This is a genomic window from Streptomyces sp. NPDC048514 (assembly GCF_043199955.1).
Classification (GTDB): Bacteria; Actinomycetota; Actinomycetes; order Streptomycetales; family Streptomycetaceae; genus Streptomyces.
Genome location: NZ_JBICWT010000002.1, coordinates 566332 through 624002, shown reverse-complemented (window position 1 = coordinate 624002; position 57671 = coordinate 566332). Strand labels below are relative to the sequence as shown.

Annotated in this window: 45 protein-coding genes, 1 tRNA gene and 2 pseudogenes (1 of these 48 running past the window's edge); 24 read left to right on the top strand and 24 right to left on the bottom strand. The window is 72.3% G+C overall.

Annotated elements, in window-relative coordinates:
- A protein-coding gene (locus ACGFT2_RS05605) for a class I SAM-dependent methyltransferase (RefSeq protein WP_393273752.1) crosses the window boundary here: on the top strand, positions 1 to 667 show its 3' portion. The gene continues 296 nt to the left of window position 1, outside the view; the window shows 667 of its 963 coding nt (coding positions 297-963); its start codon lies beyond the left edge, outside the window; its stop codon occupies positions 665 to 667.
- A 137-nt stretch (positions 668 to 804) separates the two neighbouring features.
- Here the strand turns inward: ACGFT2_RS05605 and ACGFT2_RS05600 are convergent, their stop codons facing one another.
- Positions 805 to 1512, bottom strand: a complete 708-nt coding sequence (locus tag ACGFT2_RS05600) for a glycoside hydrolase family 75 protein (RefSeq protein WP_393273750.1) — start codon at positions 1510 to 1512, stop codon at positions 805 to 807.
- Positions 1513 to 1718: 206 nt separating this feature from the next.
- On the opposite strand from ACGFT2_RS05600, the gene ACGFT2_RS05595 reads away from it, so the two are divergent.
- A complete protein-coding gene (locus ACGFT2_RS05595; protein ID WP_393273748.1) occupies positions 1719 to 2330 on the top strand; it encodes a hypothetical protein in 612 nt (203 codons plus the stop codon).
- Between the two features lie 222 nt (positions 2331 to 2552).
- Here the strand turns inward: ACGFT2_RS05595 and ACGFT2_RS05590 are convergent, their stop codons facing one another.
- The 3 genes from ACGFT2_RS05590 to ACGFT2_RS05580 form a co-directional block, all read right to left on the bottom strand.
- Positions 2553 to 3389, bottom strand: coding sequence for an aldo/keto reductase (locus ACGFT2_RS05590; protein WP_393273747.1), 837 nt, complete (start codon positions 3387 to 3389; stop codon positions 2553 to 2555).
- A 235-nt stretch (positions 3390 to 3624) separates the two neighbouring features.
- Entirely contained in the window at positions 3625 to 5451 is a 1827-nt protein-coding gene (locus ACGFT2_RS05585; RefSeq protein ID WP_393273745.1) for an AMP-dependent synthetase/ligase, read from the bottom strand.
- A 270-nt stretch (positions 5452 to 5721) separates the two neighbouring features.
- Complete coding sequence (locus ACGFT2_RS05580) at positions 5722 to 6591, bottom strand: LysR substrate-binding domain-containing protein (RefSeq protein WP_393273743.1); 870 nt, start codon at positions 6589 to 6591, stop codon at positions 5722 to 5724.
- Positions 6592 to 6754: 163 nt separating this feature from the next.
- Between ACGFT2_RS05580 and ACGFT2_RS05575 the strand changes: the two genes are divergently transcribed.
- Entirely contained in the window at positions 6755 to 7798 is a 1044-nt protein-coding gene (locus tag ACGFT2_RS05575; protein WP_393273741.1) for a bile acid:sodium symporter family protein, read from the top strand.
- On the opposite strand, the gene ACGFT2_RS05570 is transcribed toward ACGFT2_RS05575, so the two are convergent.
- Entirely contained in the window at positions 7748 to 9625 is a 1878-nt protein-coding gene (locus ACGFT2_RS05570; protein ID WP_393273739.1) for an exo-alpha-sialidase, read from the bottom strand. The two genes, ACGFT2_RS05575 and ACGFT2_RS05570, sit on opposite strands and share 51 nt — an antisense overlap.
- A gap of 328 nt (positions 9626 to 9953) precedes the next feature.
- Positions 9954 to 10871 carry a zinc-binding alcohol dehydrogenase family protein gene (locus ACGFT2_RS05565; protein WP_393273737.1) on the bottom strand — a complete coding sequence of 306 codons (918 nt, stop codon included), beginning with the start codon at positions 10869 to 10871 and terminating at the stop codon, positions 9954 to 9956.
- A gap of 125 nt (positions 10872 to 10996) precedes the next feature.
- Here ACGFT2_RS05565 and ACGFT2_RS05560 point away from each other — a divergent pair, with 125 nt between their 5' ends.
- A complete protein-coding gene (locus ACGFT2_RS05560; RefSeq protein WP_393273736.1) occupies positions 10997 to 11434 on the top strand; it encodes a MarR family winged helix-turn-helix transcriptional regulator in 438 nt (145 codons plus the stop codon).
- Positions 11435 to 11601: 167 nt separating this feature from the next.
- On the opposite strand, the gene fdhD is transcribed toward ACGFT2_RS05560, so the two are convergent.
- Both fdhD and ACGFT2_RS05550 read right to left on the bottom strand, forming a co-directional pair.
- Positions 11602 to 12450, bottom strand: coding sequence for a formate dehydrogenase accessory sulfurtransferase FdhD (gene fdhD / locus ACGFT2_RS05555; RefSeq protein WP_393273734.1), 849 nt, complete (start codon positions 12448 to 12450; stop codon positions 11602 to 11604).
- 7 nt (positions 12451 to 12457) lie between these two features.
- A pseudogene (locus tag ACGFT2_RS05550) lies at positions 12458 to 12607 on the bottom strand (Fe-S-binding domain-containing protein); the annotation flags it as partial.
- 330 nt (positions 12608 to 12937) lie between these two features.
- Here ACGFT2_RS05550 and ACGFT2_RS05545 point away from each other — a divergent pair.
- Both ACGFT2_RS05545 and ACGFT2_RS05540 read left to right on the top strand, forming a co-directional pair.
- On the top strand, positions 12938 to 13885 hold the full coding sequence (locus ACGFT2_RS05545) for a beta-ketoacyl-ACP synthase III (protein WP_393273733.1): 948 nt from the start codon (positions 12938 to 12940) through the stop codon (positions 13883 to 13885).
- Between the two features lie 608 nt (positions 13886 to 14493).
- Positions 14494 to 14581: transfer RNA gene (locus tag ACGFT2_RS05540), tRNA-Leu, on the top strand.
- Between the two features lie 227 nt (positions 14582 to 14808).
- Here ACGFT2_RS05540 and ACGFT2_RS05535 read toward each other — a convergent pair.
- On the bottom strand, positions 14809 to 15714 hold the full coding sequence (locus ACGFT2_RS05535) for a restriction endonuclease (RefSeq protein ID WP_393273732.1): 906 nt from the start codon (positions 15712 to 15714) through the stop codon (positions 14809 to 14811).
- A 520-nt stretch (positions 15715 to 16234) separates the two neighbouring features.
- On the opposite strand from ACGFT2_RS05535, the gene fusA reads away from it, so the two are divergent.
- A complete protein-coding gene (gene fusA, locus ACGFT2_RS05530; protein WP_393273731.1) occupies positions 16235 to 18328 on the top strand; it encodes an elongation factor G in 2094 nt (697 codons plus the stop codon).
- A 367-nt stretch (positions 18329 to 18695) separates the two neighbouring features.
- On the opposite strand, the gene ACGFT2_RS05525 is transcribed toward fusA, so the two are convergent.
- Positions 18696 to 20222, bottom strand: a complete 1527-nt coding sequence (locus ACGFT2_RS05525) for an ROK family protein (protein WP_393273729.1) — start codon at positions 20220 to 20222, stop codon at positions 18696 to 18698.
- Positions 20223 to 20418: 196 nt separating this feature from the next.
- Between ACGFT2_RS05525 and ACGFT2_RS05520 the strand changes: the two genes are divergently transcribed.
- The 6 genes from ACGFT2_RS05520 to ACGFT2_RS05495 all read left to right on the top strand — a co-directional run bounded on the left by ACGFT2_RS05520 (position 20419) and on the right by ACGFT2_RS05495 (position 29420).
- On the top strand, positions 20419 to 21735 hold the full coding sequence (locus ACGFT2_RS05520) for an ABC transporter substrate-binding protein (protein WP_393273727.1): 1317 nt from the start codon (positions 20419 to 20421) through the stop codon (positions 21733 to 21735).
- 8 nt (positions 21736 to 21743) lie between these two features.
- Positions 21744 to 22730: a carbohydrate ABC transporter permease gene (locus ACGFT2_RS05515; protein ID WP_393273725.1), complete on the top strand. Its 987-nt coding sequence runs from the start codon at positions 21744 to 21746 to the stop codon at positions 22728 to 22730.
- Entirely contained in the window at positions 22723 to 23583 is an 861-nt protein-coding gene (locus ACGFT2_RS05510) for a carbohydrate ABC transporter permease (RefSeq protein WP_393273723.1), read from the top strand. The genes ACGFT2_RS05515 and ACGFT2_RS05510 overlap by 8 nt, the downstream gene beginning before the upstream one ends.
- Positions 23584 to 23612: 29 nt before the next feature.
- Positions 23613 to 24977 carry a GH1 family beta-glucosidase gene (locus ACGFT2_RS05505; protein WP_393273721.1) on the top strand — a complete coding sequence of 455 codons (1365 nt, stop codon included), beginning with the start codon at positions 23613 to 23615 and terminating at the stop codon, positions 24975 to 24977.
- Between the two features lie 403 nt (positions 24978 to 25380).
- Positions 25381 to 27255, top strand: coding sequence for a discoidin domain-containing protein (locus tag ACGFT2_RS05500; RefSeq protein WP_393273719.1), 1875 nt, complete (start codon positions 25381 to 25383; stop codon positions 27253 to 27255).
- 278 nt (positions 27256 to 27533) lie between these two features.
- A complete protein-coding gene (locus ACGFT2_RS05495; RefSeq protein WP_393273902.1) occupies positions 27534 to 29420 on the top strand; it encodes a DNA/RNA helicase domain-containing protein in 1887 nt (628 codons plus the stop codon).
- A 252-nt stretch (positions 29421 to 29672) separates the two neighbouring features.
- Here the strand turns inward: ACGFT2_RS05495 and ACGFT2_RS05490 are convergent, their stop codons facing one another.
- Positions 29673 to 30434 (bottom strand): CDP-alcohol phosphatidyltransferase family protein, encoded by a 762-nt coding sequence (locus ACGFT2_RS05490; protein WP_393273717.1) that lies wholly within the window; start codon positions 30432 to 30434, stop codon positions 29673 to 29675.
- Between the two features lie 107 nt (positions 30435 to 30541).
- Here ACGFT2_RS05490 and ACGFT2_RS05485 point away from each other — a divergent pair, with 107 nt between their 5' ends.
- The 5 genes from ACGFT2_RS05485 to ACGFT2_RS05465 all read left to right on the top strand — a co-directional run bounded on the left by ACGFT2_RS05485 (position 30542) and on the right by ACGFT2_RS05465 (position 36124).
- Positions 30542 to 31531 (top strand): zinc-binding alcohol dehydrogenase, encoded by a 990-nt coding sequence (locus ACGFT2_RS05485; RefSeq protein ID WP_393273715.1) that lies wholly within the window; start codon positions 30542 to 30544, stop codon positions 31529 to 31531.
- 111 nt (positions 31532 to 31642) lie between these two features.
- A complete protein-coding gene (locus ACGFT2_RS05480; RefSeq protein WP_393273713.1) occupies positions 31643 to 32041 on the top strand; it encodes a 6-pyruvoyl tetrahydropterin synthase family protein in 399 nt (132 codons plus the stop codon).
- 281 nt (positions 32042 to 32322) lie between these two features.
- Complete coding sequence (locus tag ACGFT2_RS05475) at positions 32323 to 33510, top strand: glycosyltransferase family 4 protein (RefSeq protein ID WP_393273711.1); 1188 nt, start codon at positions 32323 to 32325, stop codon at positions 33508 to 33510.
- Positions 33511 to 33707: 197 nt separating this feature from the next.
- The gene (locus tag ACGFT2_RS05470) at positions 33708 to 34655 is read left to right on the top strand and encodes a trans-aconitate methyltransferase (protein ID WP_393273900.1); all 948 of its coding nucleotides are present in this window, start codon (positions 33708 to 33710) and stop codon (positions 34653 to 34655) included.
- 182 nt (positions 34656 to 34837) lie between these two features.
- The gene (locus ACGFT2_RS05465) at positions 34838 to 36124 is read left to right on the top strand and encodes a YbhN family protein (protein WP_393273898.1); all 1287 of its coding nucleotides are present in this window, start codon (positions 34838 to 34840) and stop codon (positions 36122 to 36124) included.
- On the opposite strand, the pseudogene ACGFT2_RS05460 reads toward ACGFT2_RS05465, so the two are convergent.
- Positions 36010 to 36759: pseudogene (locus ACGFT2_RS05460) on the bottom strand (creatininase family protein); the annotation flags it as partial. The gene ACGFT2_RS05465 and the pseudogene ACGFT2_RS05460 overlap by 115 nt on opposite strands.
- 38 nt (positions 36760 to 36797) lie before the next feature.
- Between ACGFT2_RS05460 and ribA the strand changes: the two are divergent.
- Positions 36798 to 37457, top strand: a complete 660-nt coding sequence (ribA, locus tag ACGFT2_RS05455) for a GTP cyclohydrolase II (protein WP_393273709.1) — start codon at positions 36798 to 36800, stop codon at positions 37455 to 37457.
- 75 nt (positions 37458 to 37532) lie between these two features.
- Here the strand turns inward: ribA and ACGFT2_RS05450 are convergent, their stop codons facing one another.
- Positions 37533 to 38756, bottom strand: a complete 1224-nt coding sequence (locus ACGFT2_RS05450; RefSeq protein ID WP_393273707.1) for a serine hydrolase domain-containing protein — start codon at positions 38754 to 38756, stop codon at positions 37533 to 37535.
- A 300-nt stretch (positions 38757 to 39056) separates the two neighbouring features.
- Here ACGFT2_RS05450 and ACGFT2_RS05445 point away from each other — a divergent pair, with 300 nt between their 5' ends.
- Positions 39057 to 39494: a PPOX class F420-dependent oxidoreductase gene (locus tag ACGFT2_RS05445; RefSeq protein ID WP_393273706.1), complete on the top strand. Its 438-nt coding sequence runs from the start codon at positions 39057 to 39059 to the stop codon at positions 39492 to 39494.
- Positions 39495 to 39592: 98 nt separating this feature from the next.
- Here the strand turns inward: ACGFT2_RS05445 and ACGFT2_RS05440 are convergent, their stop codons facing one another.
- The gene (locus ACGFT2_RS05440; RefSeq protein ID WP_393273704.1) at positions 39593 to 40480 is read right to left on the bottom strand and encodes an NAD(P)-dependent oxidoreductase; all 888 of its coding nucleotides are present in this window, start codon (positions 40478 to 40480) and stop codon (positions 39593 to 39595) included.
- Positions 40481 to 40581: 101 nt separating this feature from the next.
- On the opposite strand from ACGFT2_RS05440, the gene ACGFT2_RS05435 reads away from it, so the two are divergent.
- Positions 40582 to 41178 (top strand): TetR/AcrR family transcriptional regulator, encoded by a 597-nt coding sequence (locus ACGFT2_RS05435; protein WP_393273702.1) that lies wholly within the window; start codon positions 40582 to 40584, stop codon positions 41176 to 41178.
- A 216-nt stretch (positions 41179 to 41394) separates the two neighbouring features.
- Here ACGFT2_RS05435 and ACGFT2_RS05430 read toward each other — a convergent pair whose 3' ends face one another.
- From ACGFT2_RS05430 to tkt, 8 genes are all read right to left on the bottom strand, one after another.
- Positions 41395 to 42060, bottom strand: coding sequence for a TetR/AcrR family transcriptional regulator (locus ACGFT2_RS05430; protein WP_393273700.1), 666 nt, complete (start codon positions 42058 to 42060; stop codon positions 41395 to 41397).
- A 250-nt stretch (positions 42061 to 42310) separates the two neighbouring features.
- On the bottom strand, positions 42311 to 42904 hold the full coding sequence (locus ACGFT2_RS05425; RefSeq protein WP_393273698.1) for a histidine phosphatase family protein: 594 nt from the start codon (positions 42902 to 42904) through the stop codon (positions 42311 to 42313).
- Positions 42905 to 42910: 6 nt separating this feature from the next.
- Positions 42911 to 43789 (bottom strand): phosphogluconate dehydrogenase (NAD(+)-dependent, decarboxylating), encoded by an 879-nt coding sequence (gnd, locus tag ACGFT2_RS05420; RefSeq protein WP_393273696.1) that lies wholly within the window; start codon positions 43787 to 43789, stop codon positions 42911 to 42913.
- Positions 43790 to 43803: 14 nt separating this feature from the next.
- On the bottom strand, positions 43804 to 45459 hold the full coding sequence (gene pgi, locus ACGFT2_RS05415) for a glucose-6-phosphate isomerase (RefSeq protein WP_393273695.1): 1656 nt from the start codon (positions 45457 to 45459) through the stop codon (positions 43804 to 43806).
- A 1-nt stretch (position 45460) separates the two neighbouring features.
- Positions 45461 to 46387 (bottom strand): glucose-6-phosphate dehydrogenase assembly protein OpcA, encoded by a 927-nt coding sequence (gene opcA / locus ACGFT2_RS05410; RefSeq protein WP_393273693.1) that lies wholly within the window; start codon positions 46385 to 46387, stop codon positions 45461 to 45463.
- A complete protein-coding gene (zwf, locus tag ACGFT2_RS05405) occupies positions 46384 to 47973 on the bottom strand; it encodes a glucose-6-phosphate dehydrogenase (RefSeq protein ID WP_393273691.1) in 1590 nt (529 codons plus the stop codon). Before zwf ends, opcA begins: the two co-directional genes overlap by 4 nt.
- The gene (tal, locus tag ACGFT2_RS05400; RefSeq protein WP_393273689.1) at positions 47973 to 49115 is read right to left on the bottom strand and encodes a transaldolase; all 1143 of its coding nucleotides are present in this window, start codon (positions 49113 to 49115) and stop codon (positions 47973 to 47975) included. Before tal ends, zwf begins: the two co-directional genes overlap by 1 nt.
- A gap of 19 nt (positions 49116 to 49134) precedes the next feature.
- Positions 49135 to 51210 carry a transketolase gene (gene tkt / locus ACGFT2_RS05395; RefSeq protein WP_393273688.1) on the bottom strand — a complete coding sequence of 692 codons (2076 nt, stop codon included), beginning with the start codon at positions 51208 to 51210 and terminating at the stop codon, positions 49135 to 49137.
- A 146-nt stretch (positions 51211 to 51356) separates the two neighbouring features.
- On the opposite strand from tkt, the gene ACGFT2_RS05390 reads away from it, so the two are divergent.
- Complete coding sequence (locus ACGFT2_RS05390) at positions 51357 to 52292, top strand: helix-turn-helix domain-containing protein (protein WP_393273686.1); 936 nt, start codon at positions 51357 to 51359, stop codon at positions 52290 to 52292.
- Positions 52293 to 52313: 21 nt separating this feature from the next.
- Here the strand turns inward: ACGFT2_RS05390 and ACGFT2_RS05385 are convergent, their stop codons facing one another.
- The gene (locus tag ACGFT2_RS05385) at positions 52314 to 53708 is read right to left on the bottom strand and encodes a glycoside hydrolase family 16 protein (RefSeq protein WP_393273684.1); all 1395 of its coding nucleotides are present in this window, start codon (positions 53706 to 53708) and stop codon (positions 52314 to 52316) included.
- Between the two features lie 302 nt (positions 53709 to 54010).
- Here ACGFT2_RS05385 and ACGFT2_RS05380 point away from each other — a divergent pair, with 302 nt between their 5' ends.
- Both ACGFT2_RS05380 and ACGFT2_RS05375 read left to right on the top strand, forming a co-directional pair.
- A complete protein-coding gene (locus tag ACGFT2_RS05380) occupies positions 54011 to 54349 on the top strand; it encodes a nuclear transport factor 2 family protein (protein WP_393273682.1) in 339 nt (112 codons plus the stop codon).
- A 336-nt stretch (positions 54350 to 54685) separates the two neighbouring features.
- Positions 54686 to 56023, top strand: coding sequence for a 6-phospho-beta-glucosidase (locus ACGFT2_RS05375; protein ID WP_393273681.1), 1338 nt, complete (start codon positions 54686 to 54688; stop codon positions 56021 to 56023).
- A 343-nt stretch (positions 56024 to 56366) separates the two neighbouring features.
- Here the strand turns inward: ACGFT2_RS05375 and ACGFT2_RS05370 are convergent, their stop codons facing one another.
- Positions 56367 to 57482 (bottom strand): ATP-grasp domain-containing protein, encoded by a 1116-nt coding sequence (locus ACGFT2_RS05370; protein WP_393273679.1) that lies wholly within the window; start codon positions 57480 to 57482, stop codon positions 56367 to 56369.
- Positions 57483 to 57671 lie beyond the last annotated feature (189 nt).

Below are 57671 nucleotides of genomic sequence, written 5' to 3'. Positions count from 1 at the left end.
GGGGGCCCGGGTGGTCGCCGTCGACAGCACCGAGCCGCTGCTCCGGCACGCCGGCGCCCGGGCCGCCCGTCTCGGGGTCGCCGACCGCTTCGACACCCTCGCCGGCGAACTTCCGGACGTGCTCGGCGAGCTGGAGTACCCGGCCGACCTGCTGTGGGCCAGCCGCAGCCTGCACCACCTGGGCGACCAGCGAGCCGCGCTCGCCGCGTTCGCCGGGCGGCTCGCCCCGGGCGGCACCCTGGCCCTCCTCGAAGGCGGACTGCCCTCCCGCTTCCTGCCCCGGGACATCGGCATCGGCCGCCCCGGACTGCAGGCGCGGCTCGACGCGCTGCAGGAGGAGTGGTTCGCCCGGATGCGGGCCGACCTGCCCGGCTCCGTCGCCGAGGTCGAGGACTGGGCCGCCCTGCTGACCTCCGCCGGCCTGCGGCACGCACGCTCGCGCAGCTTCCTGCTCGACCTGCCCGGCCCCGCGAGCGAGCGCGCCCGTTCCTACGTGGCCGACACCCTGTCCCGACTGCGCGACGGCTTCGGCGAGGCCCTCGACCCGGAGGACCGGGCCACCCTCGACCGCCTGCTCGACCCGTCCGACGCGGCGAGCGTGCACCGCCGGCCGGACGTGTTCATGCTGGGTGCCTACACCGTGCACACGGCGGTGCGTCCGGTCTGACCCGGTGCCCCGACGGGCACACGGCGCCCTCGGCCTCGGCCCGGCCGCGCATGCACGCTCACCCGCGCACCCCGCACCGCTCGCGTCCAGCACTCCCGGGACCAGGTCGGCCGGGCCGGTCTCACTGCGCGGGGTGATCAGTTGTTCGCGATGAACTGCCTGGCCAGCTGATCCCCGAGGGTGACGGCCGCGCCATGGTTCTCGATCGGGGAGACCTTGGAGTTCTTGAACAGGATGTACGTCACGCCCGAGTCGGTGCCGCCGGTCTCCGGGTCGGGGTCGATGCCGAGCGCCTTGGCGGTGGCGTACGACGCCTCGCCGATGATCTTCGTGGGCCCGGTGTCGCCGACGACGGCGTACTCCACCTTGTTGCCGTAGACGACGGCGACCACACCGCCGCCCTTGATGCCGGCACCGGAGTAGTTCCAGATGCTGCTGGAGCTGGGGACGACGACGTACGGCAGGGTCTCGGCCTTCAGCGGCTTGCCGTCGGACTGGTGGAAGGCCGTGTCGTCCTGGTACCAGGGGTCGCGGTCCTCGTTGCAGTTGGTGGTGCGCTGGCCGTCGCAGTCGATGTCCATGTCGGCCTTCCAGAACACCGCGCCGTTCTTGCCGCACACGGGGATCGTGGCCGAGGTCTCGTCGTCGGTCTTGTACTTGCCGCTGGAGATCTGCGAACAGGACTGCACCTTGGCGAGCAGGTCGGCCGCGCTGACCGAGCCCTCCTGCGGGGACTTGGGGGCCGCCGTCGCCGGCGAGGTCGCGGAGGCGTTCGCGGGAAGGACTCCCGCGGCGAGCAGGGCGGCCCCGGAGGCCGCGGCGAGGGTCAGTGTTCGAATACGCACTGTGAGGGGACCCTTCTGTTAGGAAAGTTTCCTTACCGGGTGCGTACACGGTGGCCCTGACGACATGTTCCCGTCAAGCCCTGCGTGGCCGTGGAGTGAAGCCGGTGCGCATTGCGGTGATCTGAGAGCCGGGCAAGACTGGATGCGGGGGTTGTTCCGGAAGTGTCCGGCCCCCTGCGTGGTCACCGACCGAGAGGCAAGGCCCCATGTTCGTTCGCACGGTGTATGCGACCGGCGATCCGGCCGAACTCGACACGGCGATCCGGGCCCTCAACTCCGAGGGGCGCGACCTGCTCGAGGAGCGGCCCGGCTACCGGGGCGCCGGCGTCTTCGTCGACCGGAACCTCGGCAAACTGCTCACGGTCAGCTGGTGGGAGTCCGAGGAGGCCCGGCACAACAGCGACGAGGTCATGAGCGAGCGGCGGACCTCACTGCTGGCACCCTTCGCGGGAACAGTCGCCGTGGAGAACTACGAGGTCGCGGTCTTCCATGTCCTCCCGCACCCCACCGGCCACGGGGGGCTGCACCTGATCCGGCTGGAATTCGACCCGGCGGACGCGGACCTGCTCGCCGACGCGTTCCACACGAGCGTGGTGCCCCGGCTCGAAGCGCTGCCCGGCCTGGCCAGGGCGGCCCTGTTCCTGGACCGGGAGCGCGGCCACGGTCTGGCCGGCACCCTCTTCACCGACCACCACTCCCTCGCGGCCTCCCGCGCGGGCCAGGCGGCGGCCCGGCAGGCGGGCGCGGCGAAGGTCCAGGTGTCGGTGGTCGGCCTGGAGGAGTTCGAGGTCGTGCACGCGGACGCACACGCCGGCTGACCGGCGTGTGCGTCCGTGCGCCCCGCCCGGCCGGCGGGGCGCACGGTGCAGCCGGAGGGGCGCCGTCCCACGCCGGGCCGATGCCGTGGACGGGCGTGATCCCGCGCCGGGGCGATGCCGGTCGGCGGGCGTGATCCCGCCACCGTCCGATGCCTGCGGGGCGGGCGGGGCGGGTGACGGCGGATGCCGTGTGACGGGCCTCGGTCCCGGTCGGGGGCGCCGTCAGGCCATGTCGAACGTGGCCGGGTCGGGGCCCAGGCGCCGGTCCTCGTTGAGCGCGCTGATCGCCGCGAGGTCCTCGTCGTCCAGGCTGAAGTCGACGACCGCGATGTTCTCCTTGATCCGCGACGGCGTCACGGACTTCGGGATCACGATGTTGCCGAGCTGCACGTGCCAGCGCAGTACGACCTGGGCCGGGGTGCGGTCGTGCTTCTGCGCGATCGCCACGATCGCCGGCACCTCCAGCAGGCCCTTGCCCTGACCGAGCGGCGACCAGGCCTCCGTGGCGATGCCCTGCTTCGCGTGGAACTCGCGGGCGGCGTGCTGCTGCAGATGCGGGTGCAGCTCGATCTGGTTGACCGCCGGGACGACGGAGGTCTCGGAGATCAGCCGCTCGAGGTGCTCGGGGAGGAAGTTGGACACACCGATGGCGCGGACGCGGCCGTCGGCGTGCAGCTTCTCGAACGCCCTGTAGGTGTCGGTGGAGGTGCCCCGGGACGGCAGCGGCCAGTGGATCAGGTACAGGTCGAGGTAGTCCAGACCCAGCTTCTCCAGCGACGCGTCGAAGGCGCGCAGCGTGGAGTCGTACCCCTGGTCGCTGTTCCAGAGCTTGGTGGTGACGAAGATGTCCTCGCGGGGCAGTCCGGAGGCGGCGATGGCCTTGCCGGTGCCCTCTTCGTTGCCGTAGATCGCCGCTGTGTCGATGCTGCGGTATCCGGCCTCCAGCGCCGTGGCGACGGCCTGCTCGGCCTCGTCGTCCGGCACCTGCCATACGCCGAAGCCCAGCTGGGGCATCTCGACGCCGTTGTTGAGGATGATCGGAGAGACCTTGCTGCTCACGAGCTCTTTGATCCTTCGGTTGTGGACAGGTGGTACGCCTATCGTCAACGATCACGCGCCGCGATGCATTCCTGGCGGCGAGATCGGCCGTGACCACCCGGCCTGGCGGCGGGTCACTGATACCGACCGACCGGTTTGAAGGCGGGATCGGTCGCCGCCGACCGGCCGGTTCGGCGAGGGGCGGGCGTCGCCGACCGACCTGCCGGTCGCCGCGACCGGAGCCGGCCGACGGGCCTCAGCTGCGGTAGAGGGCGTCGACCTCGTTGGCGTACGCCTTCTCGATCGCCTTCCGCTTCAGCTTCAGCGACGGCGTCAGCAGCCCGTGCTCCTCGGTGAACGGCTGTGCCAGGATGCGGAAGGTGCGGATGGACTCGGCCTGCGAGACGAGCGTGTTGGCGGCGACCACCGCACGCCGCACCTCGGTCTCCAGGTCCGCGTCGCGCACCAGCTGGACCGCGGGCATCCCCGGCTTCCCGCGCATCTGCAGCCAGTGCTCGACCGCCTCCTGGTCGAGGGTGATCAGGGCGGCGATGTAGGGGCGGTCGTTGCCGACGACGATGCACTGGTTGACCAGCGGATGGTCGCGGACCCGCTCCTCCAGCACCCCCGGGGAGACGCTCTTGCCCCCCGAGGTCACGAGGATCTCCTTCTTGCGGCCGGTGATGGTCAGGTAGCCGTCCTCGTCCAGCGAGCCGAGGTCGCCGGTGGCCAGCCAGCCGTCGTGCAGCGTCGCGTCGGTGGCCTTCTGGTTGTTCAGATAGCCCTGGAAGACGTTGCCGCCGCGCAGCCAGATCTCCCCGTCGTCCGCGATGTGCACGGTCATCCCCGGGATGGCCTGGCCGACCGTGCCGTAACGGGTGCGCTCGGGAGGGTTGGCGGTGGCCGCGGCCGTCGACTCGGTCAGGCCGTAACCCTCGTAGATCTGCACGCCCGCGCCCGCGAAGAAGAGCCCCAGCCGGCGGTCCATCGCGGAACCGCCGGACATCGCGTTCCGGATACGGCCGCCCATCGCCGCCCGCACCTTGGAGTACACGAGCTTCTCGAAGAGCTGGTGCTGCATGCGCAGCCCCGCCGACGGGCCGGGCCCGATGCCCCACGCCTTCGCCTCCACGGCCTCGGCGTACTTCACGGCGATGTCGACCGCCTTCGCGAACGGCCCGTCCTTGCCCTCCTTCTCCGCCTTCCGGCGGGCCGAGTTGAACACCTTCTCGAAGATGTACGGCACGGCGAGGATGAACGTCGGCCGGAACGCGGCCAGGTCGGGCAGCAGGGCGGCGGCGTGCAGCTGGGGCTGGTGCCCGAAGCGGACCCGGCCGCGGATCGCGGCGACCTCCACCATCCGCCCGAAGACGTGCGCCAGCGGCAGGAAGAGCAGGGTGGACGCCGCGTCGTCCTTCTTGGTGTGGAACACCGGCTGCCACCGCTGGATCATCGTGTCCGCCTCGAACATGAAGTTCGCGTGCGACAGGACGCAGCCCTTGGGCCGGCCGGTGGTGCCTGAGGTGTAGATGATCGTGGCGACCGAGTCCGGGGTGACCGCCTGCCGGTGCCGGTGCACCAGCTCGTCGTCCAGCGGCGCCCCGGCGTCGTACAGCTCCTGCACGCAGCCCGCGTCCAGCTGCCACAGCTGGCGCAGCTGCGGCAGCCGGTCGATGACCGTGGCGATGGTCATCGCATGGTCCTCGTGCTCCACGACGGCCGCCGCGACCTCGGCGTCGTACAGCATCCAGAAGCACTGCTCGGCCGAGGACGTGGGGTAGACGGGCACCACCTGGGCGCCGATGGTCCACAGGGCGTAGTCGAACAGGGTCCACTCGTAGCGTGTGCGGGACATGATGGCGACGCGGTCGCCGAAGCGGATGCCGCGCGCGAGGAGCCCCTTCGCGAGGGCGAGCACCTCGTCGCGGAACTCCGCGGAGGTCACGTCCCGCCACTGCCCGCCGGCGTCCTTGCGGCCGAGGGCGACGTGCAGCGGGTCGTCGAGGGCATACTCGAAGACGACGTCGGCCAGGCCGCCCACCGGCGGCGACGACGCCAACGGCGGGTTGGTGAACTCGCGCAAACCTCGCTCCCCGATCCTCGCTGCTTGGTCTCACGTCCCCGATGCTCGGCACAGCGCGGTGAAAGCTACCCCACGGTTCCGCCCCGCGGGAGGGGGTCGGAAACCGAGCAAACCTCACGTTTTACCTACATGGTGGCCAGAAAATGCCCCCACATGGGGAAGGGCCGGACACAATACTGACGGGTCAGTAAGTTTCGGGACCGTAATCTCCACCGAATCTGTACGTGCCCGGCACGTTGTCGGCCCCGCCGCCGCGTGCCGCCTCCCCGCTCAGCCGCTGTGGTGGCGCAGGTGGTCGCCGCCCGTCAGGATCGCCGCGGCCAGGGCGTTCGCCGCGCTCTCCGCCGCCGCCCGGCGTGGGCCGTGGACGAGGACGAAGTCGATCCTGCCCAGTTCGGGCAGGCCGGCCCGGTCGGGCAGCCGGAACAGGCCGGGCGGGATCAGCCGGCGGGAGTGCGCCATCACGCCGAGGCCGGCGCGGGCCGCCGCGATCAGCCCGTTGAGGCTGCCGCTGGTGCACGTGATCCGCCACTCGCGGCCCTGCCGTTCCAGCACCTCCAGGGCGCGGGCCCGGGTGATGCCCGGCGGCGGATACACGATCAGGGGTACGGGCCGGTCGGCCTCCAGGCGGAGCCGTTCGGCGCCGATCCACACCAGATCGTCGCGCCAGACCAGCTCACCGCGGGGATCCTCCGGACGCCGCTTGGCCAGCACCAGGTCGAGCTTCCCGGCGGCCAGCTGTTCGTGCAGGGTCCCGGACAGCTCCACGGTCAGCTCCAGGTCGACCTCCGGATGGTCGTGGCGGAAACCCTCCAGAATCTCCGGCAGCCGGGTGAGGACGAAGTCCTCCGAGGCGCCGAACCGCAACCGGCCGCGCACCCGCGTGCCGGTGAAGAACGCGGACGCCTGCTCGTGCACCTCCAGGATGCGGCGGGCGAAACCCAGCATCGCCTCCCCGTCGTCGGTCAGCTCCACCGAGTGGGTGTCACGGGAGAACAACTGCCGCCCGGCCGCCTCCTCCAGCCGCCGCACATGCTGGCTGGCCGTCGACTGGCGCAGCCCCAGCCGCCGCGCGGCCTGCGTGAAGCTGAGCGTCTGGGCCACCGCCAGGAACGTCCGCAGATGCGTCGGGTCGTACACGGCCGCAAGCCTACCCCGGTCATCGCGGATCGTGATGACAGTCAGAGCAGTGTGCGGGATTCCCGATCGGCGGCCGGCGTAGGACGATGGACAGGGGCGCTGCGGCCCACGCGCTGTACGGCGTTCCCCGACACGTACAGACCCGCACAGCAAACGGAGCACCGTGAAACGCCTGCGTTGGCCGAAGTGGATGCCGATCGACCCGTACATCGTGCTGCTGCTCGCCACGGTGGGCCTGGCAACACTCCTCCCGGCCCGGGGCGCCGCCGCCGATGTGGCCTCCGGCGCCTCCACGGCGGCCATCGCCTTCCTGTTCTTCCTCTACGGCGCCCGGCTGTCCACCCGGGAGGCGGTGGACGGGCTCAAACACTGGCGGCTCCACCTCACGGTGCTGATCTGCACGTTCGTCCTCTTCCCGGTGTTCGGGCTCGCCCTGCGCGGTGTGGTGCCGGTCCTGCTGACCGAGCCCCTCTACCAGGGCCTGCTGTTCCTCACCCTGGTGCCGTCCACGATCCAGTCGTCCATCGCGTTCACGTCGATCGCCCGGGGGAACGTGCCGGCCGCGATCTGCGCCGGCTCCTTCTCCTCCCTCGCCGGCATCGTCCTCACCCCGCTGCTCGCGGCGGCCCTGCTCGGCAACGGCGGGGCCGGGTTCTCCACCGACGCGCTGGTGAAGATCGTGCTGCAGCTGCTGGTGCCGTTCCTCGCCGGGCAGCTGCTGCGGCGCTGGATCGGCGCGTTCATCACCCGGCACAAGAAGGTCCTCGGGCTGGTCGACCGCGGCTCGATCCTGCTCGTCGTCTACACCGCCTTCAGCGAGGGCATGGCCCAGGGCATCTGGCACCAGGTCAGCCCCGTCCGGCTGGCCGGGCTGCTCGCCGTCGAGGCGGTACTGCTGGCCGTGATGCTCGCGCTGACCTGGTACGGCGGCAAGGCGCTCGGCTTCGGCCGGGAGGACCGGATCGCCGTCCAGTTCGCCGGGTCGAAGAAGTCCCTCGCCTCGGGGCTGCCGATGGCGAGCGTCCTGTTCGCCTCCCACGCCTCCCTGGCCGTGCTGCCGCTGATGCTCTTCCACCAGATGCAGCTGATGGTGTGCGCCGTCATCGCCAAGCGCCGGGCCCGCGATCCGGAGCGGTCCCCGGACCCGGCGGGGGAGTCAGCCCCGCACGCGGTCCAGGGGCAGCCACAGGACCGTGTCCTTCGGTGACCGCAGCACCCTCGGGTCCGCCAGCTCCGCGTCGCTGAGCGCCCGTCCCCACACGTGGACCTCGTCGATCGCACCGGTGAAGAAGGCGCGGCCGTCCATGCGCTGGCCGATGTGGACGCCGAAGGGGGAGTTGCGGCTGACGGAACCCGGCACGTCGGCGACGGAGGACCCGGTGCCGTCGACGGACAACGACAGCCGGCCTCCGCCACGCCGGAGCACCACGTGGTGCCAGCGCCCGTCGTTGTGGGCGCCGTCCGAGCGCACGTACGCGCTCCTGGGCGCCGCCCCCTTGTCCCGGACGGTGATCAGCCCCTGGATCCGGTCGTCGGCGGGCTCGCCGCGCACCCACACCTGCGGCTGAGTCGTGCCGATCCCGCCCATCCAGAGCAGCGGCTGCTCCCCGCTCGGCGCCGCGTACCGGAACCAGAGGGACGCGGTGAAGTCGTGCGCGCCGAGCGGCAGCCCGGCCCGGTACGGCAGCCGTACGGCGTCGTCGGCGCCGTCGAACCCGAGCGCGCCCCCGAAGACGCCGTCCGTCTCCCCGGCGCCGCCGAGCACCGTGGCCCGGCGGGCGCCCGGGGTCAGGTCGGCGGTGACCGGATCGGGGCCCCTGCGAGGGGCGAGCCAGTCCTCGGTGAATCGGGCGAAGCGGATCTCGTCGCGGGCGTCCACCGCACCGCCCTCGTACATCAGCCCCACCGTGCCGTGGCCGATGCGGACCAGGTCGGAGTAGCCGGACCAGTCGGTGGTGACGACGGTGCCGCGGTCCACGGTGTCCCAGGTGCGGCCGCCGTCGTAGGAGGACCGGATCATCATCGTGCGCCGCCGGTCGGGGTCCGCGGGACAGGCCAGCAGGAGGCGGCCGCCCAGCCGCAGCAGCGCGCCCTGCACCTGCGGGGCGTAGAGGGCGGGCTGGTCCTGGAACGCGGTGGTGAAGCTGCCGCCGCCGTCACGGCTGACGGCCTGGGTGCGGTGGCCGAGGTCGGTGCCGTCCTGCTCCCGGCCGCTGACCAGGATCGAGCCGTCGGCGCGCTCGGCGAGGGTCAGTTCGGACGGCTTCTGCCGGAAGGTGCCGTCGGCGGCGATGGGCCAGGTGCCGGTGGCGCCGATCCGCCAGTGCGCCCCGTGGTCGTCGCTGACGACGAGCGCCGCGTGGTTGGCCGTGACCCGGCTGCCGTTCCAGGTCTCGGTGTTGACCCCGAACACCAGCCGCCCGGCGTGCCGGCCGCCGGTGAGCTGGATGCCGTGCACGGGTCCGGTGGCGTACCAGGAGTTCCAGTCGGCGGGCAGGATCTCGGGGCTCAGATCGCGCGGCCGGGACCAGGTCGCACCGTCGTCGTCGCTGTACTGCAGGTGCGGGCTGCGGTCGCACGGGACCGCACAACTGGCGCTGTCCGTCCGCCCCGTGTTGTAGGTCTCCGCCAGCCAGATCCGTCCGGTGGTGCGGTCCACGATCGGTGCCGGATTGCCATGGGTGTCGCCGGCGCCCTCGTTGACCACGTGCAACGGACCCCAGGTGCGGCCGTTGTCGGTGGAGCGCCTGAGCACGATGTCGATGTCGGCCGCGTCCCCGCAGTTGAGCACCCGGCCCTCGGCGAAGGCCAGCAGGCTGCCGTCGGTGGCCCGGACGATCGCCGGGATGCGGAAGCAGGCGTAGCCGGGGTCCCGGGGCGCCTTGAAGAGGACCTGCTGCTCGAACCGCCCGGTTGTGACGGCCGTTCGGGCCTCGGCATGAGGGGCGGGGGTGAAGGACGCCAGCAGGGCGGTGACCGTGAGGGTGGTGGTGGTCAGTGCGGATCCGAGACGGGTACGAAGACCTGACGGCACGGGGCGGTACCTGCCCTTCCTCGGGCCGGACATCTGGACATCCGGACATCCTACGTCCAACGTGCGCTGTATCGACGGTAGTTGGGGCGCGGGCGGCTCACAAGTGTCCTGCAGTCGTGACACGAACCGCCGGTCGTGCGAACCGAGTTCACCGGGCGGCGCCCCGGCGGGGCGGGGTATCTCCGGGCCGATCGGCGGAGTTCGGGATCGGCGTCCTGGGGCCGGCCTCGCGTGGCCGGACGGGAAGCCGGCCGTCGGCCTGTTCCACTCGGCCGCAGGGGTCGCGAGTCGGCACCCCGCCCGTCCGCGGCAGCCGGAAGCAGGGCACTCACGGGCGTACGACGACCTTGCCGAGATTGGACCGGTTCTCGATCACCGCGTGCGCCTTCGCCGCGTCCTCCAGGGCGAACTCCCCGTGCACAGCGGGCCGTACGGCGCCTTCGGTGAACAGCCGCCACAGCTCCCGCCGCCACTGTTCGTACAGTTCCGGCCGGCCGCGGGCGATCAGGGCCATCTGGAAGCCGATCACCGACTTGGCGCCCACCAGGAGGTCGTACGCCTGCACCGTGCCGCCTCCCGAGCTGTAGGCGACCAGGCGGCCGTACGGGGCGAGGGCGGCGAGCGCGGGCCCGAGCAGGTCACCGCCGACGGCGTCGAGCACGCAGTCGACGGGCTCCCCCCAGCCGGCGTCGCCGTAGCGGACACAGTCGTCCGCGCCGAGCGACCGGACGAAGTCCGCCTTCCCCGGGCCGGACACCGCCCCCACCACCCGGCCCGCACCCCGCGCCCGCGCCAGCTGCACCGCGAGGTGCCCGACACCGCTCGCGGCCGCCGTGACCAGGACCGCCTCGCCGGGCTCGGGCCGGGCCGCCGCCAGCGCGCCGAACGCCACCAGCCCGCTGCGCACCAGCGCCACGGCGTCCACGGCGGACGCGCACTCGGGTATCGGGGAGGCCATGGCCTCCTGCAGCGTGGCGAAGTCGGCGTATCCGTGTCCGAAGCACAGCCCGGTCACCCGGTCGCCGGTGCGCAGGCGGGTCACGCCCGCTCCGGCCGCGACCACCTCACCGGCGATCTCGCCGCTCAGCCGGATCGGCTCGGCGGCCTCGGCGACCTTGCGGACGACCGGCAGGGTGACCCCGACCGCCTCGACGCGCACGAGCACCTCGCCGGGACCGGGTTCGGGGACAGGGGCTTCCTCCAGGAACAGCGGACCACCGGTGGACTCGTATCGGACGCGACGCATGACACCCCTCCGTGCCGGGACACCGGCGACCAGGTCGTTGGGAACACCCATGAATTTCGTTGGAAGCCCCAACGATAGGGAAGGTTCGTTGGGAAGTCCAATGATTCCCGGGCTACAGTGCCGCCATGGCCGAAGCACCCCTGCCCGCGATCCGTTCCCTCCCCAGCTGGCTCCTGGGCCGGGCCGCCGCGCGGGGCCGCTCGCTGGTCGCCGACGCCCTCGCGGCCGAGGGCGTCAAGATGTGGCACCACGTGGTCCTCTCCGCGGTCCGCGACCTCGCCCCCGTCGCCCAGGCCGATCTCGGCCGCAGCGTGGGCCTGGACCCCAAGGACGTCGTCGGCGTCCTGAACGACCTGCAGTCCGCGGGCCTCGTGGTCCGCGCCCCCGATCCCCGGGACCGCCGCAAGAACGCGGTGTCCCTCACCGGCGAGGGCGCCCGCCTCCTCACCCGCTGCGAGCAGGCGGCCCGCGACGCCAACGACGAACTGCTCGCCCCGCTGACGCCCGGCGAACGCGAGCGGTTCATGGGCCTGTTGACCCGGATCTCGGGCACCGACGGCTGACGAGGGCCGGCGAGGGCCGACGTTCCGTCACGAGCGCAGCCCGCGTACGCGACCCGTGGAGGGCCGAGGCCGTCCCGGCCCGGCCGGAGGCGGAGCTGCGGCGGGGCCCCGGGGCGAAGGGGGCGCTCCCGCCGGCGGGGCCCCGCCGCCGGGCCGCGGGAAACCGGTCAGCCCTGGGCGGACGCCTCCCGCAGGGCGATCCGCTCCTCGCCCGCGTACACGTTCATGGAGCTGCCGCGCAGGAAGCCCACCAGGGTCAGGCCCGCCTCCGCCGCCAGGTCGACGGCCAGCGACGACGGCGCCGACACCGCCGCCAGTACCGGGATGCCCGCCATCACCGCCTTCTGCGCCAGCTCGAACGAGGCCCGGCCCGAGACGAGAAGGATCGTCCGGGACAACGGCAGGTCGCCGTTCTGCAGCGCCCGCCCGACCAGCTTGTCGACCGCGTTGTGCCGGCCGACGTCCTCCTTTATGTCCAGCAGCTCGCCGCCCTCGGTGAACAGAGCCGCGGCGTGCAGGCCGCCGGTCCGGTCGAACACCCGCTGGGCCGCCCGCAGCCGCTCGGGCAGGGCCGCCAGCAGCTCGGGGGTGACCCGGACCGCCGGTGTGCCGGCGATCGGCCAACGGGTGGTCGTGCGGACGGCGTCCAGGCTGGCCTTGCCGCACAACCCGCAGGAGGAGGACGTGTACACGTTCCGCTCCAGGGTGAAGTCCGGCAGATCCAGGCCGGGCGCGCTCCGCACGTCGACCACGTTGTAGGTGTTCGTACCGTCCGCTGTCGCCCCCGCGCAGTAGACGATGTTCTGCAGGTCGGCGGCGGTGGCCAGGACGCCTTCGCTCACCAGGAATCCGGCCGCCAGCGCGAAGTCGTCGCCCGGTGTGCGCATGGTGATCGCGAGCGGCTTGCCGTTCAGCCTGATCTCCAGGGGCTCCTCGGCGACGAGCGTGTCCGGCCGGGTGGAGACCGCCCCGTCCCGGATCCGGAGGACCTTGCGGCGTTCCGTGACTCGTCCCATGGTCTGATCAGCCCCGGTTCTGTACGTGCTGGTAGCCGAAACGGCCCTTGATGCAGAGGTCGCCGAGGGTCACCGGATCGCCGTGCGGCGAGGTGACCTCGACCATCTCATTGTCCTGCACATGGAGCGTGGGCGTGCGGCTCACCCCGCAGTACGCGTCTGCCGGGGCTCCTCCCAGGGCGCGCACCTTCCCGAATTCCGGCTCCCGTCCTACCGCGCCGATGCCAGCGACACCGGTCCGCCTGATCGCCGGGGCCTGATCGTCCCGGCCTGGCTGTGGGTGGGCGCACCCCCCGGCTACGGGGTGCACGGGCTCGTACAGAGGGCGGCACAACTGTTCACCGGATGAGTGCCCGGGCGTCCGGGGGCCTAGGCGAAGCCGACAACTCGGGCGCCCGTTTCCTGTGGCTTCACCTGTCCTCGTACCCGCGAGTCACTGATCAGACTGGGGGACCCGCCACCCACGGCAACGAGGGGAACCCACGACATGAACGGCTCGCGCATCGCCGCCGTCGGCCATTACCAGCCCGCCAGGGTGCTCACCAACGACGAACTGGCCCGCATGGTCGACACCAGTGACGAGTGGATCCGCAGCCGGGTGGGCATCCGGACCCGGCACATCGCGGGCCCGGACGAACCGGTCGACGAACTCGCGGCACACGCCGCCGCCAAGGCCCTCGCCGCCGCCGGCCTCACGCCGGGCGACGTCGACCTGGTCGTCGTCGCCACCTCGACCGCGATCGACCGGTCCCCGAACACGGCCGCCCGGGTGGCCGCCCGCCTCGGCATCCCGCAGCCGGCCGCCATGGACGTCAACGTCGTCTGCGCCGGCTTCACCCACGCCCTCGCCACCGCCGACCACGCCGTCCGGGCGGGCGCGGCGACCCGGGCGCTGGTCATCGGCGCGGACAAGATGTCCGAGATCACCGACTGGGACGACCGCACCACCTGCGTCCTGGTCGGCGACGGGGCGGGAGCCGCCGTGGTCGAGGCCTGCGCGCCGGGGCAGGAGCCCGGGATCGGGCCGGTGCTGTGGGGATCGGTGCCGGAGATGGGGAACGCCGTGCGCATCGAGGGCACCCCGCCCCGGTTCGCCCAGGAGGGGCAGAGCGTCTACCGCTGGGCCACCACCCAGCTGCCGCCCATCGCCCGGCGCGCCTGCCAGAAGGCCGGTATCGACCCCGCCGACCTCGCCGCGGTCGTCCTGCACCAGGCCAACCTGCGCATCATCGAGCCGCTCGCCGAGAAGATCGGTGCGGTCGACGCGGTGATCGCCCGCGATGTCACCGAGTCCGGCAACACCTCAGCGGCCAGCATCCCGCTCGCGCTGTCGAAGCTGATCGAGCGGGGTGAGGTCCGCAGCGGGGACCCGGCCCTGCTGTTCGGCTTCGGCGGCAACCTGTCGTACGCGGGCCAGGTCGTGCGGTGCCCGTGAACCCGTCCGCGGGGGCGCGCGGCAACCGGTCCGCGGGGGCGCGCGGCGCCTCGTGACGCGCCACTCGTCTGATGCGGGAGCACACCGAGCGCACCCGGCGCTCGTACCACGACCGAACCGCGAGCCGAGGCGCCACCCGTCAGCGGGTGCCGACGCCCGACGCCCTCCGGGGATCCGCGAGCGGACGAGCGGATCACCGGAGAGGGGCCCCGGCCGGGCGGCCGGCGCAGGAGTGCGGGTCGCCAGCGGGCCGGGCGCCGGCGCGCAGGCGGTGGGGGAGGGTCAGCGGGCGGGGCGCCGGTGCGCGGGTGGTGGGGGAGTGTGGGGGGTCAGCGGGCCGGGCGCCGGCGGCTGCCCGGAAGCTTCCCGGAGTACCGGCCCATGCCGTGACCTCCATGGCCCTTCGGCGCGCTCGGCGCGGTCGACATCGCCTGGAGACTTACACACCGTAGGCGCCGTCTTGCCGACCGTAGACAGTAGGCGATCTCGCTGCCGAGCTGCCCGGATCGCGTCCCGGCGGACGGATACGCAGGTGAAACGCACTCCGAAACCTTGGTATTGTTGTCTCGTCGCCGCGGGGAAGCCCCCGGTCAGGCGGCAGGCACCTGGTCCGGGTGGCGGAATGGCAGACGCGCTAGCTTGAGGTGCTAGTGCCCTTTATTGGGCGTGGGGGTTCAAGTCCCCCCTCGGACACCAGTGAGAACCCCATGGCAGCGGCCATGGGGTTCTTTCGTGGGGCCGAGCTGGGAGGCCAGCAGGCGCGTGCGCCGCAGTCACTCCAGGCCATCGCCGGGCTGCCGGTGCCCAGCGCTCCGCTCCGTCGCGTGAACGCGGCGCTGGGCGAGCGCGGGTCCGACGGGGCACCCGTGCCGCCGACCCCGTGCACCCGGTCGCCCGAGCGATGCCGATGGCCGGGCCGGTGGTCAGGAGACGATGTCCGCACGTTCCCAGGGGCTGGGGCCCGCGCCGTCACACCACGCCTGCAACTCCTCGCCGTTCACGCACAGGATGCCGGACTGCTGTGCGTAGTCGAGAGCGGGCGCGGTGAAATCGCTCGTCGTGACCAGCACGGCGACGTCGGCCTCGTGGACGGTGAAACAGGTGCCGCCGAAGCGCTGCATGTCCTGCGAGCCGACCTTGTTCTCTTCGGCGTAGCGCTTGCACTGGATGACCATGCGCCGCCCGTCCGGGGTGACCGCGGTGACATCCGCCCCCAAGTCACCGGCCCCGCCCACCACTTCCACGTCCCGGCAGTCGCCACGGACACACAGATCCGCCACGGCCCGCTCGAAGCCGTCGGGATCGAGTTCACCGTACTCGGCGGCGGTGTGCTCGTAAGCGTCCGGGGCGAGTTCGGTGTACTCGGCCGTGGCGTGCTCGTATGCGTCCGGGGCGAGTTCGGTGTACTCGGCCGTGGCCCGCTCGAAGCCGTCCGGGTCGAGTGCGGTGTGCTCCGGCACCCGGTCGAAAGCCGCAGTTCGTCCGACGTCGCTCGGGCCCGGCGGGACGGTGAGCTCCTGTGTCGCCGCGCGGAGGCTGTCGGAGGCCTTCTCCGCCGCCTCCTCCAGCGCCAGGGCGGCTCGGCGTGCGCACCGCGCGGCGGAGAAGCGGTGCCACCTCGACCGGAGCACCACGGCGGTCGCGATGCCGAGCACCATCAGCACCCCGGCCCACACCGGACGGCGTTCGACGACGCCGGCCGCCGTCCGCGCCAGAAACACGAGGACGCACAGGGCGATCGCGAGCAGGAGGAAGAAGAAGGAGGTGGCGAGCAGATCGAAGCGCCGGTCACGCCGCAGACGTCGAACGGGGCGTATGGGTATGGTCACGCTGACTTCCTTCGGGACGGCGACAAGATCACGTGTCTACAGGTGCCCAAGATCGCCGACTGTTGTCGCAGCCGGCGCATGCTTCCTCGCCGGTGCCGGACACGCCGCTTCACCCGGGTGCTCCGCTGCCGGGGCCACCGTCCGTTCCGAAGGTCGCAACCGGCGCCGCGGGAAAACGGGTGGGCGCCGCCCGATCCCTCTTCCTAGACTCACTCGTGCAATCGCGCGCCGCTTCGATACCACCGCGGCGCGCCTGATCAGGTGTGTGAGGACCGAGGGGAGCCGGCCGTGTGTGACCGTACCGCCGTCGTCGTTCCCCCGTCGCGGACCGACGTGATCCTGGTGTCCTCGTCCGTCCGGTGCCCGCTGCGCGGCCGGTACCGGATGCCCGTGACGCCCCGCTGACACCCTTGCGGCCCGACCGGCTCGAGCCCGGCCGGCGCCGCAGCCCTGGGTCCGACGGGCGTACGGGGAATCGCGCCGCCCTTTTCAGGACCACTCTCCGAAAGGCCACAGGGCCGTGCGCACCAACCTCACCGACCCCGCCGCACTTACCACCGTCCGCAATCTCGGCATCCTCGCCCACGTCGACGCGGGCAAGACCACCGTCACCGAGCGGATCCTGTACGCGACCGGCACCACCCACAAGCGCGGCGAGGTACACGACGGCACCACCGTCACCGACTTCGACCCGCAGGAACGCGACCGCGGCATCACGATCTTCGCCGCAGCCGTGAGCTGTGCCTGGGACGGCCACCGCGTCAACCTCATCGACACCCCCGGCCACGTCGACTTCGCCGACGAGGTCGAGCGTTCGCTGCGCGTTCTCGACGGGGCGATCGCCGTGTTCGACGCCGTCGCCGGGGTCGAACCGCAGAGCGAGTCGGTGTGGCGGCAGGCCGACCGGCACGGCGTACCGAGGATCGCGTTCGTCAACAAGCTGGACCGCGCGGGCGCCGACCTCGACCGGGCCGTCGAGTCCATCCGGGACCGGCTGCATCCGGCCCCGCTCGTCGTCCAGTTGCCGATCGGCGCGGAGGACGACTTCAGGGGAGTCGTCGATCTCGTACGGATGCGCTCCCTGGTCTGGGCGCGCGGTGAGGGTACGGGCGGGGACGGTACGGCCATGGTGGCGCCTGTCCCCGAGACACTGCGGGAGGAGGCGGTACGGCGGCGCCGGGCACTGGAGGAGGCGGTGGCGGAACTGCATCCGGCGGCGCTGGAGGAGTTCTGCGACCGCCGGACGCTCAGCGCCGAGACGCTCGCCGCCGCCCTGCGCGACCTCACCCGCAGCGGGGAGGGCGTCGTCGTCCTGTGCGGCTCCGCCTACCGCAACCGCGGCATCGAACCGTTGCTGGACGCTGTGGTGGCCTACCTGCCCTCGCCGCTCGACGTGCCCGCCGTACGCGGGGTCCACCAGGACGCCGAGCAGACGCGGGACGCCGACCCCGAAGCGCCCTTCGCGGGGCTCGTGTTCAAGGTGAACGCGGGTACCACCGGACGGCTGACCTATGTGCGCGTCTACTCCGGCACGATCGAGAAGGGGGAAACCGTGTGGGACCCGGGCACCGGGCGCACCGAGCGCGTGGCGCGGATCCTGCGCGTCATGGCGGACCGGCACGCCGGGCTCGACCGGGCGGTCGCCGGTGACATCGTCGCGTTCGCGGGCGTGAAGGGGGCCCGCGCCGGTTCCACGCTGTGCGATCCCGGCGCTCCGCTGCTCCTGGAGCCGCCGGCGGTCGCCGAGCCCGTGGTGTCCGTGGCGGTCGAGGCGCGACGCGGCACGGACACCGGCCGGCTCGCGACGGCACTGGCGAGACTCGCCGAGGAGGACCCCTCGCTGGTCGTGCGCACCGACTCAGAGACCGGGCAGACCGTGCTGTCCGGCATGGGGGAACTCCACCTGGAGGTCGCGGTGGAGAAGATCCGCCGTGACGGGGGGCCGGAGGTGACCGTGGGCCGGCCGAGGGTCTCCTACCGCGAGACGGTCGTCGGCGCGGTGCGGGGGTTCGTGTACCGGCACGTCAAACAGGACGGCGGGGCCGGGCAGTTCGCCCATGTCGTGCTCGACGTGGAACCGCTCGACGGCGAAGTGGGCGCCACCGGCTTCGAGTTCCGTTCCGTCGTGATCGGCGGGCGGGTGCCGCAGGAGTACGTGCGTGCGGTCGAGGCCGGCTGCCGGGACGCCCTCGCCGAGGGTCCGCTCGCCGGGCACCCCGTCACCGGAGTGCGGGTCACACTCACCGACGGCTCCACGCACGTGAAGGACTCCTCCGACACGGCCTTCCGCACGGCGGGCCGGCTGGGTCTTCGCGCGGCGCTGCGTGCCTGCGCGACGGCACTGCTGGAACCGGTCGCCGACGCCACGGTCACGGTGCCCGAGGACGCGGTCGGCGGAGTCCTCGGGGACCTGGCCGCCCGGCGCGGGCGCATCGGCGGCTCCGAGAGCCACGGCGGCGTGGTCGCGGTGAGCGCGACCGTGCCGCTGGCGGAGCTGTTCGGCTACGCGACCCGGTTGCGCAGCCGCACCCAGGGCCGGGGCACCTTCACGATCCGCCCCGCCGGTTACGCACCGGCACCGGCGTCGACGACGGCACCGGCACCGGCCCGCTGAGCCGGGTGTGACGTCCGCGTCGCGAGGGCGGTGCCGGCCCGCTGACGGGGTGTGACGTCCGCCTCGCGGGCCGAACGGCATGGGCGCCGGCCCGCCGAGCAGGGCGTCGCGTCCTCGTCAGCGCCGGCGTCGCGAAGGTCCGCGCCACGAGCCGCAGGTTCGTGGCGCGGACCGCCGGGCCCCTTTCCCCGCCCCTCGGGGCCGTGGGCCCCAGACCTCGGTCGCCCCACCCACTCACCCTCACCGCCCCGCCATGCCGATTGCCCGATCACCGTGCCCCGCCATGCCGGTCGCCCGATCACCGTGCCCCTCCTGCCGGTCGCCCGCCCCACTGCCCTCTCGTCGGCCGCCCCACCACCGTTCCGCCTCAAGCCAGCCGTCCCTCCACCGCCGCCCGCCACGCGGGGGAGCGCGGGGGGCCGGGGGCCGGGTGTGGGCGGCGGCCGCCCGTTGCGAAGAACGCCGCGAGCGGAAGGACCGCCGCACCCACCGTCACCGCGTCCGGGCCGAGCAGGCCCAACTCGACGCCGACCCTCGACGCGGGGTGGCGCAGTGCCTGGGCGAGGGCGTGGCCGCGGACCCGGTCCAGGAAGCCGCCGCCGAGCTGCAGGCCGGCCCAGCCGCCGATCAGAACCCGTTCCGGCTGGAAGAGGTTGATCAGGTCGGACAGGCCGGCGCCGAGATAGACGGCGGTCTCGGCGAGAACGGCCGCGGCCACGGGGTCGGGCGCACCGTCGCCGACGGGGCGGGCCGCGGCGAGCAGTTCGGTCAGCGCCCGTTCCTCACCCGCCCCGGCCGAGGGCCGCCCACCCGCTTCGCGCCAGCGCGCCACGAGCGCCTCCGCGCCCGCGTACGCCTCCAGGCACCCCCGCGCCCCGCACCGGCACCTCCGCCCCCCGACCCGTACGGTCAGGTGCCCCCACTCCACCGCCCGGCCCTGCGCCGCCTCCTCGGTGACCACACAGGCACCCACCCCCGAACCGAACAGCACCACCACGGCGTTGCGTGCCCCTCGCCCCGCGCCGAACCACATCTCCGCCTGGCCCAGCGCCTTGGCACCGTTGTCGATGAAGTACGGCAGGTGCGGCGGGAGCCCGACGGCCGTGCGGAGCAGTCGTTCCAGCGGGACCGCGTCCCAGCCGATGGTCTGCCCGTGGACGACGGCCCCGTGTTCACCGCCGCCCTCGACGATGCCGGGTACGCCGACACCGACGCCGAGCAGATCGGCGTGAGCGGGACCGGCCTCTCCGGGACCGGCTACCCCCGGACCCCGACCGGCCTCCCCGCGACCGGCTACCCCCGGACCCCGACCGGCCTCTCCGGGACCGGCTGCCCCCGGACCCCGACCGGCCTCTCCGGGACCGGCTGCCCCCGGACCCCGACCGGCCTCCCCGCGACCGGCTGCCCCCGGACCCCGACCGGCTGCCCCCGGACCCCGACCGGCCGCCCCCTGGCCCGGACCCGCCGCCCCCGGACCGGCCTTCCGCAGCACCTCCGCGACACCGTCGGCGACATGTCCGACGACGGCGTCGACGTCGTATCCCCGCGGCCCCAACGGCCGTTCCGTCCGCGCGATTTCACCCATGCCCAGGTCGAACAGCTCCACCCGCACCCGGGTCTCTCCGATGTCCACCCCGATCAGCCGTCCGCTGTCCCGGCGGACCCGCAGCAGCCGGCGCGGCCTGCCGACGTCCGCGCCGATCACGCCCGCCTCCTCCACCAGGCCGTCGGCGAGGAGTTCGGCCACGACGTTGCTGACGGATCCCGAGCTCAGACCGGTCGCCGGGCCCAGTGCGTGCCGGCTCATCGGCCCATCGACATACAACCGTTGCAGAACGGCGCTCCGGCTCTCCCGCCGCAGGTCACGCACTGTGCGGCCGCTCAGCCCTGCCACCTGGCCTCCCAGATTTCCGCGGTTTTCCGGTCCCCTGGACCGTTTACCGCTGCCGGATCACTTGACGTTCGTTTCTCCTGAGGTTTAACTCACGTCCTAAATTAAGCCATGAGGGGGCTTCGCGAACCGAACGGGGTGTCGGCTCGTGCGAGTGGCCCTCCAGGTTCTCGACTCCCGGAAAGGGACACCAGGAGCCATGCGCAGCATCCGAGCCGCGGCCGTAGGCGCCGTGACCATGTCTCTCGCCCTCGCGGCCACGGCCTGCGGAGGGGGTTCGTCCAGCGGCAGCGGGTCCGGCGACTCGCCGAAGACGCTGACCTACTGGGCGTCCAACCAGGGCGCCAGCATCGCGATCGACAAGCAGGTCCTCCAGCCCGAACTCGACAAGTTCGAGAAGCAGAGCGGCATCAAGGTGAAGCTGGAGGTCGTGCCCTGGTCCGACCTGCTCAACCGCATCCTCACGGCGACCACCTCCGGTCAGGGCCCGGACGTGCTGAACATCGGCAACACCTGGAGCGCCTCGCTGCAGGCGACCGGTGCGCTGCAGGCGTGGGACGCGAAGAACTTCGCGAAGATCGGTGGCAAGGACCGGTTCGTGGATTCCGCGCTCGGCTCCACCGGCTCCGAGGGCAAGGATCCGGCGGCGATACCGCTGTACTCGATGTCCTACGCGCTCTACTACAACAAGAAGATCTTCGCCGACGCCGGCATCACCAAGCCGCCCACCACCTGGGACGAACTCGTCGCCGACGGCAAGAAGATCAAGGCCAAGGGCAAGTCCGTGCTCGGCGCCGAGGGCGCGAACGTGTCGGAGAACATCCACCACGTCTTCGTCTTCGCCAAGCAGCACGACGCCGACTTCTTCACCGCCGACGGCAAGCCCGACTTCACCAACCCCAAGGTGGTGGACGCGGTCAAGCAGTACGTCGACCTGATGGCCAAGGACAAGGTCGTCCCGGTCAACGACGCCGAGTACGCGCAGAACCAGTCCGTCAGCGACTTCGCCAAGGGCAAGCAGGCCATGCTGCTGTGGCAGTCCGCCGCGGCCAACCTCAAGTCCCAGGGCATGAGCGAGGACGACTACGGCGTCGCCCCGGTGCCCGTGCAGTCCGGCACCCCCGGCACCGGCGCCCAGACCAACTCGATGGTCGCCGGCATCAACATCGCCGTCTTCAAGAACAGCCACAACCTCGACGGCGCCACGCGGTTCGTGAAGTTCATGACCAGCGACGAGGAACAGAAGATCCTCAACAAGGCGTACACCTCGATCCCGCCGGTCAAGGCCGCGCAGAGCGACGCCGCGTTCAACGCGCCCGCCACCTCCGTGCTGAAGAACACCCTCGCCACCAGTGCGGCCGCGCTGCCACAGGTGGCCGCCGAGTCGCAGTTCGAGACGGCGGTCGGCACGGCGGTCAAGGACCTGTTCGCCGACGCCGCCGCCGGCCGCGCGGTGACCACCGGCTCCGTCAAGGCGAAGCTGGAGAAGGCCCAGCAGCAGATGCCGAAGGCGTGAGCGGGCCCATGACCACCACCGCTCTCAAGGAGCCGGTGCGCGAGACGTCCCCCGGTGCGGCGCGCGGATCCCGCCGCCGCACCGGGCGGATCCGCCGCATCGGGCTGCCCTATCTGCTGCTCCTGCCCGCCCTGCTCCTCGAACTCCTCGTCCACCTGGTGCCGATGGTCATCGGCATCGTGATGAGCTTCAAGGAACTCACCCAGTTCTACATCCGCGACTGGGGCACCGCCCCCTGGTCCGGCCTCGGCAACTACAAGATGTCGGTGGACTTCGACGCCCCGGTCGGCGAGGCCCTGCTGCACTCCTTCTTCGTCACCGTCGGCTTCACCCTGCTCTCGGTCGGCCTGTGCTGGCTCATCGGCACGGCCGCCGCGATCTGCATGCAGGACACCTTCCGCGGCCGCGGCCTGCTGCGCGCGCTGTTCCTGGTGCCGTACGCGCTGCCCGTCTACGCGGCCGTGATCACCTGGGTGTTCATGTTCCAGCACGACAACGGCCTGGTGAACCACGTTCTGCACGACCAGCTGCACCTCACCGGCAAGCCCTCCTTCTGGCTCATCGGCGACAACAGCTTCTACGCCCTGCTGACCGTGTCGGTGTGGAAGGGCTGGCCGTTCGCCTTCCTCATCGTGATGGCCGGACTGCAGAACATCCCGAAGGAGCTGTACGAGGCGGCCGCGCTGGACGGCGCCGGGGTGTGGCAGCAGATCCGCCGCATCACCCTGCCGTCGCTGCGCCCCGTCAACCAGGTCCTGGTCCTGGTGCTGTTCCTGTGGACGTTCAACGACTTCAACACCCCGTACGTGCTGTTCGGCAAGGCCGCCCCGGAGGCCGCAGACCTCATCTCGGTCCACATCTACCAGGCCTCCTTCGTCACCTGGAACTTCGGCACCGGCTCGGCCATGTCCGTGCTGCTGCTGCTCTTCCTGCTGGTCGTGACCGGCGTCTACCTGCTGCTCACCTCGCGCGGACGGAGGGCCGCCGATGTCTAGCCCCCACTCGCCCCTGGCGCCGCCCCGCTCGTTCCAGTGGTCGCGGCGGATCTTCCTGACCCTGCTCACCGGGTTCGTGCTCACTCCGGTGTACGTGATGGTCTCCAGCTCGCTGAAGCCGCTCGCGGACGTCACCGGCAAGTTCCGCTGGCTGCCCAGCGGCCTGACCATCCGGCCGTACATCGACATCTGGTCGACGGTCCCGCTCGCCGAGTACTTCGTGAACTCGCTGATCGTGGCCGGTGCGGCGACCGTCTGCTCGGTCGTCATCGCCGTGTTCGCCGCGTACGCGGTCAGCCGCTACGAGTTCCGCGGCAAACGCGTGTTCACGGTGACCGTGCTGTCGACCCAGATGTTCCCGGGCATCCTGTTCCTGCTGCCCCTGTTCCTCCTCTACGTCAACATCGGCGACGCCACCGGGATCGCCCTGTTCGGCTCCCGCGGCGGACTGATTTTGACGTACCTGACCTTCTCGCTGCCGTTCTCCATCTGGATGCTCATCGGGTACTTCGACTCGGTGCCGCGCGATCTGGACGAGGCGGCGCTGGTGGACGGCTGCGGTCCGCTCGGGGCGCTGCTGCGGGTCGTCGTACCGGCCGCGATCCCCGGCATCGTCGCGGTCGCCGTCTACGCCTTCATGACGGCGTGGGGAGAAGTGCTCTTCGCCTCCGTGATGACCAACGACGCCACCCGCACCCTCGCCGTCGGCCTGCAGGGCTACTCCACCCTCAACGACGTCTACTGGAACCAGATCATGGCCGCCTCGCTCGTCGTGAGCGTGCCCGTGGTCGCGGGCTTCCTGCTGCTGCAGCGCTATCTCGTCACCGGTCTGACGGCGGGCGCCGTCAAGTGAACGACATCCCGCACTCCGAAGGGACTTCCGTGTCCGAACGCATCGACCTCGCCGCACTCCCGCACGACTTCCTGTGGGGCACGGCCACCGCGGCCTACCAGATCGAGGGGGCCGTCGCCGAGGACGGCCGTACGCCCTCGATCTGGGACACCTTCTCCCACACCCCCGGGAAGATCGCGAACGACGACAACGGCGACGTCGCCTGCGACCACTACCACCGCTGGCGCGAGGACATCGGCCTGATGCGGCGACTGGGCGTCAACGCCTACCGGTTGTCGGTGGCCTGGCCCCGCGTGGTCCCCGGCGGTACCGGCCCGGTGAACCCCAAGGGACTCGCCTTCTACGACGAGTTGGTGGACGCCCTGCTGGAGGCGGAGATCACCCCGTCCGTCACCCTCTACCACTGGGACCTGCCCCAGGTGGTGCAGGACCGCGGCGGCTGGCCCGAACGGGACACCGCCCTCGCGTTCGCCGAGTACGCCTCGGCCGTCGCCGCCCGTCTCGGCGACCGCGTCAAGCTCTGGGCGACCCTCAACGAGCCCTCCTGCTCCGCCTGGATCGGCCACCTGGAGGGCAAGATGGCCCCCGGCCGGACCGATCTGACCGCCGCCGTACGCACCTCCTACCATCTGCTCCTCGGTCACGGCCTGGCCACGCGGGCGATCCGTGCCGCCGTCCCCGACGCCCAGGTGGGCATCGTGAACAACCTCTCCACCGTGCACGCGGCCACCGACCGCCCCGAGGACCTCGCGGCGGCCCGCCGGCACGACGGCCACGTCAACCGCTGGTGGCTCGACCCGGTGCACGGCCGCGGCTTCCCCGTCGACATGCGTGAGGTCTACGGCGTCGAACTCCCCGAGCAGCCGGGCGACCTGGAGACGATCGCGGCCCCACTGGACTGGCTGGGCCTGAACTACTACTTCCCGGCGTACGTCGCCGACGACCCCGGCGGCACCGCGCCGTACGTCCGTTCGGTCCGCCGGGAGGGAGTCGCGCGCACCGGCATGGACTGGGAGATCGACGCGTCCGGCATCGAGGACCTGCTGCTCCGGCTCACCGAGGAGTACGGCGCCCGGAAGATCTACGTCACCGAGAACGGCTCCGCCTACCCGGACGTGGTCCGCCCCGACGGCAGTGTCGACGATCCCGAACGGCAGGACTACCTGGAGCGACACCTCGCCGCCTGCGCCTCGGCCGCCGCCAAGGGCGCCCCCCTGGCCGGCTACTTCGCCTGGTCCCTGCTGGACAACTTCGAGTGGGCGTACGGCTACGACAAGCGCTTCGGCCTGGTCCACGTCGACTACCGCACCCAGGCGCGCACGATCAAGGGCAGCGGACACCGGTACGCGGACATCGTCCGAGTCCACCGCGGCCAGACCCGCCGAGCCGCCTGAGCCGGCCACCGACCGCCGGACCACGGAGGGCCGGCGCCGCGTGGCCGCCGGCCACCGCGGCAAGTCCGCCGGGACACGGGGCCCTGCGGCAAGTCCGCCGGGACACGGGGCCCTGCGGCAAGTCCGCCGGGACACGGGGCCCTGCGGCAGTCCCCCGGGCACGGGGCCCTGTAGCACTCCGCCGGGCCCCCTGGGCTCGGCGTCCATCCGCCGGGCCACCGCGGCCCGGCCAGGCACTCCGGGCCACCGCGGCCCGGCCAAGCACTCCGGGCCGCCTGAGCCGGTCCGGAACCGCCGGTGGGCACGGGCGGGGAGCCCGCGCCCACCGGCCCCACACCCTCTCCGTGCTGTCATGCACGCGACATAGATCAGGAAGTGCACCTCCACCCACAAGGAGAGCCGCATGCGTACGCGCACCTCCCGCACCCTGCTCGCCGCCCTGGCCGCCACGGCCCTGCTGTGCTCCGGTCCGCTCCTGGCCGCCCCCGCCTCCGCGGCCCCCACCGCCGTCGCCTGGGACACCGACCGCGCGGCCGCCTCCTACGCGGTGAACCCGGCCGGCGTCACCGCCTCCGGCAGCGAGAACGCCGGCACCGCCGCCGGCCTGGCCTTCGACGGCAACGGCGCCACCCGCTGGTCCAGCAACTTCGCCGACGACGCCTGGATCCGCGTCGACCTCGGCTCCGTGATCCGCGTCGACCGGGTCGTCCTCGACTGGGAGGCCGCCTACGGAAAGCGCTACGTCCTCGAGGTCTCGAAGAACGGCACCGACTGGACCCCCTTCTACACCGAGACCGCGGGCACCGGCGGCTCGGTCACCGCACACACCTACCCGCAGGAGGCCACCGGCCGCTACGTCCGCCTGCGCGGCCAGGAACGGGCCACTCCCTACGGCTATTCACTCTGGAACTTCAAGATCTACGGCGGCGAACCGGCCCCGGCGTCGACGACCCGCACCAACCTGGCCCTCAACCACCCCGCTTACGCCGGCTACTACCAGGACGCGGGCCACTCACCGGCGTTCCTGACCGACGGCGGCTGGCCGGCCGACCTCAGGGGCGATGCCAGCCGCTGGTCGAGCGACTGGAACACGGACCGGTGGGTGTCGGTCGACCTGGGCGCCCGCTCGACGATCGACACGGTCGACCTGTACTGGGAGTCGGCCTACGCCGTCGACTACCTCGTCCAGGTGTCCGACGACAACCGCACCTGGCGCACGGTCTACGAGCCGTCCGCGGCGGACGTGGCCGCTCGCCGCGCGAACGTGAAGGCTCCGGCCGACGCGGCCGGCCTGCACGACACCGTCAGGCTGCCGTCGCCCGCGACCGGCCGCTACGTCCGCATGCTCGGCAAGGAACGCCGCTCCTTCTACAACCCGGCCCCCGCCACCGCCCAGTTCGGCTACTCCCTCTACGAGTTCCAGGTCTGGGGCACCGGCGGCACCGCCTCCGCCGCCTACCCGTCCCTGCCCGCGGACCAGCCGGGCGCCTACCGCACCACGTTCTTCGACGACTTCACCGGGGCCGCGCTCGACCGCTCCAAGTGGCGGGTCGTACGCACCGGCACGGAGATGGGACCGGTCAACGGCGAGTCGCAGGCCTACGTCGACTCCCCGGACAACATCAGCACCCAGAACGGCAGCCTGCTCCTGAAGGCGAAGTACTGCAAGGGCTGCACGCAGGCGGGTGGTGGCCGGTACGACTTCACGTCGGGCCGCATCGACACCAGTACCCACTTCGACTTCACCTACGGCAAGGTCAGCGCCCGCATGAAGCTGCCGGTCGGCGACGGCTTCTGGCCCGCCTTCTGGCTGCTGGGCGGCAACGTCGACGACCCGTCCGTGTCCTGGCCCGCGTCCGGCGAGACCGACATCATGGAGAACATCGGCTACGGCGACTGGACCAGCTCGGCCCTGCACGGCCCCGGCTACTCGGCGGACGGCAACATAGGCGCCCGCCAGACATACGCCGGCGGCGGCACCGCCGACCAGTGGCACACGTACGCCGTCGAATGGACCCCGACGGCGATGCGCTTCTACGTCGACGACCGCCTGGTCCAGGAGACGACCCGCAACAAGCTCGAGTCCACCCGCGGCCAGTGGGTCTACGACCACGACCAGTACGTCATCCTCAACCTCGCCCTGGGCGGCGCCTACCCGGCCGGCTGGAACAAGGTCACCACGCCCTACTGGGGCCTGCCCCAGTCGAGCGTGGACAGGATCGCGGGCGGGGGAGTACAGGCGGAGGTGGACTGGGTGCGGGTGGAACAGAAGGGGTGAACAGCGGCCGTGGGCCCCGTCGCCGGGTCCCACGGCAGGTCACGGAACGGCCCCCGGCCCCCTCCCGGCATCCGAACAACGCCTCCGCCGCCCCGACCCCGGCGGCTCCCGCGACCCGCCCAGAAAGTCACGCAACCTGCCCTTCCCTCCCGACGTCGTCCCGGTAGGCTTGATCACATCGTCATAGCGGCCCGACGGGCTTCCGCTCCGCCTCGGCGGGGTCTCGAAGGACACGCCCCCACCCGCACGAGTCACTTCGTGCTGCCTGGGGGATGTCTTTGCTGTTCCGCGAGTCCGCGAAAACGATCGCCGCGCGAGCGCTCGACAGTTCGCTCTACCTCCACCTCACCGAGCAGTTCGTCCACATGCACGGCTACCGGCCCGGCAACGCGGAGGCCCGCTCGTGGGAGCGGAGTATCCCCGCGCTGGCTGCCGCACTCAACGACGCGGGCCTCGGCGACGTCGAGGTCATGCTGGAATACGCCCTTCCGCTGAACAGCAAGAGGGCCGACGCCGTTCTCGCCGGAGTGCACCCGGTCACGGGCGAACCGTCATACGTCGTCGTGGAGCTGAAACAGTGGAGCCAGGCGGAGCCGGACGAGGACGATCCCGCCCTGTGCCGCATCGATGCCTACGCCCACCCGGTCCTCAACCCCATTGAGCAGGTACGGCGGTACTGCGAGTACCTCGTCAACTTCAACGGCGCGGTGGCCGAGCACCCGGACCGGGTCAGCGGCGTCGCGTTTCTGCACAACGCCACGGAGTTCGGTGTGGGCGGTCTGCGGGCGGTCGAACTCGACGGCCGGAGCCTGCTGTTCACCGGCGAGCGGCGCGGTGAGTTCATCGACCACCTCCGCACCAGGCTCAGCGACAAGGTACCCGGCGCTCGCGCGGCCGACGAGCTGCAGGCGGGCAGGACGGTGCCGTCGAGGCAGTTGATGGCGGTCGCGGCCCAGGAGGTGCGCGAGCGCGAGCAGTTCGTCCTCCTGGACGAGCAGCAGGTTGCCTACCGTATGGTCCTCAACGCTGTTCGCAAGGCCAAGCGGTCCGATCACAAGGAGATCGTGGTCGTCACGGGCGGGCCTGGGACGGGCAAGAGCGTCATCGCGCTGTCCCTGCTCGGCGAGCTCTTCCGGCAGGGTCTCCCGGCCCTGCACGCCACCGGATCGCAGTCGTTCACGAAGACGATGCGCAAGGTCGCGGGCACGCGCAGGCGCGACGTCCAGGACCTCTTCAAGTACTTCAACAGTTTCATGACGACCGAGAAGAACTCCCTCGACGTGCTGATCTGCGACGAGGCCCACCGCATCCGTGAGACCTCCGCCAACCGCTTCACCTCGGCGGCCCGTCGCACGGGCAAGCGGCAGATCGACGAACTCATCGACGTCGCCCGCGTCCCTGTCTTCCTGCTCGACGAACACCAGGTGGTGCGCCCCGGCGAGATGGGCACGGTGGGGGACATCATGGCCGCCGCGGCGGCCAAGGGCCTCGAGTGCAGTGTCGTACCGCTGGAGAGCCAGTTCCGTTGCGGTGGCAGTGACGGGTATCTGCGCTGGGTGGTACGCCTCCTCGGTCTGGACCCCGGCGGGCCGGTCGTCTGGGAACCCGACGACCGAATGCGGCTGCTGGTCGCCGACAGCCCGGCGGAGATGGAGGCCTTCCTCGAAGCCCGTCGTGCCCAGGGCTACGGCGCCCGGATGTCCGCCGGTTACTGCTGGCCCTGGTCCCCGGAGCCCAAGCCCGGTCATCCGCTCCCCGCCGACGTGGTCATCGGTGACTGGGCCCGCCCCTGGAACCTCCGGGGTGAACGCTCCGTCTCGGGCGCGCCGCCGTCCGCCCTGTGGGCCACCGACCCGGCCGGCTTCGGCCAGGTCGGGTGCGTCTACACCGCTCAGGGGTTCGAGTACGACTGGTCCGGCGTGATCATCGGTCCCGACCTGGTCTGGCGCGGCGACCGCTGGATCACGGACCGCACGCAGTCCAAGGACCCGGTCTTCAGCAAGTCGACCTCCGACGCCGACGTCGACCGCCTGATCCGGAACACGTACAAGGTGCTGCTGACCCGCGGCATGGTCGGCACGATCGTGTACTCCACGGACCCGCGAACGCGGGAGAAGCTGCGGGAGCTGGCCGGCGGAGCGGCAAGGGAGGCCGTGCGGGCCTGACGTAAGGGCCGGCAGTCGTCCGTGTGGCCGGGACGGCACCGTCGGACCATCCAACGCAGGACGGCCCCGGCCGCAGGGTGCCGTCGCACCCGCTTCGGTGCCGACGCGCCTTGGTGGGCCTGGGCCGGGTCCACAGCTGCGACGCCGGCCTCACCGCACCGCCGGTCGGTCACGAGCCCCGCGCATCGTCCCCCCGGCTGCTGGGCCCGCGGACCTCGAAGGGGTCCGCGCGGTGCTCGGTGAACCGGCCGCTCAGCGCGCCGCCAGCTCCAGCACCCTCGGCTCGGCCGGTGCGGGCGCCGGGACGCGGGAGTTGAGCCACAGCCAGCGCACATCGCGGCCGAACGACCACGTCAGCGAAGTCAGCGCCGACAGCACGATGCCGAGGTTCACCGGCTGAGGCAGCAGCCCGGAGCCCGCCACCAGCAGGCAGACGCCCTGGATCGCGGCGACGGTCTTACGGGCGAAGGACGGCGGCAGCGGGGCGTTCAGCCAGGGCGCGACCCGGGCCGCGGCGACGAAGCCGTACCGCATACCGCCGATCAGCAGCACCCAGGGGCCCAGCTCCAGCGACACGTAGACGCTCAGTACCAGGATCAGGAACGCGTCCACCTCCATGTCGAAGCGGGCGCCCAGCGCGGATGAGGTGCCTGTGCGGCGGGCCACCTTGCCGTCCACACCGTCCAGGAGCAGCGCCACGGCGGTCAGGGCGACCAGCAGCGTCACCGGTGGCGTGCTCCGGAAGGAGTCCGCGACCAGCGCGGTCACCCCGCCGACCAGGGTGGCCCGGCCGAGCGTGACCCGGTTCGCGGGCCCGAAGTGGCGGAGGCTGGAGCGGTGCAGGGCGCGGGAGAGCACCGCCCAGGTGGCGAACGCGAAGGCGAGCCCCGTCAGCCAGCCGGCCGGCCCCAGGCCGATCGCCGAGCCGAGCAGGGCCAGCAGCAGGATCTGCACGCCCGCTCCCACAGCGGTCTCCTGCTGAAGCCTCGCGTCGTACGTGTTGTTCAGGGCCACCGCTCACCCTCCGGCCGAGTGACAGAGTCGATCAACGCCGCGTACTGTGCGCGGCCTGTGCACTTCTCGGTACGTGAACAACTTCCCGATCGTTCAGGAGGATGCCGATGAACCGGTCGGCCCGCGCGTTCTGGCTGCGCTCACCCGGCCACGGTGAGCTGCGCGACGTCACCCTTGCGGAGCCCGCAGCGGACGAGGTCGTGGTGCGCGCGCTCTACTCCGGGGTCAGCCGCGGCACGGAGACGCTCGTCTTCCGCGGCGGCGTCCCCGACAGCCAGCACGCCGTGATGCGGGCGCCGTTCCAGGAGGGCGACTTCCCCGGCCCCGTCAAGTACGGCTACCTGAACGTCGGCGTGGTCGAGGAAGGACCCACTGGGCTGATCGGCCGTACGGTCTTCTGCCTGTATCCGCACCAGAGCCGTTACGTCGTTCCGGTGAGCGCCGTGACCGTGGTGCCCGAGCGGGTACCCGCGGCCCGGGCCGTGCTGGCCGGCACCGTGGAGACCGCCGTGAACGCCCTGTGGGACGCGGCGCCGCTGATCGGCGACCGGATCGCGGTGGTGGGCGGCGGCATGGTCGGCTGCTCGGTGGCCGCGCTGCTCGCCCGGTTCCCCGGCGTCCGGCTGCAGCTCGTCGACGCCGACCCGGGCCGCGCCGTGACGGCCGAGGCGCTCGGCGTCGACTTCGCCGCGCCGGCGGACGCTCTCGGCGACTGCGACCTCGTCGTACACGCCAGTGCCACCGAGGCCGGCCTCTCCCGCGCCCTGCAACTCCTCGCCCCCGAGGGCACGGTCGTGGAACTGAGCTGGTACGGCGACCGGCACGTCAGCCTGCCGCTGGGCGAGGCCTTCCACTCCCGGCGGCTCGCTCTGCGCGGCAGCCAGGTCGGCACCGTGTCCCCGGCCGCCCGCGCCGGGCGCACCTACGCCGACCGCATGGCCCTCGCCCTCGACCTGCTCGCCGACCCGGCGCTGGACGCGCTGATCACGGGGGAGAGCGGCTTCGAGGAACTCCCGGACGTCATGCCGAAGCTGGCCTCGGGCGAGGTCCCCGCCCTGTGCCACCGGGTGCGGTACGCCGGGACGGGCCTGACCTGAGAAAAGAGTGAGGGAGGGCTGAACACGGGGAAGCGGAGAGCCGTACTACACGGCATCCCCCGGCGGGCAAAGGCCGGGGGACCAGACGCGCCGCACCTGGAGGGTCGTCCGTTGTTCAGCATCACCGTCCGCGATCACATCATGATCGCCCACAGCTTCCGCGGCGAGGTCTTCGGGCCCGCGCAGCGACTGCACGGCGCCACGTTCCTCGTGGACGCCACGTTCCGCCGTGAGCAGCTGGACGAGGACAACATCGTGGTCGACATCGGCCTGGCCACGCAGGAGCTGGGCGCCGTCGTCGCCGAGCTGAACTACCGCAACCTCGACGACGAGGCCGAGTTCGCCGGGATCAACACGTCCACCGAGTTCCTCGCCAAGGTCATCGCCGACCGGCTCGCCGAACGCGTCCACAAGGGCGCCCTCGGCGAGGGCGCCAAGGGCCTGGCGGGGATCACGGTCTCCCTGCACGAGTCGCACATCGCCTGGGCGAGTTACGAGCGTGACCTGTGACCGAGGTGACCGTCGAAAGCGCCGATCGCACCGATCGCGCCGACCGGACTGATCGCACTGATCGCGCCCACCGCAGCGGCACCGATCGCACCGGAGAGCCGTCCGCCCCGGCCGCGGGACCGTTCGCCCCGGCCGTGGCACCGTCCGCCCCGGCCGTGGGGCGTCCGGGCCCGAGCGCGGGTCGTCCCGCCTCGGCCCCGGGTCTCCCCGCCCTGGCCCCGGGGCGGGCCGAGCCGACGGTGAGGCGCGTCGTCCCCGGCCCGGATCACTCCCACCCGACCGTGCCGAACCCGAACACCGTGGAGCGGGCGCGTCTCGGCTACGTGCCCGTGCAGGCCGGTGCCACCGCCGAGAACGCCGGAATCGTCGCCATGTCCCTGCGCACCGTTCACTTCGTCATGCCGGGCGGTGTCGACGACCCGTCGGCGCCCAGCGGCGGCAACGCCTACGACCGCCGGGTCTGTCTGGACCTGCCCGGCTTCGGCTGGCAGGTCACCCGGCACGCCGCGCCCGGTACCTGGCCGCGCCCCGACCGGGCCGCCTGGGACGGCCTCGCCCGCACCCTCCGCGACCTGCCGGACGACGCTGTCGTCCTGCTCGACGGGCTGGTCGCCTGCGGCGTGCCGGAGATCGTCGTCCCGGAGGCCGCACGGCTGCGGCTCGCGGTGCTCGTCCATCTGCCGCTCGGCGACGAGACCGGCCTGGACGCGGCCGTCGCCGCCGATCTCGACGGCCGTGAGCGCGCGGTGCTGCGGGCGGTGCCCGCCGTGATCGCGACCAGCGACTGGGCGGTGCGCCGCCTCGTCTCCCACCACGGACTCGCCCCCGACCGGGTGCACGTCGCGGCGCCCGGGGCCGACATCGCGCCCCTCGCACCCGGCACCGACGGCGTCTCCCGCCTGTTGTGCGTGGCCGCGGTGACCCCGCGCAAGGGCCAGCACCGGCTGGTGGAGGCGCTCGCGACGGTACGGGACCTGCCGTGGACCTGCGAGTGCGTCGGCGGCCTCGGCCACGACCCCGGGTACGTGGCCCATCTGCGCACCCTCATCGAGCGGTACGGCCTCGCCGACCGCCTGCGGCTGACCGGCCCGCGCTCCGGCGCCGACCTGGACGCCGCCTACGCCGCCGCCGACCTGACGGTCCTCACCTCCTACGCCGAGACCTACGGCATGGCGGTGACCGAGGCCCTGGCCCGCGGCATCCCCGTCCTCGCCACCGACGTCGGCGGGCTGCCCGAGGCGGTCGGCCGCGCGCCCGACGGCGGGGTGCCCGGGATCCTGGTCCCGCCGGAGGACCCCGCGGCGCTCGCGGCCGAACTGCGCGGCTGGTTCGGCGAGCCCGACGTGCGCCGTCGGCTGAAGGCCGCCGCCCGTGGCCGGCGCGCCGCGCTCGACGGCTGGGCCACCACCGCGCGCAGCCTGGCCGGAGTCCTCGGACGGCTCCCCGAAACACCGAGGAGGGCGGCATGAGCACCCCGAGGACCGCATCGGCCGGTTCCCCTTCGGCCCGGCCGGGCCCGAGGCCCCCGATCCCGGCGCAGCCCGGGCCGAGCGCGGCGGAGTCCGTGACACACGCCGGGAACGAGCCCCGGGCGGCTCGGACGACCGAGGGCGCCGACGAAGCGGAGACCCGTATGCCGACCGACAGCGTCTCCCCGGAGGACGACATGGGATCCAAGGCGCATGAGGGCGTCGGCAGCGCCCTGGTCGTCGCCGGGGCCGGGCCGGTCGGGCGGGCGGGCGAGCGGGCCACCGTACGGCTGCGGGACGGTGACTCCGAGGAGCCGCCGCGGTACGCGCCCGAGTGGCTCCAGCTGCGGCAGGCCGCCGACGCGACCGCCCGCGCGGAGGAGTTGCTCGACCCCCTGCGCGTCCGGCTGGCCGACCTGCCGGGGCGGACGGGTGGACTGGTCGTGCACGATCTGGGCTGCGGCACCGGGTCGATGGGCCGCTGGCTGGCGCCCCGGCTGGACGGCTCCCAGCACTGGGTCCTGCACGACCGCGACCCCTATCTGCTGCACTTCGCCGCCGTGGCCGCCCCCCGCTCGGCCGCCGACGGCAGCCGCGTGACGGTCGAGACGCGCCGTGGCGACGTGGGCCGGCTGACCCCGGACGCGCTCGCCGGTGCCTCGCTGGTGACCGCGTCCGCGCTGCTCGACGTACTCACTCCGGAGGAGGTCGGCACCCTCGCCGACGCCTGTACCGGTGCCGGCTGCGCCGCGCTGCTCACGCTGTCCGTCGCCGGACGCGTGGAACTGACCCCGGCCGATCCGCTGGACGCCGAGATAGCCGAGGCGTTCAACGCCCATCAGCGCCGTGACGGGCTGCTCGGCCCGGACGCGGTCACCGTGACGTGCGAGGCGTTCGCGGAACGCGGGGCGACGGTACGGGTGCACGCGAGCCCGTGGCTGCTCGGCCCGGACCAGGCCGCCCTGACCGAGCAGTGGCTGCGGGGCTGGGTGGGCGCCGCCGTCGAGCAGCGGCCGGAACTGCGCGAGCGGGCCGATCGCTACCTGCGCGACCGGCTCGCCGCCTGCGCCGCCGGTGAGCTGCGGGCCGTCGTCCACCACAGCGACCTGCTGGCACTGCCCGGGGCGGCTGGAGGAACGTCATGAACGCGCGGGCGGCGACGGCCGACGCGGCCTGCGCGGTACTTCTGCACCCGGCGGCGCCCGCCACCGTGGCGTCACCTCCGGCGTCACCGCCGCCGCCGGATCCGGCGCCGGAGGCCGTGCGCTCGGACATGCCCGGGCCGGTGGACATGCCCGGGCCCTCGGACGTGCCCGGGCCGGTGGACATGCCCGGGCTGGTAGCCGCGCCTGGGCCGTCGGACGTGCCTGGGCCGGTGGATGTGCCCGGGCCGGTGGCCGTTCCTGGGCCGGTGGACGTGCCGCGGCCGGCGGCTGCGCCCGGCCCGGCGCAGGCCACCGCGCCCCGTCGTCTCGGCTCCCGTGCGCTGCGCACCCACTTGGGCACCGCCGCCGGGGTGGTCATCCTCGCCGCGCTGATGTGGCGGCTCGGCACCGGCGCGCTGCTCGACGGGCTCCGGCGCATCGACACCGTGACGGTGCTGGCCGCGCTGGGCATCGGCGTGGTCACCACCGTGTTCAGCGCGTGGCGCTGGCAGTTGGTGGCCCGGGGACTGCGCATCCGGCTGCCGCTGAGGCCCGCCGTCGCCGACTACTACCGGGCGCTGTTCCTGAACGCGGCCCTGCCCGGCGGCATCCTCGGGGATGTGCACCGGGCGGTCCGGCACGGGCAGAGCGCGGGCGATCTCCGGCGCGGGGTGAAGGCGGTCGTGCTGGAGCGGGTCGCCGGTCAGCTCGCGCTGACCGTCGTCGGTGCGACGGTGCTGCTGAGCCTGCCGTCCCCGGTCCGCGCGGACGCCCGCAGCTTCGCCCCGCTGGTGGCCCTCGCGGCCGCCGGCGCGCTGGCCGTCGTCCTCGCCGTCCGTATGAACCGCACACCCGCGCGGCGCGAAGGGGCGCTGCGCACCGCTCTTCGCGAGGCACGGCGGGGCCTGTTCTCCCGCCGGGGCGGCCCGGGCATCGCACTGTCCTCCGCGGTCGTCCTCGCCGGGCACCTCGTGATGTTCGTGGTCGCGGCCCGGGTCGCGGGCTCCGCCGCCTCGGTCGCGGTGCTGTTCCCGCTCGCCGTCCTCGCCCTCGTCGCCATGGGCCTGCCCCTGAACGTCGGCGGCTTCGGCCCCCGCGAGGGCGTCACGGCCTGGGCGTTCGGAGCCGCCGGACTGGGCGCGAGCACCGGCGTCGCCGTGGGCGTGGTCTACGGCGTGCTCAGCCTCGTGGCGAGCCTGCCCGGCGCGGTCGTCCTCGTCGCCCGCAGGCGGGCGGCCCCGGCCGCCGGAGCCGCAGTTGTGCCCCCCGCCCGGATGCCGGCGCCGGAGTCGGGGCCGGCACTCACGGCGGATCCCGGCCGGGCGCCCGCGACGGACTACCCGCGTCCTCCGGACGAGGTGACCAACGCGAAATACGGCTCGAAGGATTCGACGAGGCTCGCCAGCAGTTCCTTCCCCTTTTCCGCCGAACCGAGGGAAGGACGGCCGATGACGCCCGATTCGGTATAGCCGGACATTCCCACGGTGAGCAGATGCCGGCGGTCGTCGGCGATGAAATCGGTGGACTCGTGACCAGGCCGGACGAATTCGGGGTGAGCGTGCAGCAGAATGGACGTCTCGATTTCACCCGCGTGCATGTCGGTGAGCAGCGAGGTCAGTACTCCGGCCCGTTCCCGCGCCGCCTCCCAGTCCTCGGCGGCCGGGAACAGCGCCATCCGCTCCCCGCGCGCGGAGGCCTCCTGGACGACGTTGCCCAGTACGTAGTTGCCGCCGTGCCCGTTCACCACGACGAGTGCCTCCACGCCCGAGCGGCGCAGCGAGGCCGCGATGTCCCGGACCACGGCGTGCAGGGTCACGGAGGAGATGCTGACGGTCCCCGGCCAGGCCGCGTGCTCGTGCGAGCAGGAGACCGTCACCGGAGGAAGGAGGTGCACGGGGTATGCGGCGGCGATCTCCCGTGCCACGGCACAGGCGATCAGCGTGTCGGTCGCCAACGGAAGGCAGGGGCCGTGCTGTTCGAAGCTGCCCACGGGCAGGACGGCGACCTGTGCTGAACCGCCCGCCCCCCGCGCCCGTACGTCTTCTGTGGTGTCCGTCGGCACCACACCGTATGCTGCCGCCGCTCGCGCGCCCGAATCACTCATCTTTTCACGGCCTTTCGTCTCTGCTTAGGAATCAGATCATGACAGAAAACCTCGGCGTACTCGGCAAGAAGTCCCCGCGGCGTTCGGGCGCGGAACGCGTCGTGAATACCCCGTTGCCCACGGTGTACGGGCAATTCCAGGCGATCGGCTACCTGGACCACGACCGCGGTGACGAACAAGTCGCGCTCGTCCACGGCGAGATCGGCACCGAGAACGTCCTGGTCCGGTTGCACTCGGAATGCCTGACCGGGGACGCGTTCGGTTCGCAGCACTGCGAGTGCGGCGACCAGCTGGCCGCGGCGATGCGCGCGGTGGTCACCGAAGGCAGCGGCGTCGTCGTCTACTTGAGGGGCCACGAGGGCCGCGGCATCGGGCTGCTCGCCAAGCTGCGGGCGATGGCCCTGCAGGCGGAGGGCCTGGACACCGTGGAGGCGAACCTGGCGCTCGGTCTTCCCGTCGACGCCCGCGACTACGGCGTCGCCGCCGGGATCCTGCGCGACCTCGGGGTGGGCTCGGTACGGCTGATGTCGAACAACCCCGCCAAGCGGGAGGCGCTGCTCCGGCACGGCATCCAGGTCGCCGAGCAGGTGCCGCTGCTGATCGAGCCGTGCGAGAGCAACATCACCTACCTCCGGACCAAGCGGGAGCGGATGGACCACCACCTGCCCCACCTCGACGCCGTGGCCCACGGTTCCTGACGCGCCGGCCCCGCTTCGCACGGTGGGGCGGAGCCGTTCGGGCCGCCGCGCGGTGGGTGGCCCGAGGCGGCACGGTCAGTCCGGCAGGGCCTCGTGCACCAGCCGCCGCAGGTCCGGGAAGAGCTTCAGGGTCTTCGGGCGTACCTGGGTCATGAACTGCACGGTGAGGTCGTGGCGCGGGTCGACCCAGAACGCGGTGGAGGCCGCCCCGGTCCAGCCGTAGGTGCCCAGGCTCGACGGGGCCAGGGTACGGGAGGGGTCGACCACCACGGAGACGTTGAAGCCGAAGCCGAGGCCGTCGTTGCCGGGCTCCTGGTGGCCCGGCGCGCCGAAGTCGCGCACGATCGCCCCGCCGGGCAGCTGGTTGCGGGTCATCAGGGCCACCGTGTTCGCGGACAGCAGCCGGGTGCCGTCCAGCTCGCCGCGCCGGCGCAGCATCTCCATGAAGCGGTGGAAGTCGTGGGCCGAGGAGACCAGACCGCCGCTGCCGGACAGGAACCGCGGCCGGCCGCGCACCGGCAACCCCGGCACCGGCTCGATCCCGCCGTCCTGCCGCTCGCCGTACAACTCGGCCATCCGGCCCTCCTGTTCGGGCTCGATGTGGAAGCCGGTGTCGGTCATGCCGAGCGGTCCGAGGATGCGCTCGGCGAAGAACGTGTCCAGCGGCCGCCCGGAGACCACCTCGACGACCCGGCCCAGCACATTGGAGGCGACCGAGTAGTTCCACTGCGTGCCCGGGTCGAACTGCAGCGGCATCCGCGCGTACAGCTCGACCGTCTCGGCCAGGCCGGCACCCGGCGGCACCGAGAACTCCAGACCCGCCTCGCGATACAGGGCGTCGACCGGGTGCTTGTAGTAGAAGCCGAAGGTCAGGCCCGCCGTGTGGGTGAGCAGGTGCCGGATCAGGACGGGCCCGGCGGCGGGGCGGGTGCGGACGCCGGTGCCCTCACCGCCGTCGTACACACGGGGGTCGGCGAACACCGGCAGATGGCGGTCGAGCGGATCGTCCAGGGCCAGCCGGCCCTCCTCCACCAGCATCAGGACCGCGACCGCGGTCACCGGCTTGGTCATCGAGTAGATCCGCCACAGCGTGTCCGGCCCGACCGGCAGCCCGGCGGCCATGTCACGCAGACCGTACGTGGTGAGGTGGGCGACCCGGCCGCCACGGGCCACGGACAGCAGGTAGCCGGGCAGCCGCCCCTCGTCGACGTGACGGGCGAAGTGCCGGTCCAGCCGGCTCAGCGCCGTGGCGTCCAGCCCCGCCTCGCCCGGTTCGGCTTCCTGTCGCAGCAGTCCCATCGCTCTCCTCCGCTCGGCGTCGTACGCGGTGCGTTCCGTCTGCCGCGGCAGGCGTGCACGCGTGCGTCATCGTCGCGCAGGAACACCGCCGGGCACCCGCTCCTCGCCGGTGTGTGTGAGCGACGCGACGCCGCCGGACCGGGGCGGCGCACCGGCCAGCGGCACACCGGGCGCGGCCACGCCCGCCAGGGCGAGCAGTGCCGCACCCGTACCCTCGCCCAGCCAGGTCGGAGGAGACAGTGTCTACGTCCCCCTTGGAGTGCGGGAATGCGCGGCCGGCCGCGTGCGGTTGACCCTGGAATGACTCAGGACTCCGAACAGGGCGCGCTGCTCGATCTGCTCGCCGACGGTCATGGTGGGGTGCTGGTCACCCTCAAGCGTGACGGCCGGCCTCAGCTGTCCAATGTCAGCCACGCCTACTACGCGGACGAGCGGATCATCCGGATCTCGGTCACCGACGACCGTGCCAAGACCCGCAACCTGCGCCGCGACCCCCGTGCCTCGTACCACGTCACCAGCGCCGACCGCTGGGCGTACACCGTCGCGGAGGGCACGGCCGAGCTGTCCCCGGTCGCCGCCGACCCGCACGACGAGACGGTGGAGGAACTGGTCCGGCTCTACCGGGACGTGCTCGGCGAACACCCGGACTGGGACGACTACCGGGCCGCGATGATCCGCGACCGGCGCCTGGTGGTGCGCCTGCACGTGGACCGGGCCTACGGCGCCCCGCGGCGCTGAGCCGGAGCGGCCGACGGCGACGCGTCGGGCGATGATCGCGGCGCTGAGCCGGAGCGGCGGGCGATGATCGCGGTGCTGAGCCGGAGCGGTGGGCGCGGCTACGGTGCGTCGGCGGTCCGCGCCTCGATCGCCCGCAGTACGGCGACCATGTCCTCGCCGCCGTGGCCCCCTGCCACGGTCTCCTCGAACAGCCTGTGGCACACGTCGAGGAGCGGCGAGGCGAGGCGGGCCCCGCGGGCCGCCTCGGCGATGAGCCGGTTGTTCTTCAGCACGTCCAGCGCGGCCGCCTGCACCTCGAAGTCCCGCTCGCGCAGCTTGGGAGCCTTCATCCGGGAGACCCCGCTGGCCATCGGGCCCGCGTCGAGGACGTCCAGGAAGAGCCGCCGGTCCAGGCCCTGGCGCTCGGCGAAGTGGAACGCCTCCGCGAGACCGGTCACCTGGGTGATCAGGAAGAGGTTCACGGAGAGCTTCATCAGCAGGGCGCCGGGTGCCGGACCGCACACGAAGGTCTCGCGGCACATCGGCGCGAGCAGCGGCCGGACGGTCTCGACGGCGGACTCCTCGCCGGCGAGCATGGCCACCAGTTGCCCCTGTTCCGCAGGGATCCGCGAGCCGGACACGGGTGCCTCGACGTACCGGCCGCCGGCGGCCCGGACCTCGTCCTGGAGGGTCCGGGAGTACTCGGGTGAGGTCGTGCCCATGTGTACGACGGTCCGGCCGGCGACCCGTGCGGCCAGGGCGGGGGTGCCGCGGCCGAGGACCGTGTCCGTCGCGGTCTCGTCGGCGAGCATCAGCAGTACCACGTCCGCCCGCGCGAACACCTCGCCGGCGTCGGCGGCCACCTCCACCCCGGCCGCCCGCAGCGGCTCCGCGCGCTCCGGCGTCCGGTTCCACACCACCAGCGGGACGCCTGCGGCCGCCAGACGCAGTGCCATGGGGCGGCCCATCACTCCGAGCCCGATGAACCCGATGTAACCGACGTGCACGGTGGCCGCCCTTCCCTCCGCCAGCCGAGTATGACAGTGGTCATAGTAGCGTCCGCTATGACGCCGGTCATAGAGTGAGGGCCGAGGAACGGAGGTCGGCCATGGCCGAGGCGCGGCGGGGTCCGCGGGAGCGGATGGTCTTCAGCGCGGCCCAGCTGATCCGCCGTGACGGCGTCGGCGCCACGGGCATGCGCGAGGTCGCCGCGCATGCCGCCGCACCGCGCGGCTCCCTCCAGCACTACTTCCCCGGCGGCAAGGAGCAGTTGGTGGCCGAGGCCGTCACCTGGGCCGGCCGGTACGCGGGCAAGCGGATCGCACGCTTTGTGGACGGGCTCGCGGAGCCGACGCCGAGCGCCCTGTTCGCGGCGATGGTCGCGCAGTGGGCCGACGAGTACGCGGCGGACGGCTTCGTCACCGGATGCCCGGTCGCCGCGGCCACCGTCGACCGCGGGTCGGCCGGCACCTCTGCGCGCGAGGCGGTGGCCGAGGCGTTCGCGACCTGGCGGGCCCCGCTCGCCGAGGCCCTCACCGGCATGGGCGTCCCGGCGGCCCGTGCCGCGTCCCTGGCCACGCTGATGATCAGTGCCATCGAGGGCGCGATCATCCTCGCCCGCGCCGAACAGGACGTACGGCCGCTCACCACCGTCGTACGGGAGCTGGGGCCCCTGCTCGACGCGGCGGCCGCCCCGCCCGCGTGAGCACCGGGGCGGCCGGGGACCGCGGCGACCGGCCTACCGACCGGCACCCGGGGCGGCTGTCCACGGTGGCGGGCAAGGAAGGGGGCCCGCCGGTCTCTCCGTGTCCCGGGCGCGCGGGGGAGGGGCGGGGTGCTCGCGGTCTCTCCGTGTCCCGAGCGGCGTGGGGGAGGGGCGCGGTGCTCGCGGCTTCCCCGGGCCGAGGGGCGGCGCGGGGCTTCAGCCGGCGGTGCGTTGCGCCGTCAGATACGCGATCACCATGTCCCCGAGCATCGTGCGGTAGTGCTCCCGCCGCGCCGGAGCCACCAGGTCCCGGCCGAACAGGGCGCCGAAGGTGTGCCGGTTGGCCACCCGGAAGAAGCAGAACGAGCTGATCATCGCGTGCAGGTCGACGGCGTCGACGCCGGCCGTGAACAGACCGGACTCCTGCCCGGCGGCCAGGACGCGGCGGAGCACGTCCAGGGCCGGTGAGCCGATCCGCCCGAGCTTCCCGGACGCCGCGATGTGCGCGGCGCCGTGGATGTTCTCGATGCTGACCAGGCGGATGAAGTCCGGGTGCCGCTCGTGGTGGTCGAAGGTCAGCTCGGCCAGGTGCCGGATCGCCGCGACCGGGTCCAAATGCTCCACGTCGAGTTCCTGCTCGGCCCGCCGGATCTCCCCGTACGCCCGTTCCAGCACGGCCGTGAACAACTGCTCCTTGCCGCCGAAGTAGTAGTAGATCATCCGCTTGGTGGTGCGGGTGCGGGCCGCTATCTCGTCCACCCGCGCGCCGTCGTAACCGGCCCGCGCGAACTCCTGCGTGGCCACGTCGAGGATCTCGGCCCTGGTGCGAGTCGCGTCACGCACCCGCTCCGCGGGGCGCAGCGGTTCTTCGACGCTCGTCATCGATGTCCTTCGGGGGCCGTGGGACGCGTGGAGTACGCGTGTTCGCGTGCCGGTGATTGTAGAAGCACGGCCGGGAGCCCCACGGGGGTATGGGGCGGCGATTCCTCGCGGGCCGTGCGGGGTGACGGCATCGTGCGCGCGGCGCTTCGGCGCGAGGCCCGGCCGGCGACGGCATCGTGCGCGCGGCTCCGGTCGCCGGAACGACCGCGGCCCGGGTCACACGAGGTGACCCGGGCCGTCGGCGGTGTGGTCACGCGTGCCGGTTCCACTCCGCGATCACGGGCCGCCCGTGCTCCGTGGAGAGGCGGCTGACCGTGCCCGTGGCCAGCTGGAAGAGGCGGCCCTCGACCGCCGGAAGGCCCAGCCGGCGGGCGGTCAGCACCCGCAGGAAGTGGGCGTGCGCGACGAGCACCACGTCACCGGCGTCCCCGGCGAGGGCGTCGCCGACGCGGGCGAGGACCCGGTCGGCGCGGGCGCCGACCTCCTCGGGCGACTCGCCCGGATGGTCCGCCGGGCCGGGCGCCACGCCGTCGGTCCACAGGTCCCAGCCGGGACGGCCGCGATGGATCTCGGCGGTGGTGATGCCCTCGTAGCCCCCGTAGTCCCATTCGTGCAGGTCGGGTTCGGGCTCGACCCCTGGTACGCCCGCCAGTTCGGCGGTGCGTATCGCGCGGCCCAGCGGGCTGGCCAGCGCCAGGGCGTAGGTCCGCCCGGTGAGGAGCGGGGCGAGGGACTTGGCCTGTTCCTCGCCGTGCTCGGTCAGGGGCAGGTCGGTCCAGCTGGTGTGCTGGCCCGACCGGCTCCACTCCGTCTCACCGTGGCGGACCAGCAGAAGGTCCCCCACGGCCGGTCAGTCCTTCTTCTCGACCGCGTGGCCGCCGAACTGGTTGCGCAGCGCCGCGACCATCTTCATCTGCGGCGAGTCGTCCTGCCGGGAGGCGAACCGGGCGAACAGGGAGGCGGTGATCGCCGGGAGCGGCACCGCGTTGTCGATGGCCGCCTCGACGGTCCAGCGGCCCTCGCCGGAGTCCTCCGCGTAGCCGCGCAGCTGCTTCAGGTGCTCGTCGTCGTCGAGGGCGTTGACCGCGAGGTCCAGCAGCCAGGAACGGATGACCGTGCCCTCCTGCCAGGAGCGGAACACCTCGCGGACGTTCTCCACCGAGTGCACCTTCTCCAGCAGTTCCCAGCCCTCGGCGTAGGCCTGCATCATCGCGTACTCGATGCCGTTGTGGACCATCTTCGAGAAGTGCCCGGCGCCGACCCGGCCCGCGTGGACGTAGCCGTACGGGCCCTCCGGCTTGAGCGCGTCGAAGATCGGCTGCAGCCGGTCCACGTGCTCCTTGTCGCCGCCGACCATGAGCGCGTAGCCGTTCTTCAGGCCCCACACGCCACCGGAGACACCGGCGTCGACGAAGCCGATGCCCTTGATGCCGAGCGCGGCGGCGTGCTTCTCGTCGTCCGTCCAGCGGGAGTTGCCGCCGTCGATCACCGTGTCGCCGGGCTCCAGCAGGTCGCCCAGCTCGTCGACGACGGTCTGGGTGGCGGTGCCCGCGGGGACCATCACCCACACATGGCGGGGCGCGTCGAGCTTCTCGATCAGTTCGGCGAGGCTCTTGACGTCCGAGACCTCGGGGTTGCGGTCGTAGCCGATGACGGTGTGGCCGGCGCGGCGGATCCGCTCGCGCATGTTGGCGCCCATCTTGCCGAGACCGATGAGACCAAGCTGCATGTCAGTTCACTTCCCTAGGCGTTCTTGAGAGTGCGGTAGGCGGCGACGAGGGCCTTGGTCGACGGGTCGAGGCCGGGCACGTCGGCACCCTCGGTGAGGGCCGGCTCGACGCGCTTGGCGAGGACCTTGCCCAGTTCCACGCCCCACTGGTCGAAGGAGTCGATGTTCCAGACCGCGCCCTGCGTGAACACCTTGTGTTCGTACAGGGCGATCAGCTGACCGAGGACGGAGGGGGTCAGCTCGCCGGCGAGGATCGTCGTGGTGGGATGGCCGCCCTGGAAGGTGCGGTGCGCCACCTGCTCCTCGGGCACGCCCTCCGCCCGGACCTCCTCGGCGGTCTTGCCGAAGGCGAGGGCCTGGGTCTGGGCGAAGAAGTTGGCCATCAGCAGATCGTGCTGCGCCTTCAGTTCACCGCTCAGCTCGGCCACGGGACGGGCGAAGCCGATGAAGTCCGCCGGGATCAGCTTGGTGCCCTGGTGGATCAACTGGTAGTAGGCGTGCTGCCCGTTGGTGCCGGGCGTGCCCCACACGACCGGCCCGGTCTGCCACTCCACCGGTTTGCCGTCCCGCTGCACCGACTTGCCGTTGGACTCCATGTCCAGCTGCTGGAGGTAGGCGGTGAACCTGGAGAGGTAGTGGCTGTACGGCAGGACCGCGTGCGACTGGGCGTCGAGGAAGTTGTTGTACCAGATGCCCAGCAGGCCGAGCAGCAGCGGGGCGTTGGCCTCGGCGGGTGCGGTGCGGAAGTGGTCGTCGACCAGGCGGAAACCGTCCAGCATCTCCCGGAACCGGTCGGGCCCGATGGCGATCATCAGGGACAGGCCGATCGCGGAGTCGTAGGAGTAGCGGCCGCCGACCCAGTCCCAGAACTCGAACATGTTCTCCGGGTCGATGCCGAACCCGGTGACCTTCTCCGCGTTGGTGGACAGCGCCACGAAGTGCCTGGCGACGGCCTTCTCGTCACCGTCGAACGCCTTCAGCAGCCAGGAGCGGGCCGAGGTGGCGTTGGTGATCGTCTCGATCGTGGTGAAGGTCTTGGACGCGACGATGAAGAGGGTCTCGGCCGGGTCCAGGTCGCGGGTGGCCTCGTGCAGGTCGGCGCCGTCCACGTTCGACACGAAGCGGACCGTCAGGTCGCGGTCGGTGAAGCTGCGAAGCACCTCGTAGGCCATGGCGGGGCCGAGGTCGGAGCCGCCGATGCCGATGTTGACGACGTTCCTGATCCGCTTGCCGGTGTGTCCGGTCCACTCCCCGGAGCGGACCCGGTCGGCGAAGCCGGCCATCTTGTCCAGGACCGCGTGCACCTGCGGCACCACGTTCTCGCCGTCGACCTCGATCACCGCGTCCCGCGGGGCGCGCAGCGCGGTGTGCAGCACCGCCCGGTCCTCGGTGACGTTGATCCGCTCGCCGCGGAACATGGCGTCCCGCAACGCGAACACACCGGTGGCGGCGGCGAGTTCCTGGAGCAGGGCCAGGGTCTCGTCGGTGATCAGGTGCTTGCTGTAGTCGATGCGCAGGTCGCCGACCGTGACGACGTACCGCTCGGCGCGGCCGGGGTCCGTCGCGAACAGCTCGCGCAGGTGCGGCTGTCCCTGGGCGCGGTGGTCGGCGAGCGCCGTCCACTCGGGCCTGCGGATGAGTTCGGGGGTGTCTGACGGGGCGTCGGACATGTCAGGCGTTCTCCTTGGCGGCCTCGCCCGTGAGGGCGATGGCGTACATCTCGTCGGCGTCGAGGCGGCGAAGCTCCTCGGCGATGAGTTCGGAGGTGGGGCGGACCTTCAGGGCGAGGGTGCGCGGCGGCTGACCCGGCAGGGTCAGGGTCGCGAGCGGGCCCTCGGGGCGGTCGATGACGATCTCACCGGCGGCGGTCCCCAGGCGTACGGCCGTCACCACCGGCCCGGCGGAGACCACACGGTCCACCGGGACGTTCAGGCGGGCCTCCAGCCAGCGCGAGAGCAGTTCGGCGCTGGGGTTGTCCTGCTCGGCCTCGACCGCCGCCGACGTCACCTTGGTCCGGGCCTGGTCCAGGGCGGCGGCCAGCATGGACCGCCACAGCGTGAGCCGGGTCCAGGCGAGGTCGGTGTCACCGGGAGCGTAGTTGCGGGCTCGGGTGTTCAGGACTTCCATCGGCCGCTCCACCGCGTACAGGTCGGTGATCCGGCGCTGGGCGAGCGCACCCAGCGGGTCCTTCGCCGGGGCGTCGGGGGCCTCCACCGGCCACCACACGACCACCGGCGCGTCCGGCAGCAGCAGCGGCAGGACGACCGAGTCGGCGTGGTCGGAGACCTCGCCGTACGTGCGCAGCACGACCGTCTCGCCGGTGCCGGCCTCCGAACCGACCCGGACCTCGGCGTCGAGCCGGGAGGAGGTGCGGTCGCGCAGGGTGCGGGCGTGCCGCTTGATGACGACCAGGGTGCGCGAGGGGTGCTCGTGCGAGGCCTCCTCGGCCGCCTTGATCGAGTCGTAGGCGTTCTCCTCGTCCGTGACGATGACCATCGTCAGGACCATGCCCACGGCCGGGGTGCCGATGGCGCGGCGGCCCTGCACCAGCGCCTTATTGATCTTGCTTGCCGTGGTGTCGGTCAGGTCGATCTTCATGGCCTGCGCCAGCTCCGTCCGTCTCGTGCGAGCATGTCGTCCGCTTCCCTCGGTCCCCAGCTGCCCGACGCGTACTGCGCCGGCCTGCCGTGCGCCGCCCAGTACTCCTCGATCGGGTCGAGGATCTTCCAGGACTCTTCCACTTCCTGGTGACGGGGGAACAGGTTGGCGTCGCCGAGCAGCACATCCAGGATGAGCCGCTCGTACGCCTCCGGGCTCGACTCGGTGAACGACTCGCCGTAGGCGAAGTCCATCGACACGTCCCGGATCTCCATCGAGGTGCCCGGCACCTTCGATCCGAACCGCACGGTCATGCCCTCGTCCGGCTGGACGCGGATGACGATCGCGTTGGAGCCCAGCTCCTCGGTGGCGGTGGAGTCGAACGGGGAGTGCGGGGCCCGCTTGAAGACGACCGCGATCTCGGTGACCCGGCGGCCCAGCCGCTTGCCGGTGCGCAGGTAGAAGGGGACGCCCGCCCAGCGGCGGTTCTCGATGCCCAGCTTGACCGCGGCGAAGGTGTCGGTCTTCGACCCCGGGTCGATACCGTCCTCCTCCAGGTACCCGACGACCTTCTCGCCGCCCTGCCAGCCGGACGCGTACTGGCCGCGCACGGTGTGCCGGCCCAGCTCGTCGGGCAGCCGGACCGACTTCAGCACCTTCAGCTTCTCGGTGAGCAGCGCCTCCGCGTCGAACGCGATCGGCTCCTCCATCGCGGTCAGAGCCATCAGCTGCAGCAGGTGGTTCTGGATGACGTCACGGGCCGACCCGATGCCGTCGTAGTAGCCGGCCCGGCCGCCGATGCCGATGTCCTCGGCCATGGTGATCTGCACGTGGTCGACGTAACTGCGGTTCCAGATCGGCTCGTACATCTGGTTGGCGAAGCGCAGCGCCAGGATGTTCTGGACCGTTTCCTTGCCGAGGTAGTGGTCGATCCGGAACACCTGCTCCGGATCGAACACGTCGTGCACGACCCGGTTCAGGTCCTGGGCCGACTTCAGGTCGTGGCCGAACGGCTTCTCGATGACCGCGCGGCGCCAGGCGCCCTCGGGCGGGTTCGCCAGGCCGACCTTCTTCAGCTGCTGGACGACCTTGGGGAAGAACTTGGGCGGCACCGAGAGGTAGAAGGCGAAGTTGCCGCCGGTGCCGCGGGAGGCGTCCAGCTCGTCGACGGCGTCCTTCAGCTGCTTGAACGCGGTGTCGTCGTCGAAGTCGCCGGGGATGAAGCGCATGCCCTCGGCGAGCTGCTGCCACACCTCCTCGCGGAACGGCGTGCGGGAGTGCTCGCGGACCGCGTCGTGCACGACCTCGGCGAAGTCCTGGTCCGCCCAGTCGCGCCGGGCGAACCCGACGAGGGAGAAGCCCGGCGGCAGCAGGCCGCGGTTGGCCAGGTCGTACACGGCCGGCATCAGCTTCTTGCGGGACAGGTCGCCGGTCACGCCGAAGATGACCAGACCGGAAGGCCCCGCGATGCGGGGGAGCCGGCGGTCGCGGGCGTCCCGGAGCGGGTTCACCCAGTCGGCGGCCGGGGCCACCGGCACGCGCACCTCTGCCTGCGCGGCCGGGGCCTCAGGGGCCTGGTTCGTCATTACGCGTCAACTCCCTTGCTGTCGAGGGACGTGGAGACGGCGTCCAGCAGGTCCTGCCAGGCCGACTCGAACTTGGCGACGCCCTCGTCCTCGAGCTGCTGGACGACCTCGTCGTAGGAGATGCCGAGCCGCTCCAGGGCGGCCAGGTCGGCGCGGGCCTGCGGGTAGCCGCCGGTCACCGTGTCGCCGGTGATCTCGCCGTGGTCGGCCACCGCGTACAGGGTGGCCTCCGGCATGGTGTTGACGGTGCCCGGCGCGACCAGCTCGTCCACGTACAGGGTGTCCTTGTACGCGGGGTCCTTCACACCGGTGGACGCCCACAGCGGACGCTGCCTGTTCGCCTTGTCCCCGGCGAGCGCGAGCCAGCGCGCGGAGGCGAAGACGTCCTCGTAGGCCTCGTAGGCGAGGCGGGCGTTGGCGAGTGCGGCGCGGCCCCTGAGCGCGAGGGCCTCCTCGGTGCCGAGGGCCGTCAGCCGCTTGTCGATCTCGCTGTCCACGCGGGAGACGAAGAAGGACGCCACCGAGTGGACCGTCGACAGGTCGACGCCGCGCTCCCGGGCCTTCTCCAGGCCGGCCAGGTAGGCGGCCATGACCTCGCGGTAGCGCTCCAGGGAGAAGATCAGGGTCACGTTGACGCTGATGCCGAGGCCGACGACCTCGGTGACGGCCGGCAGGCCCGCCTTCGTCGCCGGGATCTTGATCATCACGTTGGGCCGGTCGACCAGCCAGGCCAGTTGCCTGGCCTCGGCGACGGTGGCCCCCGTGTCATGGGCGAGACGGGGGTCGACCTCGATGGAGACCCGGCCGTCCCGGCCCCCGGAGGCGTCGTACACCGGGCGCAGGACGTCGGCGGCGTCGCGCACGTCGGCGGTCGTCATCATCCGCACGGCCTCGTCGACCGTGACCCCCCGCACGGCGAGGTCGGCCAGCTGCTCCTCGTAACCCTCCCCGGAGCCTATGGCGGCCTGGAAGATCGACGGGTTCGTCGTGACACCGACGGCGCTGCCGCTCGCCACCAGGTCGGCGAGGCTGCCCGAGGTGATCCGCCTGCGGGACAGGTCGTCCAGCCACACGGACACACCCTCGTCGGCGAGGCGCTTGAGGGCTCCAGGGACGGCGATTGCTTCGGTCACAGTGTTCATCTTTCTTCTCGCGTCGGTATCAGGCGCGCGCGGCAGCGAGCGACTCGCGGGCTGCGGCGGCGACGTTCTCGGGGGTGAAGCCGAATTCGGCGAACAGGGTCTCGGCGTCGGCGGAGGCACCGAAGTGCTCCAGCGAGACGATGCGTCCCGCGTCGCCCACGAACCGGTGCCAGGTCAGGCCGATGCCCGCCTCGACCGCGACCCGGGCCTTCACGGCCGGCGGCAGCACCCGCTCCCGGTACTCGCGCGGCTGCTCCTCGAACCACTCCACGCACGGCATCGACACCACCCGCGTGCCGGTGCCCCCGGCCTCCAGCCGCTCCCGTGCGGACACGGCCAGGTGCACCTCGGAGCCCGTCGCGATGATGATCACCTCCGGCACCTCCGTCGAGGACTCGCGCAGTACGTAGCCGCCCTTGGCCGCGTCCTCGTCCGGCGCGTACGTCGGCACGCCCTGGCGGGTGAGCGCGAGCCCGTGCGGGGCGGGGTTCGCGGCGTGCCTCTTCAGGATCTCGGCCCAGGCGATCGCGGTCTCGCCGGCATCCGCCGGGCGGACGACGTTCAGGCCCGGGATGGCGCGCAGCGAGGCCAGGTGCTCGACCGGCTGGTGGGTGGGGCCGTCCTCGCCGAGGCCGATGGAGTCGTGCGTCCACACGTACGTCACCGGCAGCTGCATCAGCGCCGACATGCGGACGGCGTTGCGCATGTAGTCGGAGAACACCAGGAAGGTGCCGCCGTAGATCCGGGTGTTGCCGTGCAGGGCGATGCCGTTCATCTCCGCGGCCATCGAGAACTCGCGGATTCCGAAGTGCACGGTACGGCCGTACGGGTCCGCTTTGGGCAGCGGGTTGCCCTCCGGCAGGAAGGAGCTGGTCTTGTCGATGGTGGTGTTGTTGGACCCGGCGAGGTCGGCGGAGCCGCCCCACAGCTCGGGGAGCACCGTGCCGAGCGCCTGCAGCACCTTGCCGGAGGCGGCACGCGTGGCGACCGCCTTGCCCTCCTCGAACACCGGCAGGGCGTCCTGCCAGCCCTCGGGCAGTTCGCCCTTGCTCACGCGGTCGAACAGCTCGGCCCGCTCCGGGGCGGCCGTACGCCACTCGGCGATCCGCTTGTCCCAGGCCGCGTGCGCCTCCGCACCCCGGTCCAGGGCCCGGCGGGCGTGCGCCAGGACCTCGTCGGCGACCTCGAAGGTCTGCTCCGGGTCGAAACCGAGGAGGCGCTTGGTGGCGGCGATCTCGTCCTCGCCGAGCGCCGAGCCGTGCGAGGCCTCGGTGTTCCGGGCGTTCGGGGCCGGCCAGGCGATGATCGTGCGCATCGAGATGATCGAGGGCCGCCCGGTCTCCGCGCGGGCCGCCTCCAGCGCCGTGTACAGGGCGGGCACGTCGATGTCGCCGTCGGCGGTGGGCTCGATGCGCTGGGTGTGCCAGCCGTAGGCCTCGTACCGCTTGAGCACGTCCTCGGAGAAGGCGGTCGCGGTGTCGCCCTCGATGGAGATGTGGTTGTCGTCGTAGAGGAGGACCAGGTTGCCGAGCTTCTGGTGGCCGGCGAGCGACGAGGCCTCGGCGGAGACGCCCTCCTCGAGATCGCCGTCCGAGACGATCGCCCAGACGGTGTGGTCGAAGGGGGAGGTGCCCTCGGGTGCCTCCGGGTCGAACAGTCCGCGCTCGAAGCGGGCGGCCATCGCCATGCCGACGGCGTTCGCGACCCCCTGACCGAGCGGGCCGGTGGTGGTCTCGACGCCGGCGGTGTGCCCGTACTCGGGGTGGCCCGGCGTCTTCGAGCCGTGGGTGCGGAACGCCTTCAGGTCGTCCAGCTCCAGCTCGTACCCGGCGAGGAACAACTGGGTGTAGAGGGTCAGCGAGGTGTGCCCCGGGGACAGCACGAAGCGGTCACGGCCGGCCCACTCCGGGTCGGCAGGGTCATGACGCATCACCTTTTGAAAGATCGTGTACGCGGCAGGAGCCAGACTCATCGCCGTGCCCGGATGTCCATTGCCGACCTTCTGCACCGCGTCTGCCGCCAGCAAGCGAGCTGTGTCCACGGCACGCCGGTCGAGGTCGGTCCACTCGAAGCTGTCGGAAGTCTGAGCAGTCATCTTCAAGAAGTCCTCGTTCAATGCGGGATAACGCGCCTGACGTGTTCAAACTTAAAAGTCTGACTTTTTTGAAGGTAGGTCGGGGTGTGTCAGCCTTTGGTGAATCTGGGACAGCGAGCACGCGACAGGGACGGCACGAAAAGGACATGGCTGACAGAACACGCCAAGCAGCCGCCGACGGCACGAGCGGCGGCGGCACGACGGACCGCGACGGGATCAGAACCTTCCCCTTCCCGGCCGACCTGGCGGCCGGCGGCGTCGGCATGCAGATCGGCCCCATGGGAACCGACCGCACCTGGCACGCCGACGCCCCCCTGCACCGCGTCCACCGCATCGACTTCCACGTGGTCATGCTCTTCACCGGCGGCCCCGTCCGGCACATGGTCGACTTCACCGAGTACGAGCCCGCCGCCGGCGACCTGCTGTGGATCCGCCCCGGACAGGTCCACCGGTTCTCCAGGGAGTCCGGGTACCGCGGAACCGTGCTGACCATGCAGCCCGGCTTCCTGCCGCGCGCCACGGTCGAGGCCGCCGGCCTGTACCGCTACGACCTTCCGCCGCTGCTGCGCCCCGACCCCGCGCAGCTCACCGCGCTGCGAGCGGCCCTCGACCAGCTGCGCCGCGAGTACGAGGACACCGCCACCCTGCCGCTCAGCCTCCACGCGGCCGTCCTGCGGCACACCCTGACGGCGTTTCTGCTGCGTCTCGCCCACCTCGCGGCCGGCTCGGCGGAAGCGTCCCGGCGGAGCGCCGGCAGCGCCCTGAGCGACACGTTCACCCGCTTCCGGGACGCCGTCGAGCGGGGCTTCCCCGCCAACCACAGCGTCAGCGCCTACGCCGACGCACTCGGTTACTCCCGCCGCACCCTCGTGCGCGCCGTCCGCGCGGCCACCGGCGAGACCCCGAAGGGATTCATCGACAAACGCGTCGTCCTGGAGGCCAAGCGCCTCCTCGCCCACACGGATCTGCCGATCGGCCGCGTCGGCGTGGCCGTGGGCTTCCCCGACGCGGCGAACTTCTCCAAGTTCTTCCAGCTGCACACCGGCCGTACGCCGGTGGCCTTCCGGGCGGAGCTGCGCTGAGGCCCGGTGCCGGCTGCCGGCTCAGTGGCCGAAGCCGAACCAGTTCACGTTCACGAAGTCGGCCGGCTGGCCGCTGACGAAGGTGAGATAGACGTCGTGGGTGCCGGTCACCGCGCCGATGTTCGCCGGAACGGTCCGCCAGGACTGCCGCCCGCCCGTGTCGCCCACCGAGAAGCTGCCGACGGGCGCGTTGCCCCGGTTGTCCAGGCGCACCTCGACCAGCCCGCTGACCCCGCTCGGGGCACCGCTGGCGACCCGGGCGTAGAACTGCCTGGCCGCCGTCGAACCGAAGTCGACGCCCTTGTACAAGGCCCAGTCGCCGTTGGCCGCGTAGCCGATGTTCTGCCCGCCGCCGGTGTCCGTCGTCGTCTCGGTGCCGATGCCGGACTGGCCGTCGTAGGACTCGGCCTGGATGGTGCTGTAGGCGTCACGGTCGCCGGTGGGCGGCGGAGTGGTGCCGCCGCCCGAGGAGCGCAGGACCTGCACGTAGTCGACGGTCATCGGGTGGCCCGGTTCCGTCCCGTTGTCCGGGCCGCCGCCGAACGCCGCCGGGAAGCCGCCGCCCATCGCCACGTCGAGGATGACGAAGTAGCCGTGGCCGGTGGCGTTGGCCCAGGTCGCCGCGTCGACCTGACTGGCCTTCACGGTGTGGAACACGACGCCGTCCAGGTAGAAGCGGATCTCCTCGGGGCCGGTCGAGCGGTCCCACTCCATCGCGTACGTGTGGAAGCCGCCCTGGCAGGTGGCGCCGGTGCAGGAGGTGGAGCCGCCGATGCCGGTGGTCTCGTTGCAGGGGCCGCCGGGGCTGGTGCCGCAGTGCACCGTGGCCCAGTCGGTGTTCAGGCCCTGCACGTTCTCCATGATGTCCAGCTCGCCGACGCCCGGCCAGTTCCAGTAGTTGCCGCGGAAGGGTGAGCCGAGCATCCAGAAGGCCGGCCAGTAGCCCTTCGCGGCGGCGCCGGTGGCATCGGGCATCCGGATCCGGGCCTGGACGCGCAGCTTGCCGCCCGCGGGAGGCTGGAAGTCGGTGCGAGTGGTCTCGATCCGGCCCGAGGTCCAGTGACCGGAGGCGTCGCGGCGCGGGGTGATCAGCAGGTTCCCGTTGCCGTCCAGGGCGACGTTGTTCGTGCTCGACGTCATCGTCTCGACCTCGCCGGTGCCCCAGGCGGCGGCTCCGCCCGGATACGAAGTACCCGTGGCGTACTGCCAGTCGGAGGAGCTGACGCCGGCGCCCGCCGGGCCGACGAAGTCGTCGGCGAAGACCTGCGTCCAGCCCGCGGGTGGCGTGGGCGCGGAGGCGTCGGCGGGTGCGGTGGCGGCTGTGGCGACGGCCGCGGCCAGGCCCAGCGTGGCGGCGACGGCGACCAGCGCGCGCCGCAGTGGACGGGCTCTGTAGATGCCGGGGGATGCGCTCATGGGGGAGCCTCTCGGATACGGGAAGGCGGACGGTCCGGGTGAGCGGGGAGAGCGGGGAGAGCGGGGAGAGCGGGGAGCGGGAAGAGCGGGGAGCGGGGGACAGTCGGATGAGAGCGCTCCCATCCGAGTGGTTGAGAGCGCTCTCACGGTGCCGTCAATGTGCTCCGCGCCCCGTGCGCCGTCAAGCCTCGAAGCACAGAAAGTCCCATCCCTGCAAAGGGGTTCACGAGCCGAAGGCATCCGGCCCGGCGGCGGAGATATCGTGGCCGGGTACGGTCCACCCCCACGACCGAGGACAGCGTATGAACGGCTCTCCGGCCGGCGTCGTCGAGGCGGCGTTCCGTCACTACTGGTCACAGGACCGTGAGGCGGCCCTTCCCCTCTACGCCGACGACTTCACCTTCACCAGCCCCCGGGACGACCACATCGACAAGGCGGCGTTCTTCGAGCGCTGTTTCCCCACCGCCCACCGGTTCACCGAGCACCGGATCACCCACCTAGTCGCCGCGGACGAGGAACTGGTCCTCGTCCATTACGAGTACGAGCTGAGCAGTGGTGAGCGCTATGGCAACGTCGAGGCGATCACCGTGCGGGACGGCCTCATCCGGGAGGTACGGGTCTTCTTCGGGGGCAGGGTCTGAACCGGCGCCGGGCCGGACGCCGGACCGGGCGGGACGGCGGGGCCGCACGCCGCCGCGCCGGGCCCCGGGGCCCGCAGTCGCACCCGGGGGGCGCACACCTGCGTGCCGCGCGGTGCCCACGGCTCGTCCCCGGCGGTCGTCACGCGCAACGTAAGCCGCAGAGGCCGGCGGAGCGGTGACTTCGCGGGCCGGTCGTGCGGCCCCGTACAGTTCGGGCGGGACGGGCCGCGGCCCGGTGGGGAGGACGGCCGCGCGGTGGCCGGCCGCTCATCACCAGGCCGCCGCGAGGGGCCCGCCGAGGTGGCCGTGGCGGGAATTCCGGGAAAGGTGCAGGACGTGAGGCTGACGATTCTGGGCGGCGGCGGGTTCCGGGTGCCGCTGGTGTACGGGGCGCTGCTGACCGACCACGCCGAGAGGCGGGTCACCGAGGTCGTCCTGCACGACCTCGACGAGGGCCGGCTCCGCGCTGTGACCCGGGTCCTGGCCGAACAGGCCGCCGGCCTCCCGGACGCACCGCGGGTGACGGCCACCACCGACCTGGACGAGGCCCTGCGCGGCGCGGACTTCGTCTTCTCGGCCATCCGCGTGGGCGGCCTGGAGGGACGGGCGGCCGACGAGCGGGTGGCGCTCGCCGAGGGCGTGCTCGGCCAGGAGACCGTCGGCGCGGGCGGTATCGCGTACGGCCTGCGTACCGTCCCGGTCGCCGTCGACATCGCGCGGCGCGTGGCCCGCCTCGCACCGGACGCCTGGGTCATCAACTTCACCAATCCGGCCGGCCTGGTCACCGAGGCCATGTCCCGCCACCTCGGAGAGCGCGTCATCGGCATCTGCGACTCACCGGTCGGCCTGGGCCGGCGCATCGCCCGCGTCCTCGGCGCCGACCCGGAGGAGGCCTTCGTCGACTACGTCGGCCTCAACCACCTCGGCTGGGTGCGGGGTCTGCGCGTCGCCGGACGCGACCGGCTCCCGCTCCTGCTCGACGACCCCGCGCTGCTGGGCTCGTTCGAGGAGGGCAGGCTCTTCGGCGCCGACTGGCTGCGGTCGCTCGGCGCGATCCCCAACGAGTACCTGCACTACTACTACTTCAACCGGGAGACCGTCCGCGCTTACCGGGAGGCCGAGCAGACCCGCGGCGCCTTCCTGCGCGAACAGCAGGCCGGGTTCTACCGGGAGGCGGGGGACCCCGGCGTCTCCGCGCTGCTCGCCTGGGACCGTACCCGCGCCGAGCGCGAGGCCACCTACATGGCGGAGAACCGGGAGAGCGCCGGCGCGGGCGAACGCGAAGCCGACGACCTGTCCGGCGGCTACGAGAAGGTCGCCCTCGCCCTGATGCGGGCCATCGCCCGCGATGAGCGCACCACCCTCATTTTGAACGTGCGCAACCGCTCCACGCTGTCCGTCCTCGACGCCGACGCGGTCGTCGAGGTGCCCTGCCTGGTCGACGCGGGCGGCGCGCACCCCTTGGCCGCGGAGCCGCTGCCCGGGCACGCCGCCGGACTGGTCTGCTCGGTCAAGGCCGTGGAGCGTGAGGTGCTCGCCGCCGCCGAGTCCGGTTCCCGGGAGACGGCCGTGAAGGCCTTCGCGCTGCACCCGCTGGTGGACTCCGTCACCGTGGCCCGCAGGCTGGTCGAGGGTTACACCGAGGTCCATCCGGGCCTGGCCTACCTGAAATAGACGCCGTCGGCCGGTCTCTTCGCGCAGGTGTGACCGGCCTCCTTCGCTCAGTACGGTCGCTTCTCCAGCGGCGTCCGCCGGCCGGTCCGACGGCGGAGGGCCGCTCCGCCGAGCGGCCCTCCGCCGTCGGACCCGATCGCCAGCCGGTGAATCCGGCGGTGATCGAGGTGAACTGCCAGGTGCGTCGCCGTACATGCCGGCGCCGCCGCCGAAGGTGACGCGCGCGGTCTCCCTGTCGGGACGGGGCTGTCAGGGAGTGCGGGGAAAGTGCGAAACGGGTGCGCCCATGAATTCGGTATGGACCGATCCCGCCGTCAAGTGGGCGGCCCGAACCGGCCCGTGACTACAGCGGCAGCACCTCGGCCGGCGAAGCCGCCTGCATGGGCACCGCGGGCAGCAGGGCCTCCGCCGACCCCACCCGCTGCCGGGGCAGCGCGGCGGGCAGCAGCGGGCGCGGCCCCGACACCACCGTGTAGTCCGGCCCGAGGAACGGCGGCTCGATGAACCCCGGGTCCTCGCCCAGCGCCAACCGCACCGCCGCCCAGGGCACGTTGATCCCGCAGAGGGACAGCTGGTGCAGGCCGCCGGCGGGCCGCGTGTTGACGTCGAGCAGCACCGGGCGGTCACCGAACATACGGAACTGGATGTTGGACAGGTGGTGCAGCCCGAAGCCCTCGGCGACCAGCCTGGCAGGCTCCAGCCACCGCTCGTCCAGGGTGAAACCCCGGCGGCGGCCGTTCTTGGTGCGGCCCACCGCGAGCCGGAGCCGGTTGTCGGTGCCGGTCAGGCAGTCGACGGACACCTCGGGCTGGTCCAGCCGGGGCATCACCAGCCAGTCCACCGGCTCCTCGGCCCGGGTCAGCGCCTCGATCACCGAGTCCAGCCGCACGTACGGACCGGGGAAACCGGCGAGGTCGGCCAGCGAGCAGGAGGTGCGCGTGATCACCCGGAAGCCGACCCCGCCGGCCCCGGCCGCCGGCTTGAAACAGGCCTTGTGCCCGGACGACTCCAACTCCTCCACCGCGCAGCGCAGTTCGTCCGCCGTGCGCACCCGCCACCAGGGTGGCACCGGGACGCCGACGGAACGGACCGCCTCGTACGCGGTGGCCTTGTCCTCGAACACGGCCACCGCCTCGGGCGTCGGCGCCAGCAGGGCCGTACCCGCCGCCGCGAAGTCGGCGCGGTGCGCCACGATCGCCGCCTGGTGCAGCCTGGGCACGAAGACGTCGATGCCGCGCCGGGCGCACTGGTCCAGGGCGTACTCGACGTACCCGGCGGGGGACAGGCCCTCCGGCTCCAGGTCCGCGGTGTCGGCGGCGGCCAGCACGGGGGAATCGGGGTCCGCGTGGGTGGCGTGGATCTCCACCGCGCGGTCGCTGGGATTTCTCCGCAGCTGATCCATGAAGAACACGTTCTCCGCGTACGTGCGGTTGAGCCAGACGCGTACGCGAGAGACCATGCAGGCCGCCTTTCACGGGGTGCGGGCAGGGCTGAGCGGCCCGTGCCCGGGCAGGAAGGAGGAAGGGACGCCGAACAGCCCCGTGCGAAGGGGGATGAGGGGTGTTGGCGTTGGGCCGATCATACGGCTTGCGAAGGTGCCCGCGTGCAACGCGCAGGTTACGGATTCCCGGCTTCCAACCGGTGGCGG

Bases quoted from the DNA above. Each gene is read 5' to 3' on its own strand.
- ACGFT2_RS05560 (WP_393273736.1), top strand. From the start codon at position 10,997: ATGGCCGAAGCACCCCTGCCCGCGATCCGTTCCCTCCCCAGCTGGCTC.
- ACGFT2_RS05380 (WP_393273682.1), top strand. From the start codon at position 54,011: ATGAACGGCTCTCCGGCCGGCGTCGTCGAGGCGGCGTTCCGTCACTAC.
- ACGFT2_RS05465 (WP_393273898.1), top strand. From the start codon at position 34,838: ATGCCCGGGCTGGTAGCCGCGCCTGGGCCGTCGGACGTGCCTGGGCCG.
- zwf (WP_393273691.1), bottom strand. From the start codon at position 47,973: ATGACGAACCAGGCCCCTGAGGCCCCGGCCGCGCAGGCAGAGGTGCGC.
- gnd (WP_393273696.1), bottom strand. From the start codon at position 43,789: ATGCAGCTTGGTCTCATCGGTCTCGGCAAGATGGGCGCCAACATGCGC.
- ACGFT2_RS05445 (WP_393273706.1), top strand. From the start codon at position 39,057: ATGACTCAGGACTCCGAACAGGGCGCGCTGCTCGATCTGCTCGCCGAC.
- ACGFT2_RS05510 (WP_393273723.1), top strand. From the start codon at position 22,723: ATGTCTAGCCCCCACTCGCCCCTGGCGCCGCCCCGCTCGTTCCAGTGG.
- tkt (WP_393273688.1), bottom strand. From the start codon at position 51,210: ATGACTGCTCAGACTTCCGACAGCTTCGAGTGGACCGACCTCGACCGG.
- ACGFT2_RS05595 (WP_393273748.1), top strand. From the start codon at position 1,719: ATGTTCGTTCGCACGGTGTATGCGACCGGCGATCCGGCCGAACTCGAC.
- ACGFT2_RS05385 (WP_393273684.1), bottom strand. From the start codon at position 53,708: ATGAGCGCATCCCCCGGCATCTACAGAGCCCGTCCACTGCGGCGCGCG.
- tal (WP_393273689.1), bottom strand. From the start codon at position 49,115: ATGAACACTGTGACCGAAGCAATCGCCGTCCCTGGAGCCCTCAAGCGC.
- ACGFT2_RS05515 (WP_393273725.1), top strand. From the start codon at position 21,744: ATGACCACCACCGCTCTCAAGGAGCCGGTGCGCGAGACGTCCCCCGGT.
- ACGFT2_RS05545 (WP_393273733.1), top strand. From the start codon at position 12,938: ATGAACGGCTCGCGCATCGCCGCCGTCGGCCATTACCAGCCCGCCAGG.
- pgi (WP_393273695.1), bottom strand. From the start codon at position 45,459: ATGTCCGACGCCCCGTCAGACACCCCCGAACTCATCCGCAGGCCCGAG.
- fdhD (WP_393273734.1), bottom strand. From the start codon at position 12,450: ATGGGACGAGTCACGGAACGCCGCAAGGTCCTCCGGATCCGGGACGGG.
- ACGFT2_RS05500 (WP_393273719.1), top strand. From the start codon at position 25,381: ATGCGTACGCGCACCTCCCGCACCCTGCTCGCCGCCCTGGCCGCCACG.
- opcA (WP_393273693.1), bottom strand. From the start codon at position 46,387: ATGAAGATCGACCTGACCGACACCACGGCAAGCAAGATCAATAAGGCG.
- ACGFT2_RS05390 (WP_393273686.1), top strand. From the start codon at position 51,357: ATGGCTGACAGAACACGCCAAGCAGCCGCCGACGGCACGAGCGGCGGC.
- ribA (WP_393273709.1), top strand. From the start codon at position 36,798: ATGACAGAAAACCTCGGCGTACTCGGCAAGAAGTCCCCGCGGCGTTCG.
- ACGFT2_RS05520 (WP_393273727.1), top strand. From the start codon at position 20,419: ATGCGCAGCATCCGAGCCGCGGCCGTAGGCGCCGTGACCATGTCTCTC.
- ACGFT2_RS05430 (WP_393273700.1), bottom strand. From the start codon at position 42,060: ATGACGAGCGTCGAAGAACCGCTGCGCCCCGCGGAGCGGGTGCGTGAC.
- ACGFT2_RS05470 (WP_393273900.1), top strand. From the start codon at position 33,708: ATGGGATCCAAGGCGCATGAGGGCGTCGGCAGCGCCCTGGTCGTCGCC.
- ACGFT2_RS05485 (WP_393273715.1), top strand. From the start codon at position 30,542: ATGAACCGGTCGGCCCGCGCGTTCTGGCTGCGCTCACCCGGCCACGGT.
- ACGFT2_RS05370 (WP_393273679.1), bottom strand. From the start codon at position 57,482: ATGGTCTCTCGCGTACGCGTCTGGCTCAACCGCACGTACGCGGAGAAC.
- ACGFT2_RS05450 (WP_393273707.1), bottom strand. From the start codon at position 38,756: ATGGGACTGCTGCGACAGGAAGCCGAACCGGGCGAGGCGGGGCTGGAC.
- ACGFT2_RS05565 (WP_393273737.1), bottom strand. From the start codon at position 10,871: ATGCGTCGCGTCCGATACGAGTCCACCGGTGGTCCGCTGTTCCTGGAG.
- ACGFT2_RS05435 (WP_393273702.1), top strand. From the start codon at position 40,582: ATGGCCGAGGCGCGGCGGGGTCCGCGGGAGCGGATGGTCTTCAGCGCG.